This is a genomic window from Cupriavidus sp. CP313 (genome assembly GCF_054072015.1).
Genome location: NZ_JBSVZB010000004.1, coordinates 395,313 through 444,671, shown reverse-complemented (window position 1 = coordinate 444,671; position 49,359 = coordinate 395,313). Strand labels below are relative to the sequence as shown.

Below are 49,359 nucleotides of genomic sequence, written 5' to 3'. Positions count from 1 at the left end.
ACCTCAACCCCTCGAACCGCCCGGTGCGGACCCGCATGCCGGGTGGTGTGGCAGGGGTGTAGCCAGGATGGCTACCCCCTATGCCGATTTGTCGATTTATCCGCCGATATTCAGCAACGCCAGCACCCCCAGCACCAGGAAAATCCCCGCCGCGATCTTGTGCACGAGCGCGATCGGCATCTTGTTGGCAAACTTGTCTCCAAGCAGAACCGCCGGTGCATTGGCGACCATCATGCCGAAGGTGGTGCCGGCCACCACGGGAATCACCGCGTCGCTGAAGCGCGCGGCCAGCGCCACGGTGGCGATCTGGGTCTTGTCGCCCATCTCGGCAAAGAAGAAGGCCACGATGGTGGTGCCGAGGATGCCGAGGGCGCCCTTGACGGGCTTGGCCTGTTCGGCGTCGTCGAGTTTATCGGGGATCAGCATCCATCCCGCCATCGCGATAAAGCCCAGGCCCAGGATCCAGCGCAGCAGGCTTTCGCCCAGCACATGCGTGATCCAGCCGCCGAGCGCGCCGGCAAAGCCATGGTTGAACAGCGTGGCGATCAGGATGCCGAGGATGATGGGAACGGGCTTGCGGTAGCGCGCGGCCAGCACCAGCGACAGCAATTGCGTCTTGTCGCCCATTTCAGCGAGGGCGACGATGCCTGTGGAGACGAGGAAGGCTTCCATATTGGTCTTGTGGGGTAACTGGGCCGCAATGCATCGCGAGATGCCAATGACGCACACCTTTCCCGGCCCGGCCAGAAAGGTATGGTCATCGGTCTCGCCAGGCTGGACGTTGCCGGGGCCGTATCAGTACGGCCAGGCGGGTCCGGAGCTGCGCACGCCATAACCGCAAGCGGTCAAGTCTGTTGACGTACGCCCCTGTCCCCCGGAGTCCGCATTGCGCGGCGCGGTGAGAGCAGGGCGGCTACTCCCCAATGGAAGCGGCAATTATAACGGCAGTGGCGGCAAGCGTCCACCTGCCGCCGCCACAAGGCCTGCACCCTCAGGCGGGTACAGGCGCGTTGTCGCTGGTCTGGCGGCCGCGGAAATCGGTCCAGCACAGGGCCTTGAAGTCATAGAGCTTGCAGCGGCGCGCTGTGTCGAAATACCAGCGCCAGGAGAAGTTCTCGATGATGATGCGGCCCGGCAGCGCGTGCTCCAGCAGCGCCTGGGCGCGCTTGAGGCGGTACAGCGGCACGCTCATGTCGACGTGGTGCGCGGTGTGTTCCATGATGTGGTGCAGCGCGGCGCCGATGCCGTGGCGGAAGCGCAGGTGCACGGTGGTCGAGACAAAGGGCTGCGCCTTGGCCCACATGGCCTTGGTGTCATACCAGGCGACGCTGGTGTGGGTGTGGTGCACGTACAGGACGAAGCCGACGGTGACGTTCCAAACCAGGAAGGGCAGCACGAAGCCGGCACCGATCAGCATCCAGACGGACTGGTCCGCGGCCAGTGCCAGGCCAGCCAGCGCGCCGATCCAGGCCAGCCCGAAGCCAGCTACCAGCACACAGTCGCCGGTGAAGATCGGGCGGCGCGTGGCCATCTGGCGCTTGCTGGGGAAGAACATCTTGCACCACCAGATTTCCACCAGGTAGTACAGGCCCGGGCCGAAGCCGGTGCGGTAGATGCGTTCCATCACGCGGCGCCAGCGCGGCAGCGCGTTGAATTCTTCCAGCGAGTAGGGCGCCCAGACGAAGTCGAAGCCCTTCAGGTTGGTGTAGCCGTGGTGCACCACGTTGTGGCCGACTTCCCACAGGCTGTACGGCGTCAGCGAGGGCAGGAAGGTGAGCCGGCCCAGCCACTTGTTCAGGCCGCGGCGCGGGGTCAGGCTCTGGTGGCAGGCATCGTGGCCGATGATAAACAGGCGCGCGATGATCAGCCCGGCCAGCACGCCCAGTGCCAGCTTGGCGGCCCAGTGCTGCGCCAGCACCACGCCGGCCAGCACGGCCCCGAACAGCAGGTAGTCGAAGGCAAACAGCAGCAGTGCGCGCGGCGTGCTGCGCTGGCCCAGCGGGATCAGCCAGCCGCGGATGATCTTGCGCGAGGGCATCGGGGCGTCCGGCGCGATCGGCTCCGGAAGCGGGGTGTGGTTGGGCGCGCCCTTGCGCGCGGCATGGGGCACGTCATGCGGGCCATGGGCGCGCTCAGGGGCGTGAGCAGCGGATTGGGAAGCGGTCATGCAGAACCTTCTGATTGCGGTCGGATGGGTATGGGCGCACGGCAACGCAGAACGGCCGCGGCAGAACCGCAAGGTTAGAAGGCTTTGTCGGAGACGGTCTTGACGGTCGTCAAGCCGGAGGCGGGGGCGAAGCGGTAAAAGCGCGCCCGCCGCATGGCGGCGGGCGGCTGCTGGCCAGGTGACGGATCAGGCAGCCGGCACGTGGGCGGCCTCGCCCATCACATAGACGCTGTCGATGACGCGGTCGTCGCCCAGCATGGCAAAGGCGAACAGTTCTTCTTCCAGCGTTTCCGAGCGGTTGCTGCGGCGGGCGATCAGCGGCGTGGCCTTGGGGTCCAGCACGATGAAGTCGGCCTCGCAGCCTTCGCTGAAGCTGCCGACGCGGTCAGTCCAGCCCAGTGCCTCGGCCGCGGCGCGGGTGGCCAGGTAGAACATGCGCAGCGCGGTCAGGTAGTAGCCACCCATGCGCGCCACCTTGTGCGCCGCGTTCATGGTGCGGAACATCGAGAACGAGGTGCCGCCGCCCACGTCGGTGGCCAGCGTCACGTTCAGGCGGTTGGCGTCGGACTGGTGGAAGTCATAGAAGCCGCTGCCCAGGAACAGGTTGGAGGTGGGGCAATGCGCCACCGCGGCGCCGCTGTCGGCCAGGCGCCGGCGATCGTCCTGGTCCAGGTAGATGGCGTGGCCGTACATCGCGCCCGGGCGCAGCAGGCCGTAGCGGTCGTACACGTCCAGGTAGCTGCGTGCGTCCGGGAACAGCTCGGCCACCCATTTGACCTCGTCGCGGTTCTCGGCCACGTGGGTCTGGATAAAGGCGTCCGGGTAGGCGCGCGCCAGCTCGCCGCAGGCGGCCAGCTGCGCCTCGGTCGAAGTCGGCGCAAAGCGCGGCGTGATGGCGTAGGCCAGGCGCCCCTTGTTATGCCAGCGCGAGAGCAGGTCGGCGGAGTCCTGGGCGCCGGTCTCGGCCGTATCGCGCAGGAATTCCGGGCAGTTGCGGTCCATCATCACCTTGCCGGTGATCATGCGCAGGTTGCGCGCCTCGCTTTCGGCAAAGAGGGCCTCGGCCGAGGCCTTGTGCACCGTGCTCCAGACCACCGCGCTGGTGGTGCCGTTGCGCAGCAGTTCTTCGGTGAAGAAGCCGGCCACGCCGCGCGCGTAGTCGGGGTCGGCAAAGCGGCGCTCTTCGGGGAAGGTGTAGGTCTCGAGCCAGTGCAGCAGGCCCGGCGACGGCGACGCGATCATGTCGGTCTGCGGGTAGTGCACGTGGGTGTCGATAAAGCCGGGCACGATCAGCTTGCCGCGGTGATCGACGATCTCGGCGTCGGCCGGAATGCGCGCAGCCAGCTGCGTGTAGTCGCCGGCGGCGGCGATGCGCCCGTTGGTGACGATCAGCACCCCGTCGTCCCAATACTGATACGCGTCCTCATGGAATTGCGGATCGCGCAGGAAATGCAGCACGCGGCCGCGAATGGCACGGGTGAGGGAATCAGTCTTGGGGTTGGTCGTCATGGTTTGTCTCTTGTGGCCGGCCCGCGCGGAACCGCATGGTTCAAGCAGCGGGCCGGGCTATTGCATGCGCCGCGCTCAGGCCGCTGGGGCCGTTGCGGGCGGGGACTTGGGCGGGCTCGACCAGAAGTGGTCGACTTCCGCCAGGAATTCAGCCTTCTGCATGGCAGGCAGGAAGGCCGCTTCAAAGCTGTTGCGGGCAAGCTTGTGGGCATCGGCCGCGTCCAGCGGCAGCGCGTCGAAGGTGGCTTCCCAGTTGGCGTTCATATAGCCGCCGAAGTAGGCCGGATCGTCCGAATGCAGCGTGATCACCACGCCGGCATCGAGCATGCGCTTGAGCGGGTGGTCACGCAGGTCCGGGTAGACCTTGAGCTTGACGTTCGACAGCGGGCACACCGTCAGCGCCACGCGCTCGCGCGCCAGGCGTTCCACCAGCGCGGGATCGTCGATGGCGCGCACGCCGTGGTCGATGCGCTGCGCCTTGAGGATGTCGAGCGCGTCGGTGACGTATTGCGCCGGGCCTTCCTCGCCCGCGTGGGCCACCAGGTGCAGGCCCAGCTCGCGCGCCTTGGCGAACACGCGTGCGAATTTCTCCGGCGGATTGCCTTGCTCCGACGAATCCAGCCCGACGCCGACAAAGCGGTCGCGGTAGGGCAGCGCCGCTTCCAGCGTGGCGAAGGCGTCTTCCTCCGACAGATGGCGCAGGAAGCACAGGATCAGGCTGCTGGAGAAGTCATATTCGGTGCGCGCCTGGGCCAGGGCATCGGCGATGCCGTCGATCACCACGCCAATGGGCACGCCGCGCGCGGTATGGGTTTGCGGATCGAAGAAGATCTCGGCGTGGCGGACGTTGTCGGCGACGGCGCGCTTGACGTAGTCCATGGTCATGTCGAAGAAATCTTCCTCGGTCAGCAGCACGCTGGCGCCGGCGTAGTAGATGTCCAGGAACGACTGCAGGTCGGTGAAGGCGTAGGCGGCGCGCAGCGCCTCGACGCTCGGGTAGGGCAGCGCAACCTGGTTGCGCTGCGCCAGCCGGAAGATCAGTTCCGGCTCAAGCGTGCCTTCGATATGCACATGCAGTTCGGCCTTGGGAGTGCGGCGGATCTGGTCCGCGAGCGCGGCATCGATGGTCATGGGGGCCTCGTTTCTGGGCTTTTCTGTACCTGCCGGCGGGGCCGGCGGCACGGGTTCAGGGATGCACCGCCTCCGGGCGGCCCAGACGCAGCGCGGCAAGGCGCTGTTCGCGGACCTGGAGCAGCTGGGCGACGATGGCTACCGCAATCATAGCCGGAGCTTTGTCAGTGATCCCGGGAACCCCCATGGGGCATGTCATTTCCGCAAACCGGGCCGGGTCGATGCCGTGCTCGGCCATGCGGTGTTCAAAGCGCGCGCGCTTGGTCTTGGAACCGATCAGGCCGAAGTAGGCGAAATCGGTGCGCTTCAGGATTTCTTCGCACAGGGTCTGGTCCAGCGCATGGCTGTGCGTCATGACCAGGAAATAGCTGCCGGCGGGTGCCTGCGCGACCACGGCCTCAGGCGTGTCGCTGGCCTCGGCCTCGACGTTGTCGGGCAGCCCGCCGGGGAAGAGCGTGTCGCGCTCGTCGACCCAGTGCACGCGGCACGGCAGCGTGGCCAGCACTTTGACCAGCGCATGGCCGACATGGCCCGCGCCGAACAGCACTACGTGCATGGCGTCGGGCACCAGCGTGTCGATCCAGCTGCCGTCGGCATGCAGCGTCACGCCGGGGATGACGGCGTGGCTGTCGCCATATGTGATCGTGCCGCTGGCCGGCACCTGCCGCTGGAGCGCCTTGCCTGCCTTGAAATTGCGTTCGACCACATCGAGCCAGCCCAGGTCGGCTTGGCCCAGCACCTCGAACGCCAGTTGCACCACGCCGCCACAACATTGGCCGAGCGCCGGCCCGAGGGGAATGCGCTCGATACGGCGCGACTCCCCGCGCACCAGCATCTCGCGCGCGATATCCATGCCGCGCCACTCCAGGTGGCCGCCACCGATGGTGCCGACCAGGTCGTCGGCGCTGACCAGCATGCGGATGCCGGCCTCGCGCGGGGCCGAGCCCTTGACCTCGACAATGGTGACCATCGCCACCGGCACGCCGGCGCGCACCATGCGGGTGGCGTCGGCGAAGCGGAAGGGTTTGAGCGGTGCGTCCTGCATGTCGGGGGCCTTGTCGGTGTTGCCTGGTTGCTGCTTGATGCTGTGGTGCTGCCTGCGCCATGTCATCGCAAGGGTGGCGCGCGCCTGCTTCTTCCACCGGCCCCTTGCCCGTCAACGCGGCCAAGAGGGGAAAGTCCGGCGGCGCCCGCAGGCGCGCGCTTCCTGCGATCGTTCAGCCAGCTCAGGCTGGCTGCGCCGCGGCTTCGCGCACGGCGTCGACGGCGTCCAGGATCGCCTCGCTGGTGGCCGGGGCCTTCAGCGGCGGGTTGATGCGGTAGTCGCCAACGGCAGCCACGGCGTCGCGGATCGCGAAGAACACCGAGAACGGCAGCAGCAGCGGCGGCTCGCCCACGGCCTTGGAGCGGTGGATGCTGTCCTCGACATTGCGGTTCTGGAACAGGCGCACGTTGAATTCCTCCGGGCAGTCGTTGACCGTCGGGATCTTGTACGTGGACGGGGCGTACGTCATCAGCTTGCCGTCCTTGTTCCACCATAGTTCCTCGGTGGTCAGCCAGCCCATGCCCTGGATAAAGGCGCCTTCGACCTGGCCGATGTCGATCGCCGGGTTCAGCGAGCGGCCGGCGTCGTGCAGCACGTCGGCGCGCAGCAGCTTCCATTCGCCGGTGAGCGTGTCCACCAGCACCTCGGAGCACGCGGCGCCGTAGGCAAAGTAGTAGAACGGGCGGCCCTGCAGCTTGCTCTGGTCCCAGTGCAGCTTGGGCGTGGTGTAGAAGCCGTCGGACCACAGCTGCACGCGTGCCACGTAGGCTTCGCGCGCCAGCTCGCCGAACGACAGGCGCAGCTCGCCGGCGCTGACCAGGTCATCGTTGAAGCGCACCTCGGACGGCTCCACGCCGGCCTTGCGCGCGGCAAACACGGCCAGGCGCTCGCGGATCTGGCGGGCGGCGTCCTGCGCGGCCTTGCCGTTCAGGTCGGCACCGGTGGAAGCGGCGGTGGCCGAGGTATTGGCCACCTTGCTGGTATCGGTCGCGGTCACGCGCACGCGTTCCATGCGGATGCCCAGCTCATGCGCCACCACCATCGCCACCTTGGTGTTCAGGCCCTGGCCCATCTCGGTGCCGCCGTGGTTCACCAGCACCGAGCCGTCGTTGTAGACGTGCACCAGCGCGCCGGCCTGGTTGAAGTGGGCCACGTTGAACGAGATGCCGAACTTCACCGGGGTGATGGCGATGCCCTTCTTCAGCACCGGGCTGGTGGCGTTGAACGCGCGCGTGGCCTCGCGGCGGGCGCGGTATTCGCTGCTGGCCACCAGTTCGTCGATCAGCTCGTGGATGACGTTGTCTTCCACGGTCTGGCCGTAAGGCGTGACGTTGTTCTCGGTCTTGCCGTAGAAGTTGGCGCGGCGCACGTCCAGCGAATCCTTGCCGACCGCGCGGGCGACGTTGTCCAGGATGTACTCGACCGCGAACGCGCCCTGCGGGCCGCCGAAGCCGCGGAAGGCGGTGTTGCTCTGTGTGTTGGTCTTGCCGCAGTAGCCGTCGATCTGCACGTTCGGCAGCCAGTAGGCATTGTCGAAGTGGCAGATGGCGCGGGTCATCACCGGGCCCGACAGGTCGGCCGAGAAGCCGGCGCGCGAGACCATCTCGACCTTCACGCCCTCGATATGGCCTTCGTCGTCGTGGCCCACGGTGTAGTCGAACACGAAGTCATGGCGCTTGCCGGTGATCATCATGTCGTCGTCGCGGTCCGGGCGCAGCTTGACCGGGCACATCAGCTTCCAGGCGGCCAGCGCGGCGCAGCAGGCGAACAGCGCCGACTGCGATTCCTTGCCGCCGAAGCCGCCGCCCATGCGGCGGCATTCGACCAGCACCTGGTGTGCATGCCAGCCCAGCATATGGCACACCGCGTGCTGCATCTCGGTCGGGTGCTGGGTCGAGCACCACACTTGCATGCCGTCGTTCTCGCGCGGTGCGGCGTAAGAGATCTGGCCTTCCAGGTAGAACTGCTCCTGGCCGCCCAGGTGGATCTTGCCGCTGTCCTGGTGGGCCGCGCCGGCAATGCGCGCGGCGGGCTCGCCGCGCGTCAGGTGCATCGGCGGCAGCACATAGCTGCCGGCCTCATGCGCGGCTTGCGGCGACAGCACCGGGGGCAGGTCTTCGTAGTCGATCGTGCCCAGGCGGGCGGCGCGGCGGGCGGCGTCATGCGAGGTCGCGACCACGATAAAGATCGGCTGGCCGATGAACTGAACCACGTCGCGCGCCAGGATCGGGTCGTCGTGGATGATCGGGCCGCAGTCGTTGGTGCCGGGGATGTCGTCCACCGTCAGCACGTCGACCACGCCGGGCGCGGCGCGCACCTTGTCGAGCGAGACCGACTTGATGCGGGCGTGCGCGCGGGTGCTCATGCCGAGCGCGGCGTGCAGCGTGCCGGCCAGCTCGGGGATGTCATCCGTGTAGGTGGCGGTGCCGGCCACGTGCAGGTGGGCGGATTCATGCGGACGCGAGATGCCGACCTGCGGAACCTGTTCGGCGGTGGCGTCGAGCAGGAAGGGTTCGGTTTGCTTGTTCATGCCGATGCTTTCCTTTTTCTCTGGCTCAGGCCGTGGCGGTTTCAGTGGCGCCGGCGCCAATGGCGCGGACGTTGACGGCTGCCGCGGGCAGCGCTTCGGCGCTGGTCTCCAGCCAGAATCGGTACAGCAGGTTGGCGGCACCGCGGCTGCGGTACGACGCGGTCGCGCGCATGTCGGACAGCGGCGTGTAGTCCTGCGCCAGCGCGGCCATGCCGGCGCGGGCGGTGGCTTCATTCCAGGGCTGGCCGGTCAGGGCCGCTTCGGTGGCGTAAGCGCGCTTGGGCGTGGCGGCCATGCCGCCGAAGGCGATGCGGGCCTGCGTGACGATGCCGTCCTGCACGGTGATGCCGAATGCAGCACACACTGCAGAAATATCCTCATCAAAGCGTTTGGACAGCTTGTAGGTGCGGAAGTGCTGCGGGCCGGCCACCGGCACGCGCAGCGCGGCGACGAATTCGCCCGGCTGCATGGCAGTCTTCTGGTAGGCCAGGTACAGGTCCTCCAGCGGCAGCGTGCGGCGCGTCTCGCCGTGCTGCAACACCACTTCCGTGCCCAGCGCGATCAGCGCCGGCATCGAATCGCCGATCGGCGAGCCGTTGGCGATATTGCCGCCCAGCGTGCCGGCATTGCGGATCGGCAGCGAGGCAAAGCGCTTCCACATCTCTTCCAGCTCGGGGTGCGCGGCGTTCAGTGCGGCGTAGGCCTTTTCCAGCGTCACGGCGGCGCCGATCTCGATCATGCCGTCGCGTTCCTCAACCTGGTTCAGGTCTTCCACCTGGCCCACGTAGAGCAGGCTGCCCAGCTCGCGGAACTGCTTGGTGACCCACAGGCCCACGTCGGTGCTGCCGGCCAGGATGCGGATATCGGGCTGTGCCGCCTTGATCGCGCCGAACTCGGCCGCGGTGCGCGGGGCAAAGAACTCCTGGCCCTGGGCGCGGTAGCGGAAGGTCTCGCCGCGCTTCAGATTGCGCAGGGTGTCGGCGATCTGCTTCGGGTTGAGCTTGTCCGCGGTGGGGGCGGGCAGGGCCATCATGCGCTCGCCGGCGTCGATGATCGGGCGGTAGCCGGTGCAGCGGCACAGGTTGCCGGTCAGCGTGTCGCAGATGGTCTGGCGCGAGGGGGCTTCGCCGCCCGGGGTGTGCTGCTGGTACAGCGCCCACAGCGACATCACGAAGCCGGGGGTGCAGAAGCCGCACTGCGAGCCGTGGCACTCGACCATGGCTTCCTGCACCGGGTGCAGGTTGCCGTCGGCCTGGCGCAGGTCCTCGACCGTGATCAGGGCCTTGCCGTCGAGCGTGGGCAGGAACTGGATACAGGCGTTGACCGCCTTGAATTCGACATCGCCGCCGTCCTGCAGCTCGCCGATCACGACGGTGCAGGCGCCGCAGTCGCCTTCGGCGCAGCCTTCCTTGGTGCCGGTGCAGCGCGCGTCTTCACGCAGGTACTGCAGCACGGTGCGGGTAATGGGGGCGTCGGATACTTCCTTGACCTGGCCGCGGTGGAAAAAGCGGATGGTTTGCGTCTCCATGGTCTTCTCTCTCTTGGTGATGGCGGAAACATAGCACCCTGGCCTTTCATGCAATATTCGGCCCAGGTGATATGCCCCATCAGCGGGCGACCCCGATTGGTGCCCCGCCGCACCGGCGGGCGCCCCCCTGGAGGAGGTGATTTGACCGTTTGTGGGGTGCCTGTCATACACTATGCGCCGTTCCCATCCCCCACGCCACCCATCTGGCCCCCGCCAGAGGGCCGCCATCGCCATGCACGGACGCGACCATCTCGATACATATTTGCTGCGGGTGCTTCACACCCTGCTGACCGAGCAGAGCGTGACCCGCACGGCCGTGCGTTTAGGCCAGTCCCAGCCCGCCATCAGCAATACCCTGAAGCGCCTGCGGGAGATCACCGGCGACGCTATTTTGGTGCGGGGCAAAAACGGCATGGTGCCGACCGAACGCGGCCGCGAACTGCTGGCGCTGGCCGAGCAGAGCCTGGCGGCGATGGACCGCATCGCCCGCCCGCCGCAGCAGTTCGACCCGGCCACCACCACGCGCACCTTCCACCTGGGCGCGCCGGACTACCTGGACGCGTTCTTCCTGCCCAATATCGTCGAGCGCGTGCGCCGGCTGGCGCCGGGCGCCAAGCTGTTCGTGCATCCGATGACGTCGTCGTCGGACTTCCTGGACGAACTGGAACAGGGGCAGCTGGATATCGTGGTCGGCAACTGGCTGTCGCCGCCGGAGCACCTGCATATCTCGCCGCTCTTCGACGACGAGGTGGTGTGCATGCTGGGCGCGCAGCACCCGCTGGCGCGCAAGGGGCTGACGCTCAAGCACTACCTGGAGATGCCGCACCTGGCGCCGGCGCCCTATGCTTCGATGCAGCGCAGCATGATCGACCAGGCGCTGGCCGAGCAGGGCTACAAGCGCAATATCCAGGTCACGCTGCCGTATTTCGGCCTGGTGCCGTATGTGCTGATGAAGACCGATATGGTCTTTACCACTGGCCGGCAGTTTGCCGCGCACTACGCGCAGTACCTGCCGATCCGCATGGTGCCCTCGCCGGTGTCCTTCCCGCGCATGCGCTTCTACCAGCTGTGGCATGAGCGCTGCCACGCGGCGCCGGATGTGATGTGGATCCGGCGGATGATCGCCGAGGTGGCGGCGGACCTGCCGCAGCTGCCGCGGCTGGAGGCTGAGGGGGGGTGAGCAGGCGCTGCAGAGGGGGAGGGGCTTACCTGGCCTTGTAGTCCGGGAAGAACAGCTGCTCCCCTTCCACCTTGTATCCCGCAATCGCGTCCTGCCCTTCCTTGGACGTGATCCACTCCACCAGCCTCATCGCATCCGTATGGTTGATGCCCGGATGCTTGGCCGGATTGACCGCGATGATCCCGTACGGGTTGAACATCTTCGGATCGCCTTCGATGGCGATCGCCAGGCCGGTCTTGGCGCGATAGGCGCCGTAGGTGGCGCGGTCCGACAGCGTATAGGCCGGCATCTGCGCCGCCATGGTCAGCACCTCGCCCATGCCCAGGCCGGCGTTGACGTACCACGGCTGGCCCTTGGGCTCGATGCCGAGCTGCTTCCAGTAGTCCTTCTCCATCACGTCGGTGCCGGAGTTGTCGCCGCGCGAGATGAACTTGCTGCCGCTGCCGGCGAGCTTGCGGAACCCCGCCAGCACGTCCTTGCCGCCTTTGACACCTGCCGGGTCGGTGGCCGGGCCGACCACGATGAAGTCGTTGTACATCACGTCGCGGCGGTTCACGCCGTAGCCGGCCGCGACGAAGGCGTCTTCCATCTTGCGGGCGTGCACCAGCAGCACGTCGACGTCGCCCATTTCGCCCATCTTCATGGCCTTGCCCGAGCCGACCGCGATCACCTTCACGGTGACGCCCGCTTTCTGCTCGAAGCGCGGCAGCAGGTATTTCAGCAGGCCCGAGTTCTCAGTGCTGGTGGTAGTGGCCAGCTTCAGTTCCCCGGCATGGGCCGCCGACAGCAGGCCTACGCAGGCAATCGCGACGAGATGGCGCACAGGGCGGCGCTGGCGTTGGGCAAGGCGAGGCGACATGCGGTGGGCTCCTTTGTATTATGTTCTGTCGGACATAATTGCTTTTGCCTTTGGATCTCATGGAGAATGCGGCAAAACAACATAAAAATGGGGTATTCATTGTGGTCCAGCCGAGATCGATAAGTAAATATGCTGCGGAGGACATATGACCTTCCGCTTTGACCTGTTTCCGGTGATTGCGCCAGACGACAATCCGCGCGCGAATGGCAAGGTGTTCCAACTGCTCAAGGCCGTGCGCGAAACCGGGTCGCTGCACCGCGCCGCGCGCGAGATCGGCTTGTCGTACCGCCATGCCTGGGGCGTGATGCGGGCCTGGGAGGAAATGCTCGGGCGCAGCATGCTCGATATGGAGCGCGGCCGCGGTGCCTCGCTGACCCGCTTTGGCGAACGCCTGCTGCGCGCCGAACTGCGCCTGCGCGAATCGGTCGACCCGGTGGTGCAGAAGGCCATGGCCGACTTCATTGCCGAGCTGGACGATGCCCAGCAGCCGCAGTCGCAGGTGCATTTCACCGGCAGCCATGACCCGGCGGTGGAGGTGCTGGCCGCCGCGCTGGGCGTGGCAAGAACCCCGCTGCAGCTCGATACGGTGTTTTGCGGCAGCGTGGAGGGGCTGATCTGCCTGCAGGAGCGGCAGTCGGAACTGGCCGGCTTCTATGTCTCGCCGGTGCAGACCGCGGGCTCGGTCGCGCATGTGACGCTGCGCAAGTGGCTGCGGCCGGCCGCGGTGCGGCTGCTGCGACTGGCGTGGCGCGAGCAGGGCCTGATCCTGGCCCCGGAGGTGGCGCGCGAGGTGCATGACCTGCGCGACCTGGCGCGCACCCAGGCGCGCTTCGTCAACCGGCAGCGCAGTTCGGGCACGCGCATGCTGTTCGACCAGCTGCTGGCCGCGCAGGGCCTGTACCCGGACCAGATCGCCGGCTACGACGAGACCGAGTTCAGCAACGAGAAGGTGGCCGAGGCCGTGCACGGCGGCCGCGCGCAGGCTGGTTTCGGGCTGCGCATGAATGCCGAGGCCCACGGGCTGGCCTTTGTGCCGCTGACGCGCGAGGCCTACTACCTGGCGCTGCGCAAGAACGACCAGACCGCCGGCTGGATGGCAGCCCTGCTGGGCCTGCTGGCTGATCCGGCCTTTGCCCGGCGCATCGAGGCGCTGCCCGGCTACACCATGGCCGAGCCGGCCGGCATCCTGACGCCGCAGGAGGCGTTGCCGTGGTTCGGGCCGGACGGCAAGGAAGACGCCTGAGGGCCAGCCGGGCGGCATGACGCCGACGGGCGCGCGGCTGCGCGGCCCGGTCCGTATTACACTCCCTGCCAGGCGCGCCGTGGTTTGCACTGGCTTGCGCCAGATCCTTGCAAGGAGCGCCATGCTGGAAACCGCCGCGCTGGCCGCGGGCATGTCCTGGGCCAGCGGATTTCGCCTCTACCTTGCCGTGCTGGCCGCCGGCGTGCTGGCGCGCCTGGGCTGGCTGGACCTGCCGCCCGGGCTGCAGCCGCTGGAATCCTGGTGGGTCATCGGCGTGGCCGCCGTGCTGGCCGTGGCCGAATTCGTCGCCGACAAGGTGCCCGCGTTCGATACCGTCTGGGACGGCATCCATACCTTCATCCGCATCCCCGCCGGCGCGATCCTGGCCGCCGCCGCCTTCGGCCAGCTGGATCCGCAGTGGGTGGTGGCGGCAGGGCTGATCGGCGGCACGCTGGCCGGCACCGCGCATGCGGTCAAGGCCGGCACGCGCGCGCTGATCAATGTGTCGCCGGAACCGTTCTCCAATTGGACGGCCTCATTCACTGAAGACCTGACCGCGACCGGCAGCCTGTTGCTGGCGTTTTTCCTGCCGGTGGTGTTCCTGGTGCTGCTGGTGGTCTTCCTGCTGGTGGCGGTGTGGCTGCTGCCGAAATTGTGGCGCGGCGTGCGCCGGCTGCATGCAAGCCTGCGCGGCAGGACTGAGCGGCCTGGCACACCCCGCTAGCTTCCCGGCCTTTCCCGCTTTTTTTCGACTGACCCGAGGCGCGCCGCCGCCAGAAACCAAGAACCAAACCAACCGATGCCTTCCGAGTCCGCCATCGAAGCCCCGGCCACACCCGCCAACCCCGCCGGCACGCGCCCCGCGCATGGCGGCCGCTTCTCCGCCTGGCGCCAGGCGTTGCGCATGGCCCGGCGCGACTGGGTGGCGGGCGAGCTCTACCTGCTGCTGTTTGCGCTGGTGCTGGCCGTGGCCGCGCTGACCAGCGTGGGCTTCATGGCCGACCGCATGCGGCTGGGGCTGGAGCGCGACGCGCGCCAGATGATCGCGTCCGACGTGCTGCTGGTGGCTGACCAACCCTTCGATGCCGCCTTCGCGCAGCGTGCGCAAGTGGCCGGGCTGGCCGTGGCGCAGACCGTGACCTTCCCGAGCATGGCCACCGCCAACGGCAAGGCGCCGGCTGGCGGTGACGCCCCCAGCCAGCTGGCCGCGCTCAAGGCCGTGACCGACGGCTATCCGCTGCGGGGCAAGCTCAAGGTAGCCAGTGCGGCGGGGGCGCCGGATGCGCCCGCCGAAGGCATTCCCGCGCCGGGCACCGTATGGGTCGACGAGGCGTTGCTGGGCGCCCTGGGGGTTGCCGTGGGCGACACCCTGCAACTGGGCAGCCGCAGCTTCCGCATCGACCGCATCATCACGCAGGAGCTTGATCGTGGCACCGGCTTCATGAACTTCGCGCCGCGCGTGCTGATGCCGCTGTCGGACCTGGACAGCACCGGGCTGATCGGCTGGGGCAGCCGCGTGACCTACCGGCTGCTGGTGGCCGGCCCCGACGCCGCCGGCGCTGCCTTCCAGAAATGGGCGCAGGACGAGATCGAACGCCGCAAGCTGCGCAACACCCGGATCGAGTCGCTGGAATCGGGCCAGCCGCAGATGCGCGCTACGCTGGACCGCGCCGAGCGCTTCCTGTCGCTGGTGGCGGTGCTGTCGTCGATGATCGCGGCGGTGGCCATCGCCATGTCGGCGCGCCGCTATATGCAGCGCCACACCGATGCCTGCGCGGTCTACAAGTGCCTGGGGCTGTCGCGCGGGCAGATCCTGCGCGCCTTCGGCCTGGAGTTCCTGCTGCTGGGGGCGGCGGGCGCGCTGGCCGGCGTGCTGCTCGGGTACCTGGCGCACTATGGCCTGCTGTTGTCGCTGGGCGGGCTGCTGCGGGTGTCGCTGCCGCAGCCGTCACTGCTGCCGGCACTGGTGGGCGTGCTGGCCGGGCTGGTGCTGCTGGCCGGGTTTGCGCTGCCGCCGCTGCTGGCGCTGACACGGGTGGCGCCGCTGCGGGTGCTGCGCCGCGATATCGGGCTGCCGCCGGTGTCGGCCTGGGTGGCCTATGCGCTGGGCCTGGGCGCCTTTGTCGCGCTGCTGCTGGTGGCGGCGCGCGACCTGCGGCTGGGGCTGACCACGGCGGGCGGCTTTGTCGCCGCGGGCGTGGTCTTCGCGGTGCTGGCGCTGGGGCTGCTGACGCTGCTGTCGCGCCTGCTGCGGGGGCGCCTGCGCGGGCGCGCGGCGATGGGCTGGCGCTTTGCGCTGGCGGTGCTGGAACGCCGCCGTGCGGTGACGGTGCTGCAGACCGTGGCGCTGGCGGTGGGGCTGATGGCGCTGCTGCTGCTCGGCATGACCCGCAACGACCTGGTCGATTCCTGGCGCAAAGCCACGCCGGCCGACGCGCCCAACCGCTTCATCATCAATATCCAGCCGGACCAGCGCGAACCGCTGCGCCAGATGCTGGCCGGCGCAGGCATCAACGACCTGCTCTACCCGATGGTGCGCGGGCGCCTGACCCATATCGGCGAGCGTGCCATCCGCGGCGACAGCTTCGAAGACGGGCGCGCGCGCAACCTGGTCGAGCGCGAATTCAACCTGTCCTATACCGATGCGCTGCCCGAGGGTAACCGCGTGATTGCCGGGCGCTGGTCCGACGGGGCCAAGGGGTCGGACGCCGGCGCATCGGTGGAAGAGGGCATCGCCAAGACGCTGGGCATCCGGCTTGGCGACACGCTGCGCTTTGACGTGGCCGGCCAGGCGGTGCAGGCCCGCGTGACCTCGCTGCGCAAGCTGGACTGGGGCTCGATGCGCGTCAATTTCTTCGTGATCCTGCCGCCGCAGGCGATGCAGGGGCTGCCCGAGACCTACATCACGTCGTTCCACCTGCCGCCCGCCAGCGCGGCACTGGGCAACCGGCTGATCGCGGCCTTCCCCAATATCACCGTGGTCAATACCGACCTGATCCTGCGCCAGATCCAGGACATCCTGGACCAGGTGATCGCGGCGGTGGAGTTCCTCTTTGTGTTCACGCTGGCCGCCGGCGTGACCGTGCTGTACGCGGCGCTGTCCGGCGCGCGTGATGAGCGCATGCGCGACGCCGGCCTGCTCAAGGCGCTGGGTGCCTCGGCCGCGCTGGTGCGCCAGACGCAGTACGCCGAGTTCCTGGTGGTGGGCGGGCTAGCCGGATTCCTGGCCAGCCTCGGCGCGATCGCGGTGGGCTGGGGGCTGTCGCAGTTCGTCTTCGATTTCCCGTACCGCTTCAATGTCTGGATCGTGCCGGTGGGCGTGGTTTCTGGCATGCTGTGCGCTTTTGCCGGCGGCTGGCTGGGCCTGCGCGAAGTGCTGCGCCAGCCCGCGCTGGCGACCTTGCGTGATGCCTGAGTGGCTGCGCAGTTTGAGTGTGTGATGAGTACTGAATCCAACGACAAGCCCGGCACGGCCGAGGTGACCGCATTTGAACTGGTGGGCGGCGAAGCGCGCGTGCGCGAGCTGGTCGACCGCTTCTACGACCTGATGGACCTGGAGACCCAGTTCGCCGGGCTGCGCGCGCTGCACCCGCCCTCGCTGGAGGGCTCGCGCGACAAGCTGTTCTGGTTCCTGTGCGGCTGGCTGGGCGGCCCCAACCACTTTATCGACCGCTTCGGCCATCCGCGCCTGCGCGCGCGCCATATGCCGTTCGAGATCGGCGTGAGCGAGCGCGACCAGTGGATGCGCTGCATGGCGCTGGCAATGCAGGATATCGGCCTGTCCGAAGACCTGCAGCTGCGCCTGATGCAGGCGTTCTTCCAGACCGCTGACTGGATGCGCAACGTGGCGCGCTGAGGCGCCGCCGCTCCCTTCTTTCCACCGAAAGGTTTCTCAGCCCATGACAGACCAACTGCCTGAAGACGCCCTGCGTTTGCTCGATTTCTGGTTCGACCAGCCCGGTTCGGCCGCCTGGAATACCGAGCGCCCGCAATGGTTCACCAAGTCGGACGCCTTCGATGCGCAGATCCGCACGAACTTCCTGTCCGACTGGCAGGTCGCCTGCGACGGGGCACCGGACGACTGGTCGGTCACGCCCGAGGGCGCCTGCGCGCGCGTGGTGCTGCTGGACCAGTTCCCGCGCAACATGTTCCGCAACGATCCACGCAGCTTTGGCAGCGATGCGCTGGCGCTGGCGCTGGCCAGGCGCATCGTCGCCACCGGCATGGACCGCAAGCTGCCCACGGACCACCACCGCATGTTCTGCTACATGCCGTTCGAGCATGCCGAGGCGCTGGAGGACCAGGACGAGGCGGTGCGCCTGATGACGCAGCTGCGCGAGGCCAGCGGCGGGGTGGTGGATGTGGTGGAGTGGGCCGAGAAGCACCGCGCGATCATCGCGCGCTTTGGCCGCTTCCCGCACCGCAATGCGGTGCTGGGCAGGCAGAGCACTGCGCAGGAACTGGCGTTCCTGCAGCAGCCGGGCTCGTCGTTCTGAACGAAGCCGGGAGCAGGGGCGCGCTCAGGTCTTGTCGCGCGCGGCCTGCCACTTGTCGACGCGCACGCGCGGCGCGGCCGCCAGCTGGCCTAGCAGGCCGGCGGGCGTGTCTGCCACATGAAGCAGGTCGGCATGCACCTGCTTCATGAAGCCTTCCTGCACGGCGTGCGCAAGGAAACCCAGCAGGCCGTCGTAGAACCCGGCGACATTCAGCAGGCCCACCGGCTTGTCGTGGTAGCCCAGCTGCAGCCAGGTGAAGGTCTCGAACAGCTCTTCGAAGGTGCCCACGCCGCCGGGCATGGCGATAAAGGCATCGGCGCGGTCGGCCATCATCTGCTTGCGCTCGTGCATGTTGCGCACCACGTGCAGCTCGGTCAGGCCGCGGTGGCCGACTTCCTTCTGCATCAGCGCGTCGGGGATGATGCCGATGGCGCTGCCGCCATGTTCCATCACGGCGTCGGCGACGATGCCCATCAGGCCCACTTTGCCGCCGCCGTACACCAGCGCCAGGCCGCTTTCGGCCAGGGTGCGGCCGAGCAGGCGCGCGCCTTCGGCGTATTCAGGACGGTTGCCGGGGCTGGACCCGCAATACACGCAGACGGATTTCACTTTGCTTCCTTTGCCGCGTCGGCTGCGGCCTTGGCTGCCGCGTAGTCGCGCGCCAGCTGATCGAATGCGTCCCGGGCCCGGCCGCGCAGGTAGGGCGCCAGGATCGAGAAGATGTGGTAGCTCGATCCGTGCAGGTAGCCGCGGATCTGCTCGGGGTCGTTGTACTGGCGCGGATGCTGCACGAACTGGAACGACAGCCAGTAGGTGGCGATCACCACGATATTGGTGCAGATGGCCTCGACCTGCTCGGGCGTGGCTTCCATCTCGCCGTCGTCGATGAACTGGCGGCAGATCTCGTGCGCAAAGCGCTTCTTCTGCTCGACGATGCGCTTGAAGTTGGTCTCCAGCATCCGGTTGCGCGCCAGCAGGTCGTTGATGTCGCGGTACAGGAAGCGGTAGTTCCACAGGAACTCGGACATGTACTGCAGGTAGCCCCAGCTTTCGTCCAGCGTGGCCTTGTGGTCATCCGGCATCTTCAGGCGCCGTTCCATCTCCTGCTCAAAGCGCACGAAGATGGAGTTGATGATGTCGTCCTTGTTGCGGAAGTGGTAGTAGAGATTGCCGGGGCTGATCTCCATGGCTTCCGCAATGGTCGTGGTGGTGACGTTGGGTTCGCCGACTTCGTTGAACAGGCGCAGCGAGACGTCGAGGATGCGGTCCCTGGTGCGGCGGGGGCCGGTTTGCGGTTTCGGTTCCATGGGCGTCCGGGCGATCGGTGCGATCAGTGAGTCGGGGGGCAGGGTAGCGATTATAAGCAATCGGCCCGGCCACCCCATCCGGCATCCCCGGCGCGTGACGGATCAGCCCGCCAGCGCCCGCACCCAGCGCGCCACGTGCGGCCCGGCGATGGCGACCCAGGTGCCGCCGCACAACACCAGCGCCAGCATCACCGCGGCGCTGCCGAAATCCTTGGCGCGCTTGGACAGGCTGTGCCGCTCCAGCGAAATGCGGTCAATCGCCGCCTCGACGCTGGAGTTGAGCAGCTCCACGATCAGCACCACCAGCAGCGTGCCCAGCAGCAGGATGCGTTCGACCACGTCCACCGGCAGCAGGAAGGCCCACGGCGCCAGGATCACCACCAGTGTCAGCTCCTGGCGGAACGCGCTCTCTTCGAGCACCGCATAGCGCAGGCCCGACAGAGAATTGATGGCCGCATGCCAGGCGCGCGTCAGGCCGCGGTTGCCCTTGTGGGGATTCTGCTCGATCGAATATTCAGTGCTCTGGGCTGCCTGCGGCGGCCTCTGCAGAGGCGGGTCGGACGGCAGTTCCGGATGGGGTTTGGACATGGCTTTGCAGGGCGGGTTGGGCCGCTGCGCTGTCCCGGCCTGGATTGCCGGCAGCGAACGGCCGAAGATGGGTCAGGAACTGCTCGGAGGCGGCGCGCCAGGAGAACCGCTCGGCGTGGGCGCGGGCCGTGGCGCGGTCGATGCGCAGCGCTTCCAGGCAGGCTTCGCGCAGGTCTTCGTGCATCACGCCGGCGGGGCTGTCGCCCAGCACATCGATCGGGCCGGTGACCGGATAGGCGGCCACGGGCAGCCCGCTGGCCAGCGCTTCCAGCAGCACCAGCCCGAAGGTGTCGGTGCGGCTCGGGAACACGAACACATCAGCCGAAGCATACACCCGGGCCAGTTCCGGTTGGCTCAGCACGCCAAGGTAGTTGACGCCCGGATAGCGCGCACGCAGCGCCGCCAGCGCGGGGCCGTCGCCGACCACCCATTTCGACCCCGGCAGGTCCAGCGCCAGGAAGGCCTCGACGTTCTTCTCCACTGCCACGCGGCCCACGTACAGGAAGATCGGGTGGGCGGTGTTGAGCACATTGGGGCGCTGCAGCGTGAACACGTCCAGGTCCACGCCGCGCGTCCACAGCGCGGCGTTGGTGATGCCATAGTGCCGCAGGTCGTCCAGCACCACCGGGGTGGGTGCCATCACGGCCTGGGCCGGGCCGTGGAACCAGCGCAGGAAGCGGTACGTCCACGCCAGCGGGATGCCGAAGCGTGCCTGCACGTATTCCGGAAAGCGCGTGTGGTAGGCCGTGGTGAAGGGCAGCCGGCGGCGGATCGCGTGGCGCCGCGCGGCCAGGCCCAGCGGCCCTTCGGTGGCGATATGCAGGGCGTCCGGAGCGAAGGCTTCGATGCGGCGCTGCACGCGCGTCGCCGGGAACAGCGACAAGCGGATCTCGGGGTAGGTCGGGCACGGCACGGTGCGGAATTCCAGCGGCGTGATCATGTCGACCGTGTGGCCCATGGCCTCCAGTTCGCGGCGCGTGGACTTGAGCGTGCGCACCACGCCGTTGACTTGCGGTTCCCAGGCATCGGTGACGATCAGGATCTTCATGCAGCCTCCTCGGGCGCGGTGGAAGGGCAATGCGGATGGGGCAAAGGGTGGCAGGCCGGGATCAGCCCGCCACGGCGGCGCGGCGACGGCGGCGCGTGGCCGGTGCCGGCGCGTCCAGCAGCGTGGTCCAGTAGACGATCTTCAGCTCGCCTTCCATGGTCTCGACCAGCGCCGACAGGCTTTCGACCCAGTCGCCGTCGTTGCAGTAGAGCTGGCCGTTGACCTCGCGGATCTCGGCCTTGTGGATATGGCCGCAGACCACGCCGTCGCAGCCGCGGCGGCGCGCTTCATCGACCATCGCGCTCTCGAAGGCGCCGATGTAGTTGACCGCGTTCTTGACCTGGTGCTTCAGGAACTGCGACAGCGACCAGTACGGGAAGCCCAGGCGCGCGCGCAGCCGGTTGAAGTGGCGGTTCAGCGCCAGGATCACCGTGTACAGCGAATCGCCCAGGTAGGCCAGCCAGCGCGCGTGCTGCACCACGCCGTCGAACAGGTCGCCGTGCACCACCCACAGCCGGCGCCCGGTGGCGGTGACGTGCACCGCTTCTTCGCGCACGGTGATGTCGCCGAAGGCCATGCCGTCGAACTGGCGCGCGGCCTCGTCGTGGTTGCCGGGCACGTAGATCACTTCAGTGCCCTTGCGTGCCTTGCGCAGCAGTTTCTGCACCACGTCGTTGTGGCTCTGCGGCCAGTACCAGCCGCGGCGCAGTTGCCAGCCGTCGATGATGTCGCCGACCAGGTAGAGCTGCTCGGACTCGTTGTGCTTGAGGAAGTCCAGCAGGTAGTTGGCCTGGCAGCCGGGCGTGCCCAGGTGGATGTCCGACAGCCAGATGGCGCGGTAGCGCTGGATCGGGTGCGGCTCGGGCGGGTAGGTCTCTTGCTGTTCGCGTTGGGGCGCCAGCGCGGCGGCATCCAGGGCCGGCGCCATGAAGGCGGTCAGCGGCGCGGCGCTGTCGGGGCCGCTGGCCCAGTTGCTCTCAGGGCTGCGGCGCAGCCATTGCGTCAGTTGCGCGGCCTTCGACAGATACCCGCGGGCAGATCGGATTGCTTGCACTATGGCAGTCCCGGTTGCGGCGATGGCTGCATTCAGCCAGCCCGCGATGACGGTGCCGTGACGGAAACATGACTGACATATGAATCGTGGCGGAAGTGGAACAGCCCGCGCTGGCGCAGCTGTCAGTGCCCGCGGCCGGACAGCTCTGCGAGGGCGTCGAGCACCGCACGCACGGCGACGGGATGGCGCAGCAGCGTGACGTGGCCGATGCCGGCCAGCGGGATATGCCCGGCGCCGTCGAGCCAGCCGGTGCAGGGCGGCCCGGCGATCGAGTCATGCCAGCTGAAGATCGAGATCATGCGCGCGCGGCGGCGCGGGGTTTCCGCGGCGGCTAGCGCGCGCAGCCAGGGGCTGCCGCAACGCATCTGGCGCGCATTGGGGCCGCCGCCAAAGCGCGCCAGCGCGCTGCCGTGGTGGGGGCTGCCCAGCGTCACCACGCCGGCGCAGACGTCGTCGTCGCCCGCCAGCTGCAGCGCGGCGCGCGCGGCCAGCCCGCCCATGCTGTGGCAGACCAGCAGCGGTGGGCGCCCGGCCTCGGCTGTGATGCGCCGCATGGCGGCCAGCAACGTGCGTGCGTAGTCGTCGATGTCGCCGAACACCGGCTTGAGCTCGATCCCTTCGCAGTGGTAGCCGGCGGCGGCCAGCGCCGGCTGCATGTCGAGCCAGATGGCCTGCCCGCAGGCGTAGCCATGCACCATCAGCACCGGCGGGGCGTCGCGGCCGGGCAGGGCGTCAAGCGGTGCGGCAAAGGGCGCGTGCGCGCGGAATGGCTGCAGCCAGTCGAACATGCGCAGCACGGCCACGCACTCGGCCGCAAAGCAGCGCAACGCGTCAGGCAGGCGCAGCGGCCGGCGCGTGGCGGCGAGTTCAACGGGCGGTGCGGGCGGGTGATTGCCGCGCCCGACCCACAGGCCGCGCCCGCTCAGGGCGAAAGCGAAGGCAATGCCGCTGGCAAAGCTGCCGAGGATGGTCGCCACGCCGGCGGCGACCGCGCCGGGCCATGGCCAGCCGCCCAGCCGCACCAGCCCGGCGGCGATGCCCAGCGCGGCGGCCGCCTGCAAGGTCACCGCAAGGCGGCGGATGCCGGCAGCCGACAGGCTCATGGCTTGGGCGGGCGCAGGTCGGTCAGCCGCGTGCCGGCCAGGCGGTCGTGCAGGAACTGGCGGCGCGGATCCAGCCACGCCAGCAGGATCCAGACCAGCAGGCCGGCGCACAGCACCCCTACGAACGGCCCCTTGACCAGCCCCAGCAGGTGGCCGATCGCGGCCGATGGCGGCAGCCACAGCCATGCCAGCACGTAGCGCAGCGCCGCCTGCGGCCAGCGCGGCGGCACGCCGGCGGCGTTCTCGACGCGCATGCGCCAGGTCTGCATGGCCAGGGTCTGGCCGTTGCGTTGCCAGAACCAGGTGAAATACAGGCCCATCACCAGGAAGCTCCACACCTGGATCACGAGCGGCCCGTCCACGCCAAGCTTCTGCAGCAGCGGCCGCACCAGCAGGTAGGCAGCGGTCGAGGCGCTCAGCACGCCGAACAGCAGCACGCCCTCATAGAGCATGCAGGCGATGCGGCGGCGCAAGGGCGGGGCGGCGGGGCGGGCTGCGGCGGGCTTGGGATTTAGGGTGGCAGCGGGCATGGAAGGCGAAGAAAGCTGGGCTGGCGCGCGGGGGCATGGTGGTGCCGGCGCGGGTCAGTCGGGGCCGGCCTTGCTTCGCTGGCCGGCGTGAGACGGCCATTATGCCAAATGACTTGGGGATTACTGGCGCACGGTGGCGTCAGAAGCCGCGGCTGCCGCTTCGGTGGCGACCTCGGCTGCGGATGCCGGTGCGGCGAGCGCTGCCGGTGCCGAGGCGGCCGCTGCCGAGGCGGCGGTCACGGCAGCGGGCGCGGAGGCAGGTTGAGCCTGGGCTTCGCTGGCGGGCTTGCCGGCAGTGTGGCCACTGTGGCCCGCTGCGGCGCTGGCCGTTTTCGGCTCGCGGTGGAGCTGGCGGCTGGTGTCGCTGGGCAGGCGCTTGCCGCTGGGCAGCGCGCTGACAGCGCCGGGGCGGCGCGGCACGTGGTCGGTGGCGGCCAGCTTCTTTTTCTGCTCTTCGGGCAGCTGCTGGTACTTGTCCCAGGCCTCGGCCTTTTTCTCGGCCGGCAGCGAGCGGGTGATCTGGTAGTTCTCGCGCGCCAGCCGGCGTTGCTGCGGGGTCATCTTGACCCATTCCGCCATGCGCGCCTGCAGCCGGGCCTGCTCGGCCGGGGAGAACTTGGGGTAGCGCTCGGCGATGCGCAGCCATTTGTGGCGGTTCAGTTCCGGCAGGCTGTCCCACAGCGGCTGCAGCGGGGCCAGGATGCGCTGGTTGACCGGGCTCAGGTCGGCCCAGGCCGGCCGGGCATTGGTGGCATGGGCGGCCTGCGCGGCGGCAGGCGCTGTCACCGCGGAAGCCCCCTGCGCATGCGCCGCGGGCGGCAGCAGGCCCCAGCAGGCGGCTGCGCCGGCGCCGGCCAGCAGCGCGGCCAGCCGGCGGCGCAAGGCGTCGGGGTGGAACATTGCGCGCGCCATGCTATTGCCCGCGCTTCAGGAACACGTGGAAGCCCTCGTCGGCGTAGGCCGTGGGCGGCAGGTCATCAAGCAGCATGGCGGCGTCGATATCGGCCAGTTCCTCGATGCGCTTCTGCTCCTGCCAGTGATAGATGCCCATCAGGCCGGCGGCCAGTGCCACCAGCGTCCAGATCAGGCCAAGGCGGCGCAGCCAGGCGCCGGCGCGGTGCAGCGGCGAGCTGTCTTCATCAAACAGCGGGACGTGCATGCCAGGCATGGCCAGTTGCGGGACCAGCACGGGCGCCTCGGCCTTCTTGCGGGCGACCGCCATCCGGCGCGCAGCGGCGAGCCGTTCGGTGATGTCGGCCGGCAGGCCGTCGGCGCCGGCATCAAGTGCCGCCCGAATCTCATGGGCAAACCGGCGTTCGCGGATTTCTTTGTCGTTTCTGCTCATAGTCGGACCCCCCGTGCGCGCAGGGCCTGCGCAAGTGTGTGCGTGGCACGGGAACAGTGCGTCTTGACGCTGCCTTCGGAGCACCCCATCACGGCGGCGGTTTCGGCGACGTCCATATCTTCCCAGTAACGCATCAGGAACGCCTCGCGTTGACGCGTCGGCAGGCGCTGGATTTCCTGCTCGATGATGTGCATGACCTGGGCGCGCTCGACCTTGTCGGCGCTGCTTTCGGCCGATTCAGAGCCGGCCTGTGCCTCCAGCGTCTCCAGCAGGTCATCGTCGTCGCCGTCGCGGTCGGTGCGCAGGCTGGAAAACAGCGAGACCCAGGTGTTGCGCACCTTCTGGCGGCGGAACCAGTCGTGGATGGTGTTCTGCAGGATGCGCTGGAACAGCGGCGCCAGCTCGGCGGCGCCTTTGTCGCCGTACTTCTCGGCCAGCTTGATCATGGCGTCCTGGACAATATCCAGCGCGGCCTCGTCGTCGCGGACCGCAAAGACGGCCTGCTTGAAGGCGCGGCGCTCGACGCTGGCAAGAAAATCGGACAGTTCCTGGTCGGTGGCCATTCAGGCGGTTGCGGCTCGTTGCTGCGGGACAAATGCCCGGTTCTGGTGAATGTGCTGCGTACGGCCCGTGGCACATTCAAGGTGCTGCGATGCTAGCAAAAAAACGACCCCCTGTACCACTTTGTATTGCTGCAAATACATTGCGGCACGCAAAAGATCCGCCGCAACTCCGGAAAATCCCTCACGCGCAGGCCAAAAACAACCGTAGACCGCGCTGGTGCATTGCAGTATCATCGCCGGTTCACACGACATCAGTGGTTGTCTCATCCGGCCGCTTATGAGGCGGTCTTCCATGCAGACGCGCAACGCTTGAACCCGAGCCACAAGCCCGGCAGAGAGCATCCAAACAATTTTTTGCCGAAAATTGCAAAGGACTGAAATGAACATGCCCAGCGCGGAATTCTCCCACGCAGACAGCAATTCATCTGCCGCACCCGAAATGATCGGGGCGGAAATTCTCGTTCACGCACTTGCCGAAGAAGGCGTCGAGTACGTCTGGGGCTACCCCGGCGGCGCAGTGCTGTATATCTACGACGAGCTCCACAAGCAAACCAAGTTCGAGCACATCCTGGTGCGCCACGAGCAGGCCGCGGTCCATGCTGCAGACGGCTATGCACGGGCAACCGGCAAGGTGGGCGTGGCGCTGGTGACCTCCGGTCCCGGCGTGACCAATGCCGTCACCGGCATTGCCACCGCGTACCTTGACTCGATCCCGATGGTGGTGATCACCGGCAACGTGCCGACCCACGCCATTGGCCAGGACGCCTTCCAGGAGTGCGACACCGTCGGCATTACCCGCCCGATCGTCAAGCACAACTTCCTGGTGAAGGACGTGCGCGATCTCGCCTCGACCATCAAGAAGGCGTTCTTCATTGCCGCGACCGGCCGTCCGGGCCCGGTGGTGGTGGACATCCCCAAGGATGTCTCGCGCAATGCCTGCAAGTACGAGTACCCCAAGTCGATCGACATGCGCTCGTACAACCCAGTGAACAAGGGCCATTCTGGCCAGATCCGCAAGGCCGTGGCGCTGCTGCAGGGCGCCGAGCGTCCGTACATCTACAGCGGCGGCGGCGTGGTGCTGGCCAATGCCAGCGATGAGCTGCGCCAGCTGGCGGCGCTGACCGGCCACCCGGTGACCAACACGCTGATGGGCCTGGGCGCGTTCCCCGGCACCAGCAAGCAGTTCGTCGGCATGCTCGGCATGCACGGCACGTATGAAGCCAACATGGCCATGCAGAACTGCGACGTGCTGATCGCCATCGGTGCCCGCTTCGACGACCGCGTGATCGGCAACCCGGCGCACTTCACCTCGCAGGCGCGCAAGATCATCCATATCGACATCGATCCGTCGTCGATTTCCAAGCGCGTCAAGGTCGACATCCCCATCGTCGGCAACGTCAAGGACGTGCTGCAGGAACTGATCGCCCAGATCAAGGCCAGCGACATCAAGCCCAAGCGCGAGGCGCTCGCCAAATGGTGGGAGCAGATCGAGCAATGGCGTTCGGTGGACTGCCTGAAGTACGACCGCAGCTCCGAGATCATCAAGCCGCAGTATGTGGTGGAAAAGATCTGGGAACTGACCAAGGGCGATGCCTTCATCTGCTCCGACGTCGGCCAGCACCAGATGTGGGCGGCGCAGTTCTACAAGTTCGATGAGCCGCGCCGCTGGATCAACTCCGGCGGCCTGGGCACGATGGGCGTGGGCCTGCCGTATGCGATGGGCATCAAGAAGGCGTTCCCGGAGAAGGAAGTCGTCACCATCACCGGTGAGGGCTCGATCCAGATGTGCATCCAGGAACTTTCGACCTGCCTGCAGTACGACACCCCGGTGAAGATCTGCTCGCTGAACAATGGCTACCTGGGCATGGTGCGCCAGTGGCAGGAGATCGAGTACGACAACCGCTACTCGCACTCCTACATGGACGCGCTGCCCGATTTCGTCAAGCTGGCCGAGGCCTACGGGCACGTCGGCATGCGCGTCGAGAAGACCGCGGATGTCGAGCCGGCGCTGCGCGAAGCGTTCCGCCTGAAGGACCGTACCGTGTTCCTGGACTTCCAGACCGATCCCACCGAAAACGTCTGGCCGATGGTCCAGGCGGGCAAGGGCATTTCTGAAATGCTGCTCGGCGCGGAGGACCTGTAATGCGTCACATCATTTCGGTCCTGCTGGAAAACGAACCGGGCGCGCTGTCGCGCGTGGTGGGCCTGTTCTCGGCCCGCGGCTATAACATCGAGACGCTGACCGTGGCACCCACCGAGGATGCCTCGCTGTCGCGCATGACCATTGTCACCTCCGGCTCGGATGACGTGATCGAACAGATCACCAAGCACCTGAACCGCCTGGTGGAAGTGGTCAAGGTGGTCGACCTGACCGAAGGCGCGCACATCGAACGCGAGCTGATGCTCGTCAAGGTGCGCGCGGTGGGCAAGGAGCGCGAGGAAATGAAGCGCACCGCCGACATCTTCCGCGGCCGCATCATCGATGTCACCGAGAAGACCTACACCATCGAGCTGACCGGCAACGGCGTCAAGCTCGATGCGTTCCTGGACGCCATCGACCGCACCGCCATCCTGGAGACCGTCCGTACGGGCGGCTCGGGCATCGGCCGCGGCGAGCGCATCCTGAAGGTCTGACCGGGCCCCGGCTCACCCGCACGGCTTCACGCAGTATCCCCGGGGCGGCGCGATCCGGGCGCACACGATGCGTCCGAGGATGCCGCCCCCTCATACAAAAGACAGAGATTGAAGGAATCATCATGAAAGTGTTTTACGACAAGGACGCCGACCTCTCCCTGATCAAGGGCAAGAACGTCACCATCATCGGCTATGGCTCGCAGGGCCATGCCCACGCGCTGAACCTGAAGGACTCGGGCGTCAATGTGACGGTCGGCCTGCGCAAGAGCGGCGCGTCGTGGAACAAGGCCGTCAACGCCGGCCTGCAAGTGAAGGAAGTGGCCGAGGCCGTCAAGGGTGCCGACGTGGTCATGATCCTGCTGCCGGACGAGCAGATCGCCGACGTGTACAAGAACGAAGTGCACGACAACATCAAGGAAGGCGCGGCGCTGGCCTTCGCCCACGGCTTCAACGTGCACTACGGTGCCGTGATCCCGCGCGCCGACCTGGACGTGATCATGATCGCGCCGAAGGCCCCGGGCCACACCGTGCGCGCCACGTACGCACAAGGCGGCGGCGTGCCGCACCTGATCGCCGTGCACCAGAACAAGTCCGGCGCCGCCCGTGACATCGCGCTGTCGTACGCCACCGCCAACGGCGGCGGCCGTGCCGGCATCATCGAGACCAACTTCCGCGAAGAAACCGAAACCGACCTGTTCGGCGAGCAGGCCGTGCTGTGCGGCGGTACCGTCGAGCTGATCAAGGCTGGCTTCGAAACCCTGGTGGAAGCCGGCTACGCTCCGGAAATGGCCTACTTCGAGTGCCTGCACGAACTGAAGCTGATCGTCGACCTGATCTACGAAGGCGGCATCGCCAACATGAACTACTCGATCTCCAACAACGCGGAATATGGTGAATACGTCACCGGCCCGCGCGTGGTGACCGAAGAGACCAAGAAGGCGATGAAGCAGTGCCTGACCGACATCCAGACCGGCGAGTACGCCAAGAGCTTCCTGCTGGAGAACAAGGCCGGCGCCCCGACGCTGATCTCGCGCCGCCGCCTGACGGCCGAGCACCAGATCGAGGAAGTGGGTGCCAAGCTGCGCGCGATGATGCCGTGGATCGCCAAGAACAAGATGGTCGACCAGTCGAAGAACTAAGCTGCCTGGCTGTCTGATGGCCCGCGCCGCACGGCGGCGGGCCGAAGCCGTTCAGCGTTCCGTGCCACGCCCTTCTATCATCAGAGGGGAGTCGCGGGGCCTGAACGGCTTTTTGTTATGCTTGTCAGACTTTGGGCAAGGCGTGCATTATCCTGCTCCGCAACCACGGGGCGCCGCCCGATGGTGGCTATCGCCGCCGCCGCGCCGCCTTGCCATGGTCTTGTATCCACCGACACCTGTACTGCATGAACTATCCTCATCCGCTGATCGCCCGTGAAGGCTGGCCGTTCCTGGCCGGCGCCTTTGTCATCTCGCTGCTGGTGCACGCCAGCGCGGGCTTCTGGTGGGCGTTGCCGTTGTGGATCATCACGGTATTCGTGCTCCAGTTCTTCCGCGATCCGCCGCGCCCGATCCCGTCGCAGCCCAACGCGGTGCTGGCCCCGGCCGACGGCCGCATCGTCGTGGTCGAGAAGGTCCAGGATCCGTTCGGCGGCCGCGAGGCGCTGAAGATCAGCGTCTTCATGAACGTCTTCAACGTGCACTCGAACCGCGTCTCGGTCGACGGCACGGTCGAGAAGGTCGAATATTTCCCCGGCAAGTTCGTCAACGCCGACCTGGACAAGGCCTCGGTCGAGAACGAGCGCAACGCCGTGCTGATCCGGCGCACTTCGGACGGCCAGCTGGTGACGCTGGTGCAGGTGGCCGGCCTGGTGGCCCGCCGCATCCTGTGCTACACCAAGGTGGGCGACAGCCTGTCGCGCGGCCAGCGCTACGGCTTTATCCGCTTCGGCTCGCGCGTGGACGTCTACCTGCCGCTCGATGCGCGTCCGCGCGTGACCATCGGCGAGAAGGTGTCGGCCTCGTCGACCGTCCTCGCCGAACTCGACGTGAAGTGAGCGACAGCCTGACCGGAGGACTGTGATGGTTGCCTTCCATCGACGTAACAAGCGCAACAGCAGCGGCAACGTGACCCACCTGCGGCCGTTCCGCCATAACCAGCTGCGCGGCACCGACGACGACTTCGACGACGAAGCCGCCGACGACCACGACATCGTCTACCAGCGTCCGCGCCGGCGCGGCATCTACCTGCTGCCCAACGCGTTCACCACCGCGGCGCTGTTCGCGGGTTTCTTCGCCATCGTCCAGGCCATGAACATGCGCTTCGATGCGGCGGCCATCGCCATCTTTGCGGCGATGGTGCTGGACGGCATGGACGGGCGCGTGGCGCGCATCACCAATACACAGAGTGCGTTTGGCGAGCAGTATGACTCGCTGTCGGACATGACCTCTTTCGGGGTTGCGCCGGCGCTGGTGATGTATGAGTGGATCCTGCATGACCTGGGCAAGTGGGGGTGGATAGCCGCCTTTGTCTACTGCACCTGCGCTGCGCTGCGCCTGGCGCGCTTCAACGCCAACATCGGCGTTGTCGACAAACGTTTCTTCCAGGGGCTGCCGAGCCCTGCGGCCGCTGCGCTGGTCGCAGGCTTCGTCTGGCTGGTGATCGACAACAAGCTGCCGGTCAAGGAGCTGTGGATGCCGTGGGTGGCGTTCGGCATTACGCTGTACGCCGGCCTGTCGATGGTGTCCAACGCGCCGTTCTACAGCGGCAAGGCGCTGGACGTGCGCTACCGCGTGCCGTTCGGCATGATGGTGCTGGTCCTGGTGCTGTTCGTGGTGGTGTCCACCGATCCGCCGGTGGCGCTGTTCGGCCTGTTCGTGGCCTATGCGATCTCGGGCTATGTGCTATGGGCCTGGCGGGCGATGCACGGCAAGCCGGCCATCGAGAAGAAGCAGCGCGAGAACGGCGGCAAGGCTTCGTAGACGTTTCAGGCAGAAGGGCGCTCAGGCGCCCTTCATGCTTTTCCGGATTCACAATTGTTTTCATGCCGCGGCCATCAAGCCGTGGCACTCTGCAGTGTTTTCCACTCACCGTCAGGAGGATGTCATGGGCATGTTCGACTTCATCAAGGAAGCGGGAGAAAAGCTGTTCGGCACTGGCGAGGCCAAGGCCGCGCAAGAGGCCGCCGCGGCGGATGCCTCGGCGGAGAAGGTCGATGCCGCCAATCGCGCCGCGGGCGATGCGATCGAGGGCTACATCAGGAAGATGGGCCTGGATGCCACCGGGCTGATGGCGCAGGTGGACGGCTCGCAGGGGCTGGTCACCGTGTTCGGCGTGGCACCGGACCAGGCCACGCGCGAGAAGATCATCCTGTGCGCCGGCAATGTCGAGGGCGTGGACAAGGTCGAGGACAAGATGTCCGTCAACGTCGAATCCGTGGAATCGACGTGGCATACCGTGGTCAAGGGCGACACGCTGTGGGCGGTCTCCCAGGCTGCTTATGGCAACGGCGCCGAGTACAACAAGATCTTCGAGGCCAACAAGCCGATGCTGAGCCACCCGGACAAGATCTACCCGGGCCAGAAGCTGCGCATTCCGCCCAAGGGCTGATCCGCCGCTGGCGCGTCCGGGCAAAATGGGCTAAACCCTGTATTGCATGGGCGCGCCAACTCGGCTATAGTCGCTGGCATGATTTCGCGCCAAGTCCTAATCGCCCGCACCACCCTAGGTGGCCTACTAGGCCATCAGGTCGGGACGCGCGCGCGCTAAGGACGGACTTACCCCTTAGCGCGAAATCCGCAAGGAATTTTTCCAACGCCCCGGCCTGCTCCATGCACGCCGGGGCGTTTTGCATTCCACAGCCGTGGAGCGCGGAACAGGCGGTAGGCCCCGGACGCAGCATGCCGGGGACAGCACACGATAAGCAATCAGGAGCTCCACAAAATGTCTGACAAACTCATCATTTTCGACACCACCTTGCGTGACGGCGAGCAGTCGCCCGGCGCCTCGATGACCCGCGAGGAAAAGATCCGCATCGCACGCCAGCTGGAACGCCTGAAGGTCGATGTGATCGAGGCTGGTTTCGCGGCGAGCTCCAACGGCGACTTCGAGGCGATCCGCTCGATCGCGCAGGTGGTCAAGGACTCGACCATCTGCTCGCTGGCCCGTGCCAATGACAAGGACATTGCCCGCGCCGCCGAGGCGCTCAAGCCGGCCAACTCGTTCCGCATCCACACCTTCATCGCCACGTCCGCGCTGCACATGGAGAAGAAGCTGCGCATGACGCCGGACGAGGTGTATCAGCAGGCCCGCCTGGCGGTGCGCTTTGCGCGCCAGTTCACCGACGATATCGAGTTCTCGCCGGAAGACGGCAGCCGCTCGGACATGGACTTCCTGTGCCGCGTGCTGGAAGGCGTGATCGCCGAGGGCGCGACCACCATCAACCTGCCGGATACCGTGGGCTATGCCGTGCCGGAAGGCTACGCCGCGCTGATCCGCTCGGTGCGCGAGCGCATCCCCAACTCGGACAAGGCGATCTGGTCGGTGCACTGCCATAACGACCTGGGCATGGCCGTGGCCAACTCGCTCGCCGCCGTCAAGATGGCCGGCGCGCGCCAGGTCGAATGCACCATCAACGGCCTGGGCGAGCGCGCCGGCAACACCAGCCTGGAAGAAGTGGTGATGGCGGTGAAGACGCGTCGCGACTATTTCGACCTGGATGTCGGTGTGGATACCACGCAGATCGTGCCGGCCTCGAAGCTGGTGTCGCAGATCACCGGTTTCGTGGTGCAGCCGAACAAGGCCGTGGTGGGCGCCAATGCCTTCGCGCATGCTTCGGGCATCCACCAGGATGGCGTGCTCAAGGCGCGCGACACCTACGAGATCATGCGTGCGGAAGATGTGGGCTGGAGCGCCAACAAGATCGTGCTGGGCAAGCTGTCGGGCCGCAATGCCTTCAAGCAGCGCCTGCAGGAACTGGGCATCGAGCTCGAGAGCGAGAGCGAAGTCAATGCCGCCTTCACCCGCTTCAAGGAACTGGCCGACCAGAAGTCCGAGATCTTCGACGAGGACATCGTCGCCATCGTCTCGAACGAGGCCCAGCACGATGCCAACGAGCACTTCCGCTTTATCTCGCTGTCGCAGCACTCCGAGACCGGTGAGCGCCCGCACGCGCGCGTGGTGTTCAGCATGGACGGCCAGGAGCAGAGCGGCGAGGGCGAGGGCAACGGCCCGGTCGACGCCACCCTGCATGCGATTGAATCACGCGTGTCCAGCGGCGCCGAGATGGTGCTCTATTCGGTGAACGCCATCACCGGTGGCACCGAGGCCCAGGGCGAAGTCACCGTGCGCCTGTCCAAAGCTGGCCGCATCGTCAACGGCGTGGGCACCGACCCGGATATCGTCGCCGCCTCGGCCAAGGCCTACCTGGCCGCGCTGAACAAGCTGCACGACAAGGCTGTGCAAAAGATCAATCCGCAGATCTGACCAAGGCCTCTGCGTAGACGGCGGAAGGCTTACCCGGCCTGAGCGTCCGGACCAGGCCCGCCATTCCCGACCCGGGGGTGGCGGGCATTTTCATGGCTCAGTGGCGGCGCTCGTCGGGGTCGTACATCGGGTCTGGCGTGATCTGGGTCTGGCGCAGGATGCCGCCGTCGTCGAAATAGAAGTTGTACAGCGACGGCCACACGTCTTCATGGCGGAAGCGGTAGGACCAGACCTCGCGCCGCATCAGCGGGTAGTACTCGACCGGCAGGCGCGTCATGCCGAAATGCTCGGCCACGTCCTGCTTGGTCCAGGTGCCGACCTGCGCCTTGTACAGTTCCAGCGTAGACAGCACATTGCTGAAGCGGGTCAGGTTGCCGTTGCGGTCGAAGTCGGCGCCATAGGCGTACTGGCCCAGCGGCTGCTTGGTGTAGATCCAGCGCGAGGTCCCGTCGCGCAGCTGGAACACATCGGTGGGCGGACCGAACACGGCCTGTACCGCGGCCTGCGGCTGGCCCACCAGCTTGGTGCCTTCCTGTACCGGCATCAGCGTGGTGCAGGCAGACAGCATGGCGACGCCCAGCGCCAGCATGAGCCGGCGCACGCCGTTGGCGATGACAGAATTCATGGCAAACCTCGGTCGATGCGTGGATGGTGAATACCGCAAGTGTAGTGCGGCCTCCGGTCTTGTGTGCGCCGGGCGCTGCTTTTTGACGGATCTTCCCGCAACCTGGCGGTTTCCTCGCGGAAACGGCGGCCAATGATTGGGCCCGGGTGGCATTTGCCCGCAACCGGTCGCTGCCGTACTATCCAGCGCTTTCCGGGAGAGAACATGAAGGTTGCGGCACGGTGGCGTGGATGGCTGGGCGGGTTGTTGCTGGCGGCAGCGGCGGGCGCGTCGGCACAAGAGCCGATCCGGCTGGGCATGATCGACGGGCTGTCCGGCCCGTTTGCCAACGCGGGCGAAGCCGTGACGCGCAACCTGCGCCTGGCGATCGAGCGCATCAACGCGCGCGGCGGCGTCAAGACCGCCGAGGGTGCACGGCCCATGGAGCTGGTGACCTTTGACAGCAAAGGCAATGTCGACGAGAGCCTGATCCAGTTGCGGGCCCTGACCGACAAGCGCATTCCCTTTGTCCTGCAGGGCAACAGCTCGGCCGTGGCCGGCGCGCTGGTGTCGGCCATCAACCGCCACAACGCGCGCCAGCCCGACGCGCGCGTGCTGTTCCTGAACTACTCGGCGGTCGATCCCAGCCTGACCAACGAGAACTGCAGCTTCTGGCATTTCCGCTTCGACGCCAGCGCCGACATGCGCATGCAGGCGCTGACCGAGGTGATCCGTCAGGACCAGGCCGTGCGCCGCGTCTACCTGATCGACCAGGACTACAGCTTCGGCCACCAGGTGTCGCGCTCGGCGCGCGAGATGCTGGCGGCGCGCCGGCCGGATATCCAGATCGTGGGCGACGAGTTCCACCCGATCGGCAAGATCAAGGACTTTGCGCCCTATATCGCCAAGATCAAGGCGAGCGGGGCGGACGCGGTCATTACCGGCAACTGGGGCAACGACCTGACGCTGATGGTCAAGGCCGCACGCGAAGGCGGCCTGCAGGCCAAGTTCTACACCTTCTACGGCAATGGCCTGGGCGCGCCCGCGGCGATGGGCGATGCCGGCGTGGGCCGCGTGCTGGCGGTGGCCGAGTGGCACCCGAACGTGGGCGGGGCGGCATCGGACGCCTTCTACCAGCAGTTCCGCGCGCGCTATCCCGAGCCGAAGGACGACTACGTGCACCTGCGCATGCAGATGATGGTGGAAATGCTGGCGCGCGCGATCGAGCAGGCCGGCTCCACCGATGCGGTCAAGGTGGCGCGCGCGCTGGAGAACATGCGCTACGTCAACCAGTTCCATGAGGCCACCGTGCGTGCCGACGACCACCAGGTGCTGCAGCCGCTGTACGTGTCGGTGATGGAGCGCCAGGGCGGGGCAGTGCGCTTCGACAACGAGGGCTCGGGTTATGGCTTCCGTACCGTGCGCAAGCTCAAGGCCGCGCAGACCACGCTGCCGACCACGTGCCGGATGGAGCGCCCCTGAGCGCCAGCGCGCTCGCACAGGCCGCTCGGTACTCCAGTCGCAGCTTTTCGGCTATAATCCGCGGCTGTCGTTGCCTGGCCGTTGGCCGGGTGGCGGCGGTAGCCAGTCAAAACATGGCACGACGCATGCGGCGCATCCCGCGCTGTAGCGTTCGCAAGTGAAAGGAAATCATCATGGCAGTTGCCGATATCAACAAGTCCGAAGTCATCAAGCAGTTCGCACGTGGCGCCAACGACACTGGCAGCCCCGAAGTGCAAGTGGCCCTGCTGACCACCCGCATCAACGAACTGACCCCGCACTTCAAGGCCAACATGAAGGATCACCACAGCCGCCGCGGTCTGCTGCGCATGGTGAGCCGCCGTCGCCGCCTGCTGGACTACCTCAAGTCCAACGACGCCGACCGTTACCGCGCCCTGATCGAAAAGCTGGGCCTGCGCAAGTAAGGTTGCGCCCGATGGCAGCGCGATTCCAGGGTTTGCACGGTTTCGCGTGAGGCCTCGATGCCTGCTTCAGCAATGCTGGGGCAGGCATTTTGCATTTCTGGCGGGGTGAATCCGCTTTGCCCAGGGATGCAGGCAGTTGATGGAGTGATTTTCGCTTCACGCAGCCCGGCGGACATTCTGATTCCCCGGGCGCCCGTTGCAGCAAGCTGCGCAACGGAGTAAGTTGTTCTTTTTTCTGTTTTCAATACCCCGGACCGGCCAAGGAAACAGGGCTTTGTGTCATTCCAGCGCGGCATCGGCAACGCCAGTGCCGCGCTGGAATGGCATAGCACTTCCCTGCGACTGCGACCGGCAACCCGGCAGTTTGCCTGCGGCTGAGAACGCAGGCGTCGCAGGCCGTGCGCGTGTTATTGCGTGATTGCGCGGCCTGCACGCAAGCCAAGGAATGCACATGTCCATGTTCAACAAGATCGTCAAGGAATTCCAGTGGGGCCAGCACACGGTCCGCATGGAAACCGGCGAAATCGCCCGCCAGGCCGGCGGTGCCGTGCTGGTCGATGTGGAAGACACCGTGGTGCTGGCGACCGTGGTCGCCGCCAAGAGCCCGAAGCCGGGCCAGGACTTCTTCCCGCTGACCGTCGACTACATCGAGAAGACCTACGCGGCCGGCAAGATCCCCGGCGGCTTCTTCAAGCGTGAAGGCCGTCCGTCGGAAAACGAGACCCTGACCTCGCGCCTGATCGACCGTCCGCTGCGCCCGCTGTTCCCGGAAGGCTTCTACAACGAAGTCCAGGTGGTGATCCACGTGGTGTCGCTGAACCCGGAAGTGCCCGCTGACATTCCCGCGCTGATCGGCGCGTCGGCCGCGCTGGCCGTGTCGGGCATTCCGTTCAACGGCCCGGTTGGCGCTGCGCGCGTGGGCTACAAGGATGGCCAGTACCTGCTGAACCCGACCCGCTCGCAGCTCGCCACCTCGGACCTGGACCTGGTGGTCGCCGGCACCGAGCGCGCCGTGCTGATGGTGGAATCGGAAGCCAACCAGCTGTCCGAAGAGGTCATGCTGGGCGCCGTGGTCTATGGCCACGAGCAAATGCAGATCGCGATCAACGCCATCCATGAGCTGGTGCGCGAAGGCGGCAAGCCCGAGTGGGACTGGGCCCCGGCCGCCAAGAACGAGCCGCTGATCGCCAAGGTCACCGAAGTGGCACTGCCGCTGCTGCAGGAAGCCTACCAGCTGCGCCAGAAGTCGGCCCGCAGCCAGAAGCTGAAGGAAGTGAACGCCAACGTGGCGGCCGCACTGGCAGCCGCCGGCGTGGAAGCCGACAAGGTGGAAGTCGGCAATATCATGTTCGACCTGGAAGCCAAGATCGTGCGCGGCCAGGTGCTGGCTGGCGAGCCGCGTATCGACGGCCGCGACACCCGTACGGTGCGCCCGATCGAGATCCGCTCGTCGGTGCTGCCGCGCGCGCACGGCTCGGCGCTGTTCACCCGTGGTGAAACCCAGGCGCTGGTGGTGGCCACGCTCGGCACCAAGAGCGACGAGCAGATCATCGACGCGCTGGCCGGCGAATACCGCGACCGCTTCATGCTCCACTACAACATGCCCCCGTTCGCCACCGGTGAAACCGGCCGCGTGGGCAGCCCGAAGCGCCGCGAAATCGGCCACGGCCGCCTGGCCAAGCGCGCACTGATCCCGGTGCTGCCGAAGGACGATGAATTCGCCTACACCATCCGCCTGGTTTCGGAAATCACCGAATCCAACGGCTCGTCGTCGATGGCTTCGGTCTGCGGCGGCTGCCTGGCGCTGATGGACGCCGGCGTTCCGGTGAAGGCGCACGTCGCCGGCGTGGCCATGGGCCTGATCTTGGAAGGCAACAAGTTCGCCGTGCTGACCGACATCCTGGGTGACGAAGACCACCTGGGCGACATGGACTTCAAGGTGGCGGGTACCGACAACGGCATCACCGCGCTGCAGATGGACATCAAGGTCCAGGGCATCACCAAGGAGATCATGCAGGTTGCGCTGGCGCAGGCCCGTGAAGGCCGCCTGCACATCCTGCACAAGATGCAGGAAGCCATGGGCCACGCCCGCACCGAGCTGTCGGCACACGCACCGCGCATGATCACCATGAAGATCCATCCGGACAAGATCCGCGAAGTGATCGGCAAGGGCGGCTCGACCATCCAGGCGCTGACCAAGGAAACCGGCACCACCATCGACATCCAGGAAGACGGCACGATCACGATCGCGTCGACCTCGACCGACGGCATGGCCGAAGCCAAGCGCCGCATCGAGGGCATCACCGCGGAAGCCGAAGTGGGCAAGATCTACGCCGGTACCGTGCTGAAGCTGCTGGACTTCGGCGCCATCGTCAACATCCTGCCGGGCAAGGATGGCCTGCTGCACATCTCGGAAATCGTCAACGAGCGTGTGAAGGACATCAAGGACTGGCTGAAGGAAGGCCAGCATGTCCGCGTCAAGCTGATCCAGGCTGACGAGAAGGGCCGCCTGCGCCTGTCGCTGAAGGCCGCGCTGGCCGAAGAGGGCGGCAGCATCAGCCCGATCAACGCCGGCGAAGCCGCCGCGCCGGCCGCTCCGGCCGAAGGCTCGGAACAGCAGTAAAGTCAGCGGGGCAGGATTGCCCGCAGGTGCCGCCGCAAGGTGGCGCCGCCGAAAAAACGGCTGGACGATGTCCAGCCGTTTTTTTGTTTACACTGCCGGCAACCCTATCGAGCCAAGGCTCACACCGACCTGGCGCGACGCATCGTCGAGCCGCGCCAAGACAAGTACAAGGAGCAGAGCAGCATGCAAGCCATCGAGATCCGCGAATACGGTGCCCCCGAAGTCCTCCAGCTGACCGAGCGTCCCGACCCGGTGGCGGGTGCGGGCGAGGTCCTGATCCGCGTGGCTGCCGCCGGCGTCAACCGTCCGGACGTCTTCCAGCGCACCGGCAACTACCCGGTGCCGCCGGGCGCTTCGGACCTGCCCGGCCTGGAAGTGGCGGGCGTGGTGGTGGGCGGCGACCTGTCGCATGCCGACAACCGCTTCGGCCTGAAGGTGGGCGACCGCGTCTGCGCGCTGGTGCAGGGCGGCGGCTACGCACAGCTGTGCACGGCGCCGCTGGCGCAGGTCCTGCCCGCGCCGCAAGGCCTGAGCGATATCGAGGCCGCCGCGCTGCCGGAGACCTTCTTCACCGTCTGGAGCAATGTGTTCGACCGCGGCTACCTGGGCCAGGGCCCGCGCGGCAAGGATGAGACCCTGCTGATCCAGGGCGGCTCCAGCGGCATCGGCACGACCGCGATCCAGATCGCCAAGGCGCTGGGCTACAAGGTGTTCGTCACCGCCGGCACCGATGAGAAATGCAAGGCCTGCGAAGACCTGGGCGCCGATCGCGCGATCAACTACAAGACGCAGGACTTCGTCGCCGAGGTGGCCACGCTGACCGGCGGCAAGGGTGTCGACGTGATTCTCGACATGGTTGCCGGCCCGTACCTGGCGCGCGAGCTGAAGTGCATCGCCGACGATGGCCGCATCGTCATCATTGCGCTGCTGGGCGGCGCCAAGGCCGAGATCCCGCTGGGCGATATCCTGCGCCGGCGCATCACCGTGACCGGCTCCACGCTGCGTCCGCGCCCGGCATCGTTCAAGGGCAAGATCGCCGCGGCACTGCATGAGCAAGTGTGGCCGCTGCTGGCCGCCGGCAAGATCAAGCCGGTGATCCACCAGGTGTTCCCGGCCGCGCAGGCGGCCGATGCGCATCGCCTGATGGAGTCGAGCGAGCATATCGGCAAGATCGTGCTGACCTGGTAAGGCACATCGACCGTTGCATGTGGCCAATGCTGCCGCCCCTCGCCATCGGGCGGCGGTAGCGCCGTGCCCCCGCCACAAGCTACAATAGCGGGTTTGATTTGGGAGGGGCACTTCGTGAGACAAAAGCTCGTCATCGGCAATTGGAAGATGCATGGCAGCCTGGCTGCAAACGCAGCACTGCTGGAAGGCATCAAGGCTGGCGCGGCCAAGGCGACGCTGGCGGTCTGCGCGCCGTTCCCCTATCTTGCACAATGCCAGGCGTTGCTGAATGGCTCGCAGGTGGCCTGGGGCGCACAAGATGTGTCGGCAGAGGCGCGCGGCGCCTTTACCGGTGAAGTCGCGGCATCGATGGTGGGCGAGTTTGGCTGCACTTATGTGCTGGTCGGCCACTCGGAGCGCCGCACCTATCATGGCGAAACCGACCAGACCGTGGCGGCCAAGGCGCTGCGCGCGCTGGAATTCGGTATCGTCCCGGTGGTCTGCGTGGGCGAATCGCTGGCCCAGCGCGAGGCGGGCGAGACCGAGGCGGTGGTCGGCAAGCAACTGCAGGCCGTGCTGGACGCGCTGACGGTGGAGCAGCTGAGCCGCGTGGTGCTGGCCTATGAGCCGGTCTGGGCGATCGGCACCGGCAAGACCGCCACCAGCGAGCAGGCGCAGGCAGTGCACGCGTTCCTGCGCGGCCAGGTTACCGCGCGCGATGCGGGCGTGGCCGCTCGCATGGCCATCCTGTACGGCGGCAGCGTCAAGCCGGACAATGCGGCCGAACTGTTTTCCATGACCGATATCGACGGGGGCCTGATTGGCGGCGCCTCGCTGAAGTCGGAAGATTTTCTCGCGATCGGCAACGCCTGAATGCCGGCCGTTCCGATCGACCGATCAGGCAAGTAACCAGCCAGTAAGGCTTATTTAAATCAAATGGCAATCTTCAAGACTTTGTTGGTGGTGCTGCAGGTGTTGTCGGCGCTGGGCGTGATTGGCCTGGTGCTGATCCAGCATGGCAAGGGCGCCGATGTCGGCGCGGCATTCGGTTCGGGCGCCTCGGGCAGCCTGTTCGGTGCCACTGGCTCGGCAAACTTCCTGTCGCGCACCACCGCCGTGCTGGCCACGCTGTTCTTCGTCTGCACGCTGGCCCTGACGCTGCTGGGCAACTACAAGCCGGCTGCATCGCTGGGCGTGATGGGCGCGGCGCCGGCTTCGGCGCCCGCAGTGGCAGGTGCTTCGGCTCCCGCTGCAGCCGCGGCCGCGGCCGCTGACGCATCGGCGCCGGCAGCCCCCGCTGTTCCGAAATAATCCGTAAGCCTTGCGGCGGATTCCTGAGTTTTTTTGCAGTTGTGCGTTGAACAAAGCAAGAAATTTGGGTTAGAATGCAAGGCTTGAAACGATTCCCCAGCGATGGGTTCCGAGCAAAGACGAAAGCCTCTGCAACGGACCTGAAGGGCCTGAAAACCCGGCGCCAGGCAATATGTTTCTCCCCCAGCCGACGTGGTGAAATTGGTAGACACGCTATCTTGAGGGGGTAGTGGCGAAAGCTGTGCGAGTTCGAGTCTCGCCGTCGGCACCAAACAACTTGATCGGAGTCCCTGGCCGGGCAATGCACCCGAGCGTGGGGCTCCGGCAGTCCGCAAGGCGGCGCGCCATGAGGCTTATGGCTTAGCGCCTGGGGTGGGCAACAGGACGCCGCTTCAGCTGGTGCTGTTGACAACATTCCAGATAAGGCTGGCCGTACCTTGAATCTCGAAGCCTACTTCCCCGTTCTCATCTTCATCATCTTCGGTGTCGTGCTTGGCGTGGCGCTGATGTCGATCGGTCGGATCCTCGGTCCGAACAAGCCCGATCCCGCGAAGCTGTCGCCGTACGAGTGCGGCTTCGAAGCGTTCGAGGACGCGCGCATGAAGTTCGATGTGCGCTACTACCTCATCGCCATCCTGTTTATCCTGTTCGATCTCGAAACCGCCTTCCTGTTTCCGTGGGGTGTCGCCCTGCGGGATATCGGCTGGCCGGGTTTCATCGCCATGGGCGTGTTTCTGCTGGAATTCATCGTGGGCTTCGTCTACATCTGGAAAAAGGGCGCGCTCGATTGGGAGTGATGTGAAATGGCAATCGAAGGCGTTCTCAATGAAGGCTTCGTCACGACTACCGCTGACAAGCTGATCAACTGGACCCGCACCGGGTCGCTGTGGCCGATGACTTTCGGCCTGGCCTGCTGTGCCGTGGAAATGATGCATGCCGGCGCCGCGCGCTACGACATGGACCGCTTCGGCGTGATCTTCCGCCCGTCGCCGCGCCAGTCGGACGTGATGATCGTGGCCGGCACGCTGTGCAACAAGATGGCCCCCGCGCTGCGCAAGGTCTACGACCAGATGGCGGAACCGCGCTGGGTGATCTCGATGGGCTCGTGCGCCAATGGCGGCGGCTACTACCACTACTCGTACTCGGTGGTGCGTGGCTGCGACCGCATCGTGCCGGTGGATATCTACGTGCCGGGCTGCCCGCCGACGGCCGAAGCGCTGATCTACGGCGTGATCCAGCTGCAGAACAAGATCAAGCGTACCAACACCATCGCGCGCAAGGGCTGAAATGGCGAAGCTTGACATCCTGAAGGCCGCGCTCGAGAAAGCTCTCGGCAAGCGCGTGCAGAATCTGATCGAGGCGACCGGCGAACTGACGCTGATCGTCAAGGCCGACGACTACCTCGAAGTTGCCCGCATCCTGCGCGACGATCCGACGCTGCGCTTCGAGCAGCTGATCGACCTGTGCGGCGTGGACTATTCCGAGTACGGCGACGGTGCCTGGGACGGCCTGCGTTTTGCCGCGGTCTCGCAGCTGCTGTCGATTACCCACAACTGGCGCCTGCGCGTGCGCGTGTTCGCCCCGGACGATGATTTCCCGGTGCTGCCGTCGGTAATCGACGTGTGGAACGGCGTCAACTGGTTCGAGCGTGAAGCCTTCGATTTCTACGGCATCGTCTTCGACGGCCATCCGGACCTGCGCCGCATCCTGACCGACTACGGTTTCGTCGGCCATCCGTTCCGCAAGGATTTCCCGGTTTCGGGCTTCGTCGAGATGCGCTACGACCCGGAACAGAAGCGGGTCATCTACCAGCCGGTCACGATCGAGCCGCGCGAAATCACCCCGCGCGTGATCCGCGAGGACAACTACGGCGGCTTGCACTGATAACGCGCCATGGCAGACATCAAGAACTACACCCTGAACTTCGGCCCGCAACACCCGGCAGCGCACGGCGTGCTGCGCCTGGTGCTGGAGCTGGACGGCGAAGTCATCCAGCGCGCCGACCCCCATATCGGCCTGCTGCACCGTGCCACTGAAAAGCTGGCCGAGCAGAAGACCTGGATCCAGAACGTGCCGTACATGGACCGCCTCGACTATGTGTCGATGATGGTCAACGAGCACGCCTACGTGATGGCAATCGAGCGCCTGCTGGGCCTCGAGGTGCCGGTGCGCGCGCAGTACATCCGCGTGATGTTCGACGAGATCACCCGCCTGCTGAACCACCTGATGTGGATCGGCTCGCACGCGCTGGACGTGGGCGCGATGGCGGTGTTCCTGTACGCCTTCCGCGAGCGCGAGGACATGTTCGACATGTACGAGGCGGTGTCGGGCGCGCGCATGCACGCGGCCTACTATCGTCCGGGCGGCGTGTATCGCGACCTGCCTGACACGATGCCGCAATATCGTGCGTCCAAGGTACACAACGAGCGCGCCATCAAGGCCATGAACGAGGCGCGTTCGGGCTCGCTGCTGGACTTCATCGAGGACTTCACCAACCGGTTCCCGAAGCACGTCGACGAATACGAGACGCTGCTGACTGACAACCGGATCTGGAAGCAGCGCCTGGTGGACATCGGCGTGGTCAGCCCGGAACGCGCGCTGCAGATGGGCTTTACCGGCCCGATGCTGCGTGGCTCCGGCATCGAATGGGACCTGCGCAAGAAGCAGCCGTACGAGGTGTACGACAAGATGGACTTCGACATCCCGGTGGGCGTGGGCGGCGACTGCTACGCGCGCTATCTGGTGCGCGTGGAGGAGATGCGCCAGTCCAACCGGATCATCAAGCAGTGCGTGGAATGGCTGCGCCGCAACCCGGGCCCGGTGATTACCGATAACCACAAGGTGGCGCCGCCCTCGCGCGTGGACATGAAGTCCAACATGGAAGAGCTGATCCACCACTTCAAGCTGTTCACCGAAGGCATGCACGTGCCGGAAGGCGAAGCGTATGCTGCGGTGGAGCACCCGAAGGGCGAATTTGGCATCTACGCGATCTCGGACGGGGCGAACAAGCCGTACCGCCTGAAGATCCGTGCACCTGGTTTCCCTCACTTGGCCGCGCTCGACGAAATGGCCAAGGGACACATGATTGCTGACGCGGTAACGATCATCGGCACGCAAGACATCGTCTTCGGCGAGATCGACCGCTAATCACGGACCGCCGGCCCGGACGACGATCCGGGCGCTTTCCGCGGCGCTCCCCAGGGGGGGCGGGCGGAAGACCCGCGGCGGACCGGTAGGGCCTCAGGCCTGCCGGCGGAACGGGCAGCGACGGCTGCAAACCTGCGGAAGGGAACGCCCAGTGGCGCTGCCTGACGCCGTTTTACTGCAATGACCATGCTATCAGCAGAAGCTCTCAAGGAAATCGATCGCGCGATCGCGAAGTATCCGGCCGACCAGAAGCAGTCGGCCGTGATGGCGGCGCTTGCCGTGGCGCAGGGCGAGGTGGGCTGGGTTTCCCCCGAAGTCATGCAGTTCGTCGCCAACTACCTCGAGATGCCGCCCGTGTGGGTGGAAGAGGTGGCGACCTTCTACAACATGTACGACACCAAGCCGGTGGGCAAGTACAAGCTCACCGTCTGCACCAACCTGCCGTGCGCCCTGTCGGGCGGCGAGCGGGCTGGCGACTACCTGAAGCGCAAGCTCGGGATCGACTACAACGAAACCACCGCGGATGGCTGCTTCACGCTGAAGGAAGGCGAGTGCATGGGCGCTTGCGGCGATGCGCCGGTGATGATCGTCAACAACACCCGCATGTGCAGCTGGATGAGCGACGACAAGCTCGACGCCCTGGTCGACGAGCTCAAGGCCGAAGCCAAGGGGGGCAAGTAACATGACCAGTCTGCACGACCGCCATATCCAGCCGCTGATCCTGGCCGGCCTGGACGGCAAGAATTGGCACCTGGAAGACTACGTCAAGCGTGGCGGCTACCAGCAACTGAAGCGCATCCTGACCGAGAAGATTCCGCCCGAGCAGGTGATCGCCGACGTCAAGGCCTCGGGCCTGCGCGGCCGTGGCGGTGCGGGCTTCCCGACCGGCCTGAAGTGGAGCTTCATGCCGCGTACGTTCCCGGGTCAGAAATACCTGGTCTGCAACACCGATGAAGGCGAGCCCGGCACGTTCAAGGACCGCGACATCATCCGCTACAACCCGCATTCGCTGATCGAGGGCATGGCCATCGGCGCGTATGCGATGGGCATCACCGTGGGCTACAACTACATCCACGGCGAGATCTGGAACGAGTACAAGATCTTCGAGGAAGCCCTCGAAGAGGCGCGCGCTGCCGGCTTCCTGGGTGACAACATCCTGGGCTCGGGCTTTGATTTCCAGCTGCACGCGCACCACGGCTACGGCGCCTACATCTGCGGCGAGGAAACCGCGCTGCTCGAATCGCTGGAAGGCAAGAAAGGCCAGCCGCGCTTCAAGCCGCCGTTCCCGGCCAGCTTTGGCCTGTACGGCAAGCCGACCACCATCAACAACACTGAGACCTTCGCCGCGGTGCCGTTCCTGCTGGCCGTCGGCCCCGAGAACTACCTGAAGATGGGCAAGCCAAACAACGGCGGCACCAAGATCTTCTCGATCTCGGGCGACGTCGAGCGTCCCGGCAACTACGAGATCCCGCTGGGCACGCCGTTCGCCAAGCTGCTGGAACTCGCCGGCGGCATGCGCGGCGGCAAGCGCATCAAGGCGGTGATCCCGGGCGGTTCGTCCGCGCCGGTGGTGCCGGGCGACCTGATGATGGCGTCCGACATGGACTACGACTCGATCGCCAAGGCCGGCTCGATGCTGGGCTCGGGCGCGGTGATCGTGATGGACGAGACGCGCTGCATGGTCCGCTCGCTGCTGCGCCTGTCGTACTTCTATTTTGAGGAATCGTGCGGCCAGTGCACGCCGTGCCGCGAAGGCACCGGCTGGCTCTACCGCATGGTCAATCGCATCGAACACGGAGAGGGGCGCCAGGAAGACCTGGACCTGCTCAACAACGTCGCGGAAAACATCATGGGCCGCACCATCTGCGCGCTCGGCGATGCCGCGGCGATGCCGGTCCGCGGCATGCTCAAGCACTACTGGAAAGAGTTCGAGTATCACGTCGAACACAAGCAGTGCATGGTTCCGGCCTACATCTAAGCGTGGCAGAACATGGTTGAACTAGAGATCGACGGCAAGAAGGTTGAGGTTGCTGAAGGCAGCCTGGTGATGGAAGCGGCCCGCAAGCTGGGCACCTACATCCCGCACTTCTGCTACCACCGCAAACTGTCCATCGCGGCCAACTGCCGCATGTGCCTGGTCGAGGTCGAAAAGGCCCCGAAGGCGCTGCCTGCCTGCGCCACGCCGGTAACCCCCGGCATGAAAGTCTTCACCAATTCGGAGAAGGCGGTCAAGGCGCAGAAGTCCGTGATGGAATTCCTGCTGATCAACCACCCGCTCGACTGCCCGATCTGCGATCAGGGCGGCGAATGCCAGCTGCAGGATCTGGCCGTGGGCTACGGTGCCTCGGAATCGCGCTACAAGGAAGAGAAGCGCGTGGTGTTCCACAAGAATGTGGGCCCGCTGATCTCCATGGAGGAGATGACCCGCTGCATCCACTGCACCCGCTGCGTGCGTTTCGGCCAGGAAGTGGCCGGCGTGATGGAGCTGGGCATGCTGGGCCGCGGCGAGCATTCGGAAATCACCACCTTCGTCGGCAAGACCGTCGATTCGGAACTGTCGGGCAACATGATCGACCTGTGCCCGGTCGGCGCGTTGACCAGCAAGCCGTTCCGCTACTCGGCCCGTACCTGGGAACTGGCCCGCCGCAAGTCGGTGTCGCCGCACGATGGCCTGGGCGCGAACCTGGTGGTGCAGACCAAGAACCAGCGCGTGATGCGCGTGCTGCCGCTGGAAAACGAAGACATCAACGAGTGCTGGATCTCCGACAAGGACCGCTTCTCGTATGAAGGCCTGAACAGCGCCGACCGCCTGACCCGCCCGCTGCTGAAGCAGGGCGGCGAATGGATGGAAACCGACTGGCAGACCGCGCTGGAATACGTCGCCAACGGCCTCGCCGGCATCAAGCGCGATCACGGCGCCGACCAGATCGCCGCGCTGGCCAGCCCGCACAGCACGCTGGAAGAGCTGTTCCTGCTGGGCAAGCTGATGCGCGGCCTGGGCAGCGACAACGTCGACTTCCGCCTGCGCCAGTCCGACTTCTCGGCCGCGCTGAAGGGTACGCCGTGGCTGGGCATGCCGGTGGCCGACGTGACCACGCTGCAACGCGTGCTGGTGATCGGCTCGTCGCTGCGCAAGGATCATCCGCTGCTGGCCTCGCGCCTGCGCCAGGCCACCAAGAAGGGTGCCCGCGTGGCCGTGCTGGGTGCCGGCGGTGAAGACCTGCTGATGCCGCTGGCCGCCCGCATCGACGTGGCGCCGTCGGGCTGGACCGCGGCGCTCGCCGGCGTGGCCCGTGCCGTGGCCGCCGCCAAGGGCGTTGCTGCCCCGGCCGGCACCGAAGGTTTCGACGGCGGCGAAGCCGCTGGCAAGGTGGCCGAAGCGCTGCTTTCGGGCGAGCGCCGTGCGGTGTTCCTCGGCAACGAGGCGGTGCGTCATCCGCAGTTCTCGGCGCTGCACGCGCTGGCACAGTGGATCGCCACCGAAACCGGTGCGACGCTGGGCTTCCTGACCGAAGCCGCCAACACCGTCGGCGGCTATGTCGCCGGCGCGCTGCCCAAGCAGGGCGGCGCCAATGCGCAGGCGATGCTGGACACGCCGCGCAAGGCCTACGTCCTGCTGAACACCGAACCCGAGTTCGACGCCGCCGACCCGCGCAAGGCGCTGGCCGCGCTGGCCCAGGCCGGCACGGTGGTGGTGCTGTCGCCGTTCCGTTCGGAAGCGGCCATGCAGTACGCCGACGTGATCCTGCCGGTGACGCCGTTCACGGAAACCTCCGGCACCTTCGTCAACTGCGAAGGCAAGCCGCAGAGCTTCAATGGCGTGGTGCGCGCCCTGGGCGAATCGCGTCCGGGCTGGAAGGTGCTGCGCGTGCTGGGCAACCTGCTGGACGTGGCCGGCTTCGACTACGAAACCGCCGAGTCGGTGCGTGCTGAAGTGCTGTCGGCCCCGGTCGACGCGCAGCTGGACAACGCCACCGATGCGCCGATCCGCGTCGCCGCCGCTGCCGCCAACGGCATCGAACGCATTGCCGATGTGCCGATCTACCACGCCGACCCGATCGTGCGCCGCGCCGAGTCGCTGCAGCTGAGCGCTGCCGCGCGCCGCGCCATGCAGATCGCGCTGCCGGCCGACCTGTTCGCCAGCCTTGGCATCCAGTCCGGCGATCCGGTGCGTGTCACGCAAGGGCAGGGCAGTGTCGTGCTGCCGGCCGTGCTTGAAGCCACGCTCCCGGCCAACACCGTGCGCGTGCCGGCGGCAACGCCGGCGGCCATGAGCCTGGGCGCGATGTACGGCACGGTCACCGTAGAGAAGGCCATTGACCTGGTGCCGGCCACCGGCACCGTGGCCACGGCGTAAGAACAAGAGCGAGAACAAGACATGATTGACTGGATTACCTCGCAAGGACAGGGCCTGCTGGGTGCCTACTGGACACCGCTGTGGATCCTGATTCGCGCCGTGATCATCGTGGTGCCGCTGCTGCTGTGCGTGGCTTACCTGATCCTGTGGGAGCGCAAGCTGATCGGCTGGATGCACGTCCGTATCGGCCCGAACCGCGTGGGCCCGCTGGGCCTGCTGCAGCCGATTGCCGACGTGCTGAAGCTGCTGCTCAAGGAAGTCATGATGCCCACGCAGGTCAGCCGGGGCATGTACCTGATCGCCCCGCTGATGGTGCTGATGCCCGCCGTGGCGGTCTGGGCCGTGATTCCGTTCCAGGCCGAAGTGGTGCTGGCGGATGTGAACGCCGGCTTGCTGTATGTGATGGCGATCAGCTCGGTGGGCGTGTACGGCGTGATCCTGGCCGGCTGGGCCTCGAACTCCAAGTACGCCTTCATCGGTGCCATGCGTGCCGCGGGCCAGATGGTGTCGTATGAAATCGCCATGGGCTTTGCGCTGGTGACGGTGCTTATGGTTGCCGGCAGCCTGAACCTGTCGGCCATCGTCAACGGCCAGAACACCGGCTACTTTGCCGACATGGGCATCAATATCCTGTCGTGGAACTGGCTGCCGCTGCTGCCGATGTTCGGCGTCTACTTCGTCTCGGGCGTGGCCGAAACCAACCGCCACCCGTTCGACGTGGTGGAAGGCGAATCGGAAATCGTGGCCGGCCACATGATCGAATATTCGGGCATGGGCTTCGCGCTGTTCTTCCTGGCCGAGTACATCAACATGATCATCATCTCGACGATGACCGCGCTGATGTTCCTGGGCGGCTGGGCGCCTCCGATCGATAGCGTGCTGACCAACGCGATCCCGGGCTT

The 49,359-nt window shown here is 66.5% G+C and carries 46 protein-coding genes, 1 tRNA gene and 1 riboswitch (1 of these 48 cut by a window edge); of the genes, 28 read left to right on the top strand and 19 right to left on the bottom strand.

What is annotated here, in order from left to right:
* Nucleotides 1-96: 96 nt before the first annotated feature.
* The 7 genes from ACW4E8_RS08605 to xdhA form a co-directional block, all read right to left on the bottom strand.
* Nucleotides 97-672 (bottom strand): TMEM165/GDT1 family protein, encoded by a 576-nt coding sequence (locus ACW4E8_RS08605; RefSeq protein WP_456804100.1) that lies wholly within the window; start codon nucleotides 670-672, stop codon nucleotides 97-99.
* Nucleotides 673-736: 64 nt separating this feature from the next.
* A riboswitch (yybP-ykoY riboswitch) is annotated at nucleotides 737-945 on the bottom strand.
* A 46-nt stretch (nucleotides 946-991) separates the two neighbouring features.
* Nucleotides 992-2,167, bottom strand: coding sequence for a fatty acid desaturase (locus ACW4E8_RS08600; protein ID WP_456804099.1), 1,176 nt, complete (start codon nucleotides 2,165-2,167; stop codon nucleotides 992-994).
* 186 nt (nucleotides 2,168-2,353) lie between these two features.
* Nucleotides 2,354-3,676 carry a guanine deaminase gene (guaD, locus tag ACW4E8_RS08595; RefSeq protein WP_456804098.1) on the bottom strand — a complete coding sequence of 441 codons (1,323 nt, stop codon included), beginning with the start codon at nucleotides 3,674-3,676 and terminating at the stop codon, nucleotides 2,354-2,356.
* Between the two features lie 75 nt (nucleotides 3,677-3,751).
* Nucleotides 3,752-4,807, bottom strand: coding sequence for an adenosine deaminase (locus ACW4E8_RS08590; protein ID WP_456804097.1), 1,056 nt, complete (start codon nucleotides 4,805-4,807; stop codon nucleotides 3,752-3,754).
* Between the two features lie 55 nt (nucleotides 4,808-4,862).
* Nucleotides 4,863-5,852 (bottom strand): xanthine dehydrogenase accessory protein XdhC, encoded by a 990-nt coding sequence (gene xdhC / locus ACW4E8_RS08585; RefSeq protein ID WP_456804116.1) that lies wholly within the window; start codon nucleotides 5,850-5,852, stop codon nucleotides 4,863-4,865.
* Nucleotides 5,853-6,033: 181 nt separating this feature from the next.
* Nucleotides 6,034-8,382 (bottom strand): xanthine dehydrogenase molybdopterin binding subunit, encoded by a 2,349-nt coding sequence (gene xdhB, locus ACW4E8_RS08580; RefSeq protein ID WP_456804096.1) that lies wholly within the window; start codon nucleotides 8,380-8,382, stop codon nucleotides 6,034-6,036.
* A gap of 25 nt (nucleotides 8,383-8,407) precedes the next feature.
* A complete protein-coding gene (xdhA, locus tag ACW4E8_RS08575; RefSeq protein WP_456804095.1) occupies nucleotides 8,408-9,910 on the bottom strand; it encodes a xanthine dehydrogenase small subunit in 1,503 nt (500 codons plus the stop codon).
* Nucleotides 9,911-10,142: 232 nt separating this feature from the next.
* On the opposite strand from xdhA, the gene ACW4E8_RS08570 reads away from it, so the two are divergent.
* A complete protein-coding gene (locus ACW4E8_RS08570) occupies nucleotides 10,143-11,090 on the top strand; it encodes a LysR substrate-binding domain-containing protein (RefSeq protein WP_456804094.1) in 948 nt (315 codons plus the stop codon).
* 25 nt (nucleotides 11,091-11,115) lie between these two features.
* Here the strand turns inward: ACW4E8_RS08570 and ACW4E8_RS08565 are convergent, their stop codons facing one another.
* Nucleotides 11,116-11,949: a substrate-binding domain-containing protein gene (locus ACW4E8_RS08565; protein ID WP_456804093.1), complete on the bottom strand. Its 834-nt coding sequence runs from the start codon at nucleotides 11,947-11,949 to the stop codon at nucleotides 11,116-11,118.
* A 145-nt stretch (nucleotides 11,950-12,094) separates the two neighbouring features.
* Between ACW4E8_RS08565 and ACW4E8_RS08560 the strand changes: the two genes are divergently transcribed.
* The 5 genes from ACW4E8_RS08560 (at nucleotide 12,095) to ACW4E8_RS08540 (ending at nucleotide 17,688) form a co-directional block, all read left to right on the top strand.
* Entirely contained in the window at nucleotides 12,095-13,192 is a 1,098-nt protein-coding gene (locus ACW4E8_RS08560) for a substrate-binding domain-containing protein (RefSeq protein ID WP_456804092.1), read from the top strand.
* 121 nt (nucleotides 13,193-13,313) lie between these two features.
* Nucleotides 13,314-13,916, top strand: a complete 603-nt coding sequence (locus ACW4E8_RS08555) for a DUF4126 domain-containing protein (RefSeq protein ID WP_456804091.1) — start codon at nucleotides 13,314-13,316, stop codon at nucleotides 13,914-13,916.
* 75 nt (nucleotides 13,917-13,991) lie between these two features.
* Nucleotides 13,992-16,607, top strand: a complete 2,616-nt coding sequence (locus tag ACW4E8_RS08550; protein ID WP_456804090.1) for an ABC transporter permease — start codon at nucleotides 13,992-13,994, stop codon at nucleotides 16,605-16,607.
* Between the two features lie 24 nt (nucleotides 16,608-16,631).
* A complete protein-coding gene (locus tag ACW4E8_RS08545; RefSeq protein ID WP_456804089.1) occupies nucleotides 16,632-17,048 on the top strand; it encodes a group II truncated hemoglobin in 417 nt (138 codons plus the stop codon).
* Between the two features lie 43 nt (nucleotides 17,049-17,091).
* Nucleotides 17,092-17,688 carry a DUF924 family protein gene (locus ACW4E8_RS08540; RefSeq protein WP_456804088.1) on the top strand — a complete coding sequence of 199 codons (597 nt, stop codon included), beginning with the start codon at nucleotides 17,092-17,094 and terminating at the stop codon, nucleotides 17,686-17,688.
* A 24-nt stretch (nucleotides 17,689-17,712) separates the two neighbouring features.
* Here ACW4E8_RS08540 and ACW4E8_RS08535 read toward each other — a convergent pair whose 3' ends face one another.
* From ACW4E8_RS08535 to ACW4E8_RS08490, 10 genes are all read right to left on the bottom strand, one after another.
* Nucleotides 17,713-18,297 carry an LOG family protein gene (locus ACW4E8_RS08535; protein WP_456804087.1) on the bottom strand — a complete coding sequence of 195 codons (585 nt, stop codon included), beginning with the start codon at nucleotides 18,295-18,297 and terminating at the stop codon, nucleotides 17,713-17,715.
* On the bottom strand, nucleotides 18,294-18,995 hold the full coding sequence (locus ACW4E8_RS08530; RefSeq protein ID WP_456804086.1) for a TetR/AcrR family transcriptional regulator: 702 nt from the start codon (nucleotides 18,993-18,995) through the stop codon (nucleotides 18,294-18,296). Before ACW4E8_RS08530 ends, ACW4E8_RS08535 begins: the two co-directional genes overlap by 4 nt.
* A 102-nt stretch (nucleotides 18,996-19,097) precedes the next feature.
* The gene (locus ACW4E8_RS08525; protein ID WP_456804085.1) at nucleotides 19,098-19,583 is read right to left on the bottom strand and encodes a diacylglycerol kinase; all 486 of its coding nucleotides are present in this window, start codon (nucleotides 19,581-19,583) and stop codon (nucleotides 19,098-19,100) included.
* Nucleotides 19,510-20,631 carry a glycosyltransferase family 4 protein gene (locus ACW4E8_RS08520; protein WP_456804084.1) on the bottom strand — a complete coding sequence of 374 codons (1,122 nt, stop codon included), beginning with the start codon at nucleotides 20,629-20,631 and terminating at the stop codon, nucleotides 19,510-19,512. The genes ACW4E8_RS08525 and ACW4E8_RS08520 overlap by 74 nt, the downstream gene beginning before the upstream one ends.
* 61 nt (nucleotides 20,632-20,692) lie before the next feature.
* Nucleotides 20,693-21,655, bottom strand: a complete 963-nt coding sequence (locus ACW4E8_RS08515) for a UDP-2,3-diacylglucosamine diphosphatase (RefSeq protein ID WP_456804115.1) — start codon at nucleotides 21,653-21,655, stop codon at nucleotides 20,693-20,695.
* A 152-nt stretch (nucleotides 21,656-21,807) separates the two neighbouring features.
* Nucleotides 21,808-22,788: an esterase/lipase family protein gene (locus tag ACW4E8_RS08510; RefSeq protein ID WP_456804083.1), complete on the bottom strand. Its 981-nt coding sequence runs from the start codon at nucleotides 22,786-22,788 to the stop codon at nucleotides 21,808-21,810.
* Nucleotides 22,785-23,318 (bottom strand): RDD family protein, encoded by a 534-nt coding sequence (locus ACW4E8_RS08505; RefSeq protein WP_456804082.1) that lies wholly within the window; start codon nucleotides 23,316-23,318, stop codon nucleotides 22,785-22,787. The genes ACW4E8_RS08510 and ACW4E8_RS08505 overlap by 4 nt, the downstream gene beginning before the upstream one ends.
* A gap of 120 nt (nucleotides 23,319-23,438) precedes the next feature.
* Nucleotides 23,439-24,230: a DUF3106 domain-containing protein gene (locus ACW4E8_RS08500; protein ID WP_456804081.1), complete on the bottom strand. Its 792-nt coding sequence runs from the start codon at nucleotides 24,228-24,230 to the stop codon at nucleotides 23,439-23,441.
* A 1-nt stretch (nucleotide 24,231) separates the two neighbouring features.
* Nucleotides 24,232-24,663 carry a DUF3619 family protein gene (locus ACW4E8_RS08495; RefSeq protein WP_456804080.1) on the bottom strand — a complete coding sequence of 144 codons (432 nt, stop codon included), beginning with the start codon at nucleotides 24,661-24,663 and terminating at the stop codon, nucleotides 24,232-24,234.
* Nucleotides 24,660-25,226: an RNA polymerase sigma factor gene (locus tag ACW4E8_RS08490; protein WP_456804079.1), complete on the bottom strand. Its 567-nt coding sequence runs from the start codon at nucleotides 25,224-25,226 to the stop codon at nucleotides 24,660-24,662. The genes ACW4E8_RS08495 and ACW4E8_RS08490 overlap by 4 nt, the downstream gene beginning before the upstream one ends.
* Before the next feature lie 379 nt (nucleotides 25,227-25,605).
* On the opposite strand from ACW4E8_RS08490, the gene ACW4E8_RS08485 reads away from it, so the two are divergent.
* The 7 genes from ACW4E8_RS08485 (at nucleotide 25,606) to ACW4E8_RS08455 (ending at nucleotide 33,323) form a co-directional block, all read left to right on the top strand.
* A complete protein-coding gene (locus ACW4E8_RS08485; protein ID WP_456804078.1) occupies nucleotides 25,606-27,369 on the top strand; it encodes an acetolactate synthase 3 catalytic subunit in 1,764 nt (587 codons plus the stop codon).
* Nucleotides 27,369-27,860, top strand: coding sequence for an acetolactate synthase small subunit (gene ilvN, locus ACW4E8_RS08480; protein ID WP_010809144.1), 492 nt, complete (start codon nucleotides 27,369-27,371; stop codon nucleotides 27,858-27,860). The genes ACW4E8_RS08485 and ilvN overlap by 1 nt, the downstream gene beginning before the upstream one ends.
* A 122-nt stretch (nucleotides 27,861-27,982) precedes the next feature.
* A complete protein-coding gene (ilvC, locus tag ACW4E8_RS08475; RefSeq protein ID WP_456804077.1) occupies nucleotides 27,983-28,999 on the top strand; it encodes a ketol-acid reductoisomerase in 1,017 nt (338 codons plus the stop codon).
* Between the two features lie 245 nt (nucleotides 29,000-29,244).
* Nucleotides 29,245-29,895, top strand: coding sequence for a phosphatidylserine decarboxylase (locus ACW4E8_RS08470; protein WP_456804076.1), 651 nt, complete (start codon nucleotides 29,245-29,247; stop codon nucleotides 29,893-29,895).
* Nucleotides 29,896-29,920: 25 nt separating this feature from the next.
* Nucleotides 29,921-30,820: a CDP-diacylglycerol--serine O-phosphatidyltransferase gene (gene pssA / locus ACW4E8_RS08465; RefSeq protein WP_456804075.1), complete on the top strand. Its 900-nt coding sequence runs from the start codon at nucleotides 29,921-29,923 to the stop codon at nucleotides 30,818-30,820.
* A gap of 124 nt (nucleotides 30,821-30,944) precedes the next feature.
* On the top strand, nucleotides 30,945-31,448 hold the full coding sequence (gene lysM / locus ACW4E8_RS08460; RefSeq protein WP_456804074.1) for a peptidoglycan-binding protein LysM: 504 nt from the start codon (nucleotides 30,945-30,947) through the stop codon (nucleotides 31,446-31,448).
* Between the two features lie 333 nt (nucleotides 31,449-31,781).
* On the top strand, nucleotides 31,782-33,323 hold the full coding sequence (locus ACW4E8_RS08455; RefSeq protein ID WP_456804073.1) for a 2-isopropylmalate synthase: 1,542 nt from the start codon (nucleotides 31,782-31,784) through the stop codon (nucleotides 33,321-33,323).
* A 97-nt stretch (nucleotides 33,324-33,420) separates the two neighbouring features.
* Here the strand turns inward: ACW4E8_RS08455 and ACW4E8_RS08450 are convergent, their stop codons facing one another.
* The gene (locus ACW4E8_RS08450; protein WP_456804072.1) at nucleotides 33,421-33,948 is read right to left on the bottom strand and encodes a hypothetical protein; all 528 of its coding nucleotides are present in this window, start codon (nucleotides 33,946-33,948) and stop codon (nucleotides 33,421-33,423) included.
* Between the two features lie 204 nt (nucleotides 33,949-34,152).
* Here ACW4E8_RS08450 and ACW4E8_RS08445 point away from each other — a divergent pair, with 204 nt between their 5' ends.
* The 15 genes from ACW4E8_RS08445 to nuoH form a co-directional block, all read left to right on the top strand.
* Nucleotides 34,153-35,409, top strand: a complete 1,257-nt coding sequence (locus ACW4E8_RS08445; protein WP_340528767.1) for a branched-chain amino acid ABC transporter substrate-binding protein — start codon at nucleotides 34,153-34,155, stop codon at nucleotides 35,407-35,409.
* Nucleotides 35,410-35,582: 173 nt separating this feature from the next.
* On the top strand, nucleotides 35,583-35,852 hold the full coding sequence (gene rpsO / locus ACW4E8_RS08440) for a 30S ribosomal protein S15 (protein WP_010809136.1): 270 nt from the start codon (nucleotides 35,583-35,585) through the stop codon (nucleotides 35,850-35,852).
* Nucleotides 35,853-36,303: 451 nt separating this feature from the next.
* Nucleotides 36,304-38,475 carry a polyribonucleotide nucleotidyltransferase gene (gene pnp, locus ACW4E8_RS08435; protein ID WP_456804071.1) on the top strand — a complete coding sequence of 724 codons (2,172 nt, stop codon included), beginning with the start codon at nucleotides 36,304-36,306 and terminating at the stop codon, nucleotides 38,473-38,475.
* Nucleotides 38,476-38,658: 183 nt separating this feature from the next.
* Nucleotides 38,659-39,663 (top strand): NAD(P)H-quinone oxidoreductase, encoded by a 1,005-nt coding sequence (locus ACW4E8_RS08430; protein ID WP_456804070.1) that lies wholly within the window; start codon nucleotides 38,659-38,661, stop codon nucleotides 39,661-39,663.
* Between the two features lie 114 nt (nucleotides 39,664-39,777).
* On the top strand, nucleotides 39,778-40,515 hold the full coding sequence (gene tpiA / locus ACW4E8_RS08425; RefSeq protein ID WP_456804069.1) for a triose-phosphate isomerase: 738 nt from the start codon (nucleotides 39,778-39,780) through the stop codon (nucleotides 40,513-40,515).
* Between the two features lie 63 nt (nucleotides 40,516-40,578).
* The gene (gene secG, locus ACW4E8_RS08420) at nucleotides 40,579-40,953 is read left to right on the top strand and encodes a preprotein translocase subunit SecG (RefSeq protein WP_456804068.1); all 375 of its coding nucleotides are present in this window, start codon (nucleotides 40,579-40,581) and stop codon (nucleotides 40,951-40,953) included.
* Nucleotides 40,954-41,139: 186 nt separating this feature from the next.
* Nucleotides 41,140-41,224 (top strand) — tRNA-Leu (locus tag ACW4E8_RS08415).
* Between the two features lie 166 nt (nucleotides 41,225-41,390).
* On the top strand, nucleotides 41,391-41,750 hold the full coding sequence (locus tag ACW4E8_RS08410; protein ID WP_010809131.1) for an NADH-quinone oxidoreductase subunit A: 360 nt from the start codon (nucleotides 41,391-41,393) through the stop codon (nucleotides 41,748-41,750).
* A gap of 6 nt (nucleotides 41,751-41,756) precedes the next feature.
* A complete protein-coding gene (locus ACW4E8_RS08405; protein WP_008643342.1) occupies nucleotides 41,757-42,239 on the top strand; it encodes a NuoB/complex I 20 kDa subunit family protein in 483 nt (160 codons plus the stop codon).
* 1 nt (nucleotide 42,240) lies between these two features.
* Entirely contained in the window at nucleotides 42,241-42,837 is a 597-nt protein-coding gene (locus ACW4E8_RS08400; protein ID WP_456804067.1) for an NADH-quinone oxidoreductase subunit C, read from the top strand.
* A 9-nt stretch (nucleotides 42,838-42,846) separates the two neighbouring features.
* The gene (locus ACW4E8_RS08395) at nucleotides 42,847-44,100 is read left to right on the top strand and encodes an NADH-quinone oxidoreductase subunit D (RefSeq protein ID WP_456804066.1); all 1,254 of its coding nucleotides are present in this window, start codon (nucleotides 42,847-42,849) and stop codon (nucleotides 44,098-44,100) included.
* Between the two features lie 186 nt (nucleotides 44,101-44,286).
* Nucleotides 44,287-44,781 (top strand): NADH-quinone oxidoreductase subunit NuoE, encoded by a 495-nt coding sequence (gene nuoE, locus ACW4E8_RS08390; protein ID WP_456804065.1) that lies wholly within the window; start codon nucleotides 44,287-44,289, stop codon nucleotides 44,779-44,781.
* A gap of 1 nt (nucleotide 44,782) precedes the next feature.
* Nucleotides 44,783-46,078, top strand: coding sequence for an NADH-quinone oxidoreductase subunit NuoF (nuoF, locus tag ACW4E8_RS08385; RefSeq protein ID WP_018313199.1), 1,296 nt, complete (start codon nucleotides 44,783-44,785; stop codon nucleotides 46,076-46,078).
* Nucleotides 46,079-46,090: 12 nt separating this feature from the next.
* Nucleotides 46,091-48,457 (top strand): NADH-quinone oxidoreductase subunit NuoG, encoded by a 2,367-nt coding sequence (nuoG, locus tag ACW4E8_RS08380; protein WP_456804064.1) that lies wholly within the window; start codon nucleotides 46,091-46,093, stop codon nucleotides 48,455-48,457.
* Between the two features lie 21 nt (nucleotides 48,458-48,478).
* Nucleotides 48,479-49,359: the 5' portion of an NADH-quinone oxidoreductase subunit NuoH gene (gene nuoH / locus ACW4E8_RS08375; RefSeq protein WP_456804063.1), read on the top strand. The gene runs 184 nt beyond the window's last position; 881 of the gene's 1,065 nt are visible here — the first part of the coding sequence; the start codon lies at nucleotides 48,479-48,481; the stop codon falls past the right edge of the window.

Coding starts and splice junctions, on each gene's coding strand:
- ACW4E8_RS08565 (WP_456804093.1), bottom strand. CDS start 11,949: ATGTCGCCTCGCCTTGCCCAACGCCAGCGCCGCCCTGTGCGCCATCTC.
- ilvC (WP_456804077.1), top strand. CDS start 27,983: ATGAAAGTGTTTTACGACAAGGACGCCGACCTCTCCCTGATCAAGGGC.
- secG (WP_456804068.1), top strand. CDS start 40,579: ATGGCAATCTTCAAGACTTTGTTGGTGGTGCTGCAGGTGTTGTCGGCG.
- xdhC (WP_456804116.1), bottom strand. CDS start 5,852: ATGCAGGACGCACCGCTCAAACCCTTCCGCTTCGCCGACGCCACCCGC.
- ACW4E8_RS08520 (WP_456804084.1), bottom strand. CDS start 20,631: ATGAAGATCCTGATCGTCACCGATGCCTGGGAACCGCAAGTCAACGGC.
- ACW4E8_RS08405 (WP_008643342.1), top strand. CDS start 41,757: ATGGCAATCGAAGGCGTTCTCAATGAAGGCTTCGTCACGACTACCGCT.
- ACW4E8_RS08395 (WP_456804066.1), top strand. CDS start 42,847: ATGGCAGACATCAAGAACTACACCCTGAACTTCGGCCCGCAACACCCG.
- nuoG (WP_456804064.1), top strand. CDS start 46,091: ATGGTTGAACTAGAGATCGACGGCAAGAAGGTTGAGGTTGCTGAAGGC.
- nuoE (WP_456804065.1), top strand. CDS start 44,287: ATGCTATCAGCAGAAGCTCTCAAGGAAATCGATCGCGCGATCGCGAAG.
- ACW4E8_RS08400 (WP_456804067.1), top strand. CDS start 42,241: ATGGCGAAGCTTGACATCCTGAAGGCCGCGCTCGAGAAAGCTCTCGGC.
- ACW4E8_RS08500 (WP_456804081.1), bottom strand. CDS start 24,230: ATGGCGCGCGCAATGTTCCACCCCGACGCCTTGCGCCGCCGGCTGGCC.
- ACW4E8_RS08545 (WP_456804089.1), top strand. CDS start 16,632: ATGAGTACTGAATCCAACGACAAGCCCGGCACGGCCGAGGTGACCGCA.
- pssA (WP_456804075.1), top strand. CDS start 29,921: ATGGTTGCCTTCCATCGACGTAACAAGCGCAACAGCAGCGGCAACGTG.
- rpsO (WP_010809136.1), top strand. CDS start 35,583: ATGGCAGTTGCCGATATCAACAAGTCCGAAGTCATCAAGCAGTTCGCA.
- ACW4E8_RS08445 (WP_340528767.1), top strand. CDS start 34,153: ATGAAGGTTGCGGCACGGTGGCGTGGATGGCTGGGCGGGTTGTTGCTG.
- ACW4E8_RS08505 (WP_456804082.1), bottom strand. CDS start 23,318: ATGCCCGCTGCCACCCTAAATCCCAAGCCCGCCGCAGCCCGCCCCGCC.
- ACW4E8_RS08555 (WP_456804091.1), top strand. CDS start 13,314: ATGCTGGAAACCGCCGCGCTGGCCGCGGGCATGTCCTGGGCCAGCGGA.
- ACW4E8_RS08510 (WP_456804083.1), bottom strand. CDS start 22,788: ATGAGCCTGTCGGCTGCCGGCATCCGCCGCCTTGCGGTGACCTTGCAG.
- ACW4E8_RS08540 (WP_456804088.1), top strand. CDS start 17,092: ATGACAGACCAACTGCCTGAAGACGCCCTGCGTTTGCTCGATTTCTGG.
- ACW4E8_RS08550 (WP_456804090.1), top strand. CDS start 13,992: ATGCCTTCCGAGTCCGCCATCGAAGCCCCGGCCACACCCGCCAACCCC.
- xdhB (WP_456804096.1), bottom strand. CDS start 8,382: ATGAACAAGCAAACCGAACCCTTCCTGCTCGACGCCACCGCCGAACAG.
- ACW4E8_RS08530 (WP_456804086.1), bottom strand. CDS start 18,995: ATGGAACCGAAACCGCAAACCGGCCCCCGCCGCACCAGGGACCGCATC.
- ACW4E8_RS08525 (WP_456804085.1), bottom strand. CDS start 19,583: ATGTCCAAACCCCATCCGGAACTGCCGTCCGACCCGCCTCTGCAGAGG.
- xdhA (WP_456804095.1), bottom strand. CDS start 9,910: ATGGAGACGCAAACCATCCGCTTTTTCCACCGCGGCCAGGTCAAGGAA.
- ACW4E8_RS08485 (WP_456804078.1), top strand. CDS start 25,606: ATGAACATGCCCAGCGCGGAATTCTCCCACGCAGACAGCAATTCATCT.
- ACW4E8_RS08490 (WP_456804079.1), bottom strand. CDS start 25,226: ATGGCCACCGACCAGGAACTGTCCGATTTTCTTGCCAGCGTCGAGCGC.
- ACW4E8_RS08600 (WP_456804099.1), bottom strand. CDS start 2,167: ATGACCGCTTCCCAATCCGCTGCTCACGCCCCTGAGCGCGCCCATGGC.
- ACW4E8_RS08470 (WP_456804076.1), top strand. CDS start 29,245: ATGAACTATCCTCATCCGCTGATCGCCCGTGAAGGCTGGCCGTTCCTG.
- ACW4E8_RS08455 (WP_456804073.1), top strand. CDS start 31,782: ATGTCTGACAAACTCATCATTTTCGACACCACCTTGCGTGACGGCGAG.
- ACW4E8_RS08450 (WP_456804072.1), bottom strand. CDS start 33,948: ATGAATTCTGTCATCGCCAACGGCGTGCGCCGGCTCATGCTGGCGCTG.
- ACW4E8_RS08560 (WP_456804092.1), top strand. CDS start 12,095: ATGACCTTCCGCTTTGACCTGTTTCCGGTGATTGCGCCAGACGACAAT.
- lysM (WP_456804074.1), top strand. CDS start 30,945: ATGGGCATGTTCGACTTCATCAAGGAAGCGGGAGAAAAGCTGTTCGGC.
- nuoF (WP_018313199.1), top strand. CDS start 44,783: ATGACCAGTCTGCACGACCGCCATATCCAGCCGCTGATCCTGGCCGGC.
- pnp (WP_456804071.1), top strand. CDS start 36,304: ATGTCCATGTTCAACAAGATCGTCAAGGAATTCCAGTGGGGCCAGCAC.
- ACW4E8_RS08430 (WP_456804070.1), top strand. CDS start 38,659: ATGCAAGCCATCGAGATCCGCGAATACGGTGCCCCCGAAGTCCTCCAG.
- ACW4E8_RS08495 (WP_456804080.1), bottom strand. CDS start 24,663: ATGAGCAGAAACGACAAAGAAATCCGCGAACGCCGGTTTGCCCATGAG.
- ACW4E8_RS08605 (WP_456804100.1), bottom strand. CDS start 672: ATGGAAGCCTTCCTCGTCTCCACAGGCATCGTCGCCCTCGCTGAAATG.
- ACW4E8_RS08570 (WP_456804094.1), top strand. CDS start 10,143: ATGCACGGACGCGACCATCTCGATACATATTTGCTGCGGGTGCTTCAC.
- guaD (WP_456804098.1), bottom strand. CDS start 3,676: ATGACGACCAACCCCAAGACTGATTCCCTCACCCGTGCCATTCGCGGC.
- ilvN (WP_010809144.1), top strand. CDS start 27,369: ATGCGTCACATCATTTCGGTCCTGCTGGAAAACGAACCGGGCGCGCTG.
- ACW4E8_RS08590 (WP_456804097.1), bottom strand. CDS start 4,807: ATGACCATCGATGCCGCGCTCGCGGACCAGATCCGCCGCACTCCCAAG.